This window comes from Streptococcus mitis, assembly GCF_946190065.1.
In the GTDB taxonomy this organism is placed as follows: Bacteria; Bacillota; Bacilli; order Lactobacillales; family Streptococcaceae; genus Streptococcus; species Streptococcus mitis_DE.
Genome location: NZ_CAMHZD010000001.1, coordinates 1 through 57,671 on the forward strand (window position 1 = coordinate 1; position 57,671 = coordinate 57,671).

General features: G+C 39.5%; 59 protein-coding genes and 1 tRNA gene (1 of these 60 running past the window's edge). 45 read left to right on the top strand and 15 right to left on the bottom strand.

The annotated features are described in order from the left end of the window. From OCF96_RS00005 to ftsY, 27 genes are all read left to right on the top strand, one after another. Positions 1-1,148, top strand: a 1,148-nt coding sequence (locus tag OCF96_RS00005) for an LPXTG cell wall anchor domain-containing protein (protein ID WP_261444566.1), incomplete at its 5' end; no start/stop codon positions are given. A gap of 76 nt (positions 1,149-1,224) precedes the next feature. After that, positions 1,225-1,662 carry a single-stranded DNA-binding protein gene (locus OCF96_RS00010; protein WP_261444567.1) on the top strand — a complete coding sequence of 146 codons (438 nt, stop codon included), beginning with the start codon at positions 1,225-1,227 and terminating at the stop codon, positions 1,660-1,662. A 171-nt stretch (positions 1,663-1,833) separates the two neighbouring features. Next, a complete protein-coding gene (locus OCF96_RS00015) occupies positions 1,834-2,079 on the top strand; it encodes a hypothetical protein (RefSeq protein ID WP_124787722.1) in 246 nt (81 codons plus the stop codon). Between the two features lie 4 nt (positions 2,080-2,083). Continuing rightward, positions 2,084-5,179 carry a VirD4-like conjugal transfer protein, CD1115 family gene (locus OCF96_RS00020; RefSeq protein WP_261444568.1) on the top strand — a complete coding sequence of 1,032 codons (3,096 nt, stop codon included), beginning with the start codon at positions 2,084-2,086 and terminating at the stop codon, positions 5,177-5,179. An 82-nt stretch (positions 5,180-5,261) separates the two neighbouring features. Beyond that, positions 5,262-5,762, top strand: a complete 501-nt coding sequence (locus OCF96_RS00025) for an LptM family lipoprotein (protein WP_261444569.1) — start codon at positions 5,262-5,264, stop codon at positions 5,760-5,762. 122 nt (positions 5,763-5,884) lie between these two features. After that, entirely contained in the window at positions 5,885-8,122 is a 2,238-nt protein-coding gene (locus OCF96_RS00030) for a pLS20_p028 family conjugation system transmembrane protein (protein WP_261444570.1), read from the top strand. Between the two features lie 8 nt (positions 8,123-8,130). Continuing rightward, positions 8,131-8,412, top strand: coding sequence for a BRCT domain-containing protein (locus tag OCF96_RS00035; RefSeq protein WP_261444571.1), 282 nt, complete (start codon positions 8,131-8,133; stop codon positions 8,410-8,412). 105 nt (positions 8,413-8,517) lie between these two features. Next, on the top strand, positions 8,518-9,189 hold the full coding sequence (locus OCF96_RS00040) for a hypothetical protein (protein WP_261444572.1): 672 nt from the start codon (positions 8,518-8,520) through the stop codon (positions 9,187-9,189). After that, positions 9,170-10,300: a helix-turn-helix domain-containing protein gene (locus OCF96_RS00045; RefSeq protein WP_261444573.1), complete on the top strand. Its 1,131-nt coding sequence runs from the start codon at positions 9,170-9,172 to the stop codon at positions 10,298-10,300. The genes OCF96_RS00040 and OCF96_RS00045 overlap by 20 nt, the downstream gene beginning before the upstream one ends. A 163-nt stretch (positions 10,301-10,463) precedes the next feature. After that, positions 10,464-10,772, top strand: coding sequence for a DUF5592 family protein (locus tag OCF96_RS00050; protein ID WP_049538583.1), 309 nt, complete (start codon positions 10,464-10,466; stop codon positions 10,770-10,772). Next, complete coding sequence (locus OCF96_RS00055; RefSeq protein WP_261444574.1) at positions 10,772-11,419, top strand: hypothetical protein; 648 nt, start codon at positions 10,772-10,774, stop codon at positions 11,417-11,419. Before OCF96_RS00050 ends, OCF96_RS00055 begins: the two co-directional genes overlap by 1 nt. 10 nt (positions 11,420-11,429) lie before the next feature. Further along, entirely contained in the window at positions 11,430-13,379 is a 1,950-nt protein-coding gene (locus OCF96_RS00060) for a virulence factor (RefSeq protein ID WP_261444575.1), read from the top strand. Between the two features lie 19 nt (positions 13,380-13,398). Beyond that, on the top strand, positions 13,399-13,650 hold the full coding sequence (locus OCF96_RS00065) for a hypothetical protein (RefSeq protein ID WP_070458710.1): 252 nt from the start codon (positions 13,399-13,401) through the stop codon (positions 13,648-13,650). Positions 13,651-13,665: 15 nt separating this feature from the next. Then, a complete protein-coding gene (locus OCF96_RS00070; protein WP_261444576.1) occupies positions 13,666-15,006 on the top strand; it encodes a CHAP domain-containing protein in 1,341 nt (446 codons plus the stop codon). A gap of 14 nt (positions 15,007-15,020) precedes the next feature. Next, complete coding sequence (locus OCF96_RS00075; protein WP_049538576.1) at positions 15,021-15,611, top strand: hypothetical protein; 591 nt, start codon at positions 15,021-15,023, stop codon at positions 15,609-15,611. 123 nt (positions 15,612-15,734) lie between these two features. Beyond that, on the top strand, positions 15,735-16,553 hold the full coding sequence (locus OCF96_RS00080) for a ParA family protein (RefSeq protein WP_261444577.1): 819 nt from the start codon (positions 15,735-15,737) through the stop codon (positions 16,551-16,553). Continuing rightward, positions 16,550-16,822, top strand: coding sequence for a hypothetical protein (locus tag OCF96_RS00085; protein WP_044021364.1), 273 nt, complete (start codon positions 16,550-16,552; stop codon positions 16,820-16,822). Before OCF96_RS00080 ends, OCF96_RS00085 begins: the two co-directional genes overlap by 4 nt. Positions 16,823-16,848: 26 nt before the next feature. Then, entirely contained in the window at positions 16,849-17,043 is a 195-nt protein-coding gene (locus OCF96_RS00090; protein WP_261444578.1) for a hypothetical protein, read from the top strand. Continuing rightward, the gene (locus OCF96_RS00095) at positions 17,043-17,423 is read left to right on the top strand and encodes a replication initiator protein A (protein ID WP_261444579.1); all 381 of its coding nucleotides are present in this window, start codon (positions 17,043-17,045) and stop codon (positions 17,421-17,423) included. The genes OCF96_RS00090 and OCF96_RS00095 overlap by 1 nt, the downstream gene beginning before the upstream one ends. Positions 17,424-17,443: 20 nt before the next feature. Continuing rightward, positions 17,444-17,770, top strand: coding sequence for a hypothetical protein (locus OCF96_RS00100; protein WP_261040121.1), 327 nt, complete (start codon positions 17,444-17,446; stop codon positions 17,768-17,770). A gap of 109 nt (positions 17,771-17,879) precedes the next feature. Further along, a complete protein-coding gene (locus OCF96_RS00105; protein WP_261444580.1) occupies positions 17,880-19,217 on the top strand; it encodes an ISLre2 family transposase in 1,338 nt (445 codons plus the stop codon). A gap of 394 nt (positions 19,218-19,611) precedes the next feature. Next, positions 19,612-19,683, top strand: a tRNA-Arg gene (locus OCF96_RS00110). A 182-nt stretch (positions 19,684-19,865) separates the two neighbouring features. Then, a complete protein-coding gene (gene rnc, locus OCF96_RS00115) occupies positions 19,866-20,564 on the top strand; it encodes a ribonuclease III (RefSeq protein WP_000661487.1) in 699 nt (232 codons plus the stop codon). Beyond that, positions 20,555-24,094: a chromosome segregation protein SMC gene (smc, locus tag OCF96_RS00120; RefSeq protein WP_261444581.1), complete on the top strand. Its 3,540-nt coding sequence runs from the start codon at positions 20,555-20,557 to the stop codon at positions 24,092-24,094. Before rnc ends, smc begins: the two co-directional genes overlap by 10 nt. Further along, complete coding sequence (locus OCF96_RS00125) at positions 24,091-24,885, top strand: Cof-type HAD-IIB family hydrolase (RefSeq protein ID WP_261444582.1); 795 nt, start codon at positions 24,091-24,093, stop codon at positions 24,883-24,885. The genes smc and OCF96_RS00125 overlap by 4 nt, the downstream gene beginning before the upstream one ends. Beyond that, positions 24,885-25,703, top strand: coding sequence for a Cof-type HAD-IIB family hydrolase (locus OCF96_RS00130; protein ID WP_261444583.1), 819 nt, complete (start codon positions 24,885-24,887; stop codon positions 25,701-25,703). The genes OCF96_RS00125 and OCF96_RS00130 overlap by 1 nt, the downstream gene beginning before the upstream one ends. 3 nt (positions 25,704-25,706) lie before the next feature. Then, positions 25,707-26,996 carry a signal recognition particle-docking protein FtsY gene (gene ftsY, locus OCF96_RS00135; protein WP_261444584.1) on the top strand — a complete coding sequence of 430 codons (1,290 nt, stop codon included), beginning with the start codon at positions 25,707-25,709 and terminating at the stop codon, positions 26,994-26,996. Between the two features lie 45 nt (positions 26,997-27,041). Here ftsY and zwf read toward each other — a convergent pair whose 3' ends face one another. From zwf to OCF96_RS00150, 3 genes are all read right to left on the bottom strand, one after another. Next, the gene (zwf, locus tag OCF96_RS00140) at positions 27,042-28,529 is read right to left on the bottom strand and encodes a glucose-6-phosphate dehydrogenase (RefSeq protein ID WP_261036595.1); all 1,488 of its coding nucleotides are present in this window, start codon (positions 28,527-28,529) and stop codon (positions 27,042-27,044) included. A 150-nt stretch (positions 28,530-28,679) separates the two neighbouring features. Beyond that, on the bottom strand, positions 28,680-29,420 hold the full coding sequence (locus tag OCF96_RS00145; protein WP_001096324.1) for an amino acid ABC transporter ATP-binding protein: 741 nt from the start codon (positions 29,418-29,420) through the stop codon (positions 28,680-28,682). Next, positions 29,420-31,585 carry an ABC transporter substrate-binding protein/permease gene (locus tag OCF96_RS00150; protein WP_261444585.1) on the bottom strand — a complete coding sequence of 722 codons (2,166 nt, stop codon included), beginning with the start codon at positions 31,583-31,585 and terminating at the stop codon, positions 29,420-29,422. The genes OCF96_RS00145 and OCF96_RS00150 overlap by 1 nt, the downstream gene beginning before the upstream one ends. Positions 31,586-31,758: 173 nt before the next feature. Here OCF96_RS00150 and OCF96_RS00155 point away from each other — a divergent pair, with 173 nt between their 5' ends. From OCF96_RS00155 to OCF96_RS00175, 5 genes are all read left to right on the top strand, one after another. Further along, on the top strand, positions 31,759-32,712 hold the full coding sequence (locus OCF96_RS00155; RefSeq protein WP_261444586.1) for a CPBP family intramembrane glutamic endopeptidase: 954 nt from the start codon (positions 31,759-31,761) through the stop codon (positions 32,710-32,712). Positions 32,713-32,788: 76 nt separating this feature from the next. Then, on the top strand, positions 32,789-34,777 hold the full coding sequence (gene uvrB / locus OCF96_RS00160; RefSeq protein WP_261444587.1) for an excinuclease ABC subunit UvrB: 1,989 nt from the start codon (positions 32,789-32,791) through the stop codon (positions 34,775-34,777). 9 nt (positions 34,778-34,786) lie between these two features. Continuing rightward, the gene (locus OCF96_RS00165) at positions 34,787-35,350 is read left to right on the top strand and encodes a GNAT family N-acetyltransferase (RefSeq protein WP_261444588.1); all 564 of its coding nucleotides are present in this window, start codon (positions 34,787-34,789) and stop codon (positions 35,348-35,350) included. Further along, on the top strand, positions 35,337-35,804 hold the full coding sequence (locus OCF96_RS00170; protein WP_419991736.1) for a GNAT family N-acetyltransferase: 468 nt from the start codon (positions 35,337-35,339) through the stop codon (positions 35,802-35,804). The genes OCF96_RS00165 and OCF96_RS00170 overlap by 14 nt, the downstream gene beginning before the upstream one ends. Positions 35,805-35,876: 72 nt before the next feature. Further along, positions 35,877-36,344, top strand: coding sequence for an 8-oxo-dGTP diphosphatase (locus OCF96_RS00175; RefSeq protein ID WP_000085593.1), 468 nt, complete (start codon positions 35,877-35,879; stop codon positions 36,342-36,344). Here the strand turns inward: OCF96_RS00175 and OCF96_RS00180 are convergent. The 5 genes from OCF96_RS00180 to coaB all read right to left on the bottom strand — a co-directional run bounded on the left by OCF96_RS00180 (position 36,341) and on the right by coaB (position 39,372). Beyond that, positions 36,341-36,856, bottom strand: a complete 516-nt coding sequence (locus OCF96_RS00180) for a transcription repressor NadR (RefSeq protein ID WP_261041516.1) — start codon at positions 36,854-36,856, stop codon at positions 36,341-36,343. The genes OCF96_RS00175 and OCF96_RS00180 overlap by 4 nt on opposite strands. Before the next feature lie 11 nt (positions 36,857-36,867). Beyond that, positions 36,868-37,395: an ECF transporter S component gene (locus OCF96_RS00185; protein WP_261444590.1), complete on the bottom strand. Its 528-nt coding sequence runs from the start codon at positions 37,393-37,395 to the stop codon at positions 36,868-36,870. A 177-nt stretch (positions 37,396-37,572) separates the two neighbouring features. Further along, positions 37,573-38,136 carry an ECF transporter S component gene (locus tag OCF96_RS00190; protein WP_000747412.1) on the bottom strand — a complete coding sequence of 188 codons (564 nt, stop codon included), beginning with the start codon at positions 38,134-38,136 and terminating at the stop codon, positions 37,573-37,575. Next, the gene (coaC, locus tag OCF96_RS00195; protein WP_261444591.1) at positions 38,120-38,671 is read right to left on the bottom strand and encodes a phosphopantothenoylcysteine decarboxylase; all 552 of its coding nucleotides are present in this window, start codon (positions 38,669-38,671) and stop codon (positions 38,120-38,122) included. Before coaC ends, OCF96_RS00190 begins: the two co-directional genes overlap by 17 nt. An 11-nt stretch (positions 38,672-38,682) precedes the next feature. After that, on the bottom strand, positions 38,683-39,372 hold the full coding sequence (gene coaB / locus OCF96_RS00200; RefSeq protein ID WP_261444592.1) for a phosphopantothenate--cysteine ligase: 690 nt from the start codon (positions 39,370-39,372) through the stop codon (positions 38,683-38,685). 229 nt (positions 39,373-39,601) lie between these two features. Here coaB and OCF96_RS00205 point away from each other — a divergent pair, with 229 nt between their 5' ends. The 3 genes from OCF96_RS00205 to radC all read left to right on the top strand — a co-directional run bounded on the left by OCF96_RS00205 (position 39,602) and on the right by radC (position 44,646). Continuing rightward, a complete protein-coding gene (locus OCF96_RS00205; protein ID WP_261444593.1) occupies positions 39,602-41,272 on the top strand; it encodes a formate--tetrahydrofolate ligase in 1,671 nt (556 codons plus the stop codon). A 359-nt stretch (positions 41,273-41,631) separates the two neighbouring features. Next, positions 41,632-43,923: a DNA helicase PcrA gene (gene pcrA, locus OCF96_RS00210; protein WP_261444594.1), complete on the top strand. Its 2,292-nt coding sequence runs from the start codon at positions 41,632-41,634 to the stop codon at positions 43,921-43,923. A 42-nt stretch (positions 43,924-43,965) separates the two neighbouring features. Further along, a complete protein-coding gene (gene radC, locus OCF96_RS00215) occupies positions 43,966-44,646 on the top strand; it encodes a RadC family protein (protein WP_261444595.1) in 681 nt (226 codons plus the stop codon). Here radC and OCF96_RS00220 read toward each other — a convergent pair. The 7 genes from OCF96_RS00220 to OCF96_RS00250 all read right to left on the bottom strand — a co-directional run bounded on the left by OCF96_RS00220 (position 44,643) and on the right by OCF96_RS00250 (position 49,414). After that, the gene (locus tag OCF96_RS00220; protein ID WP_261444596.1) at positions 44,643-45,332 is read right to left on the bottom strand and encodes a gamma-glutamyl-gamma-aminobutyrate hydrolase family protein; all 690 of its coding nucleotides are present in this window, start codon (positions 45,330-45,332) and stop codon (positions 44,643-44,645) included. The two genes, radC and OCF96_RS00220, sit on opposite strands and share 4 nt — an antisense overlap. Positions 45,333-45,349: 17 nt before the next feature. Further along, the gene (locus OCF96_RS00225; protein ID WP_000653417.1) at positions 45,350-45,991 is read right to left on the bottom strand and encodes a redox-sensing transcriptional repressor Rex; all 642 of its coding nucleotides are present in this window, start codon (positions 45,989-45,991) and stop codon (positions 45,350-45,352) included. 82 nt (positions 45,992-46,073) lie between these two features. After that, the gene (locus OCF96_RS00230) at positions 46,074-46,289 is read right to left on the bottom strand and encodes a DUF4649 family protein (RefSeq protein ID WP_033687052.1); all 216 of its coding nucleotides are present in this window, start codon (positions 46,287-46,289) and stop codon (positions 46,074-46,076) included. Between the two features lie 7 nt (positions 46,290-46,296). Further along, complete coding sequence (locus OCF96_RS00235; RefSeq protein ID WP_000863540.1) at positions 46,297-46,644, bottom strand: DUF1831 domain-containing protein; 348 nt, start codon at positions 46,642-46,644, stop codon at positions 46,297-46,299. A 4-nt stretch (positions 46,645-46,648) separates the two neighbouring features. Continuing rightward, the gene (locus OCF96_RS00240) at positions 46,649-47,764 is read right to left on the bottom strand and encodes a cysteine desulfurase family protein (protein WP_261444597.1); all 1,116 of its coding nucleotides are present in this window, start codon (positions 47,762-47,764) and stop codon (positions 46,649-46,651) included. A 9-nt stretch (positions 47,765-47,773) separates the two neighbouring features. Beyond that, entirely contained in the window at positions 47,774-48,733 is a 960-nt protein-coding gene (locus tag OCF96_RS00245; protein ID WP_049515404.1) for a ribose-phosphate diphosphokinase, read from the bottom strand. Between the two features lie 111 nt (positions 48,734-48,844). Continuing rightward, a complete protein-coding gene (locus OCF96_RS00250; protein WP_024057591.1) occupies positions 48,845-49,414 on the bottom strand; it encodes a CYTH domain-containing protein in 570 nt (189 codons plus the stop codon). Between the two features lie 128 nt (positions 49,415-49,542). Here OCF96_RS00250 and yjbM point away from each other — a divergent pair, with 128 nt between their 5' ends. From yjbM to OCF96_RS00300, 10 genes are all read left to right on the top strand, one after another. Then, complete coding sequence (yjbM, locus tag OCF96_RS00255; protein ID WP_000171682.1) at positions 49,543-50,214, top strand: GTP diphosphokinase; 672 nt, start codon at positions 49,543-49,545, stop codon at positions 50,212-50,214. Then, positions 50,198-51,016, top strand: a complete 819-nt coding sequence (locus OCF96_RS00260) for an NAD kinase (protein WP_261444598.1) — start codon at positions 50,198-50,200, stop codon at positions 51,014-51,016. The genes yjbM and OCF96_RS00260 overlap by 17 nt, the downstream gene beginning before the upstream one ends. Then, positions 51,013-51,909: an RluA family pseudouridine synthase gene (locus OCF96_RS00265; RefSeq protein WP_084927305.1), complete on the top strand. Its 897-nt coding sequence runs from the start codon at positions 51,013-51,015 to the stop codon at positions 51,907-51,909. The genes OCF96_RS00260 and OCF96_RS00265 overlap by 4 nt, the downstream gene beginning before the upstream one ends. 43 nt (positions 51,910-51,952) lie before the next feature. After that, on the top strand, positions 51,953-52,927 hold the full coding sequence (gene pta, locus OCF96_RS00270) for a phosphate acetyltransferase (protein ID WP_000451571.1): 975 nt from the start codon (positions 51,953-51,955) through the stop codon (positions 52,925-52,927). A gap of 235 nt (positions 52,928-53,162) precedes the next feature. After that, positions 53,163-54,338 carry an A/G-specific adenine glycosylase gene (mutY, locus tag OCF96_RS00275; protein ID WP_023947456.1) on the top strand — a complete coding sequence of 392 codons (1,176 nt, stop codon included), beginning with the start codon at positions 53,163-53,165 and terminating at the stop codon, positions 54,336-54,338. Between the two features lie 55 nt (positions 54,339-54,393). Next, a complete protein-coding gene (yycF, locus tag OCF96_RS00280; protein WP_000722072.1) occupies positions 54,394-55,101 on the top strand; it encodes a response regulator YycF in 708 nt (235 codons plus the stop codon). Next, positions 55,094-56,452, top strand: coding sequence for a cell wall metabolism sensor histidine kinase VicK (gene vicK / locus OCF96_RS00285; RefSeq protein WP_261444599.1), 1,359 nt, complete (start codon positions 55,094-55,096; stop codon positions 56,450-56,452). Before yycF ends, vicK begins: the two co-directional genes overlap by 8 nt. Beyond that, positions 56,445-57,254, top strand: a complete 810-nt coding sequence (locus tag OCF96_RS00290; protein ID WP_000004960.1) for an MBL fold metallo-hydrolase — start codon at positions 56,445-56,447, stop codon at positions 57,252-57,254. The genes vicK and OCF96_RS00290 overlap by 8 nt, the downstream gene beginning before the upstream one ends. Positions 57,255-57,344: 90 nt before the next feature. After that, positions 57,345-57,587, top strand: a complete 243-nt coding sequence (gene relB / locus OCF96_RS00295; RefSeq protein ID WP_000208079.1) for a type II toxin-antitoxin system RelB family antitoxin — start codon at positions 57,345-57,347, stop codon at positions 57,585-57,587. Between the two features lies 1 nt (position 57,588). Further along, positions 57,589-57,671, top strand: partial view of a type II toxin-antitoxin system RelE family toxin gene (locus OCF96_RS00300; RefSeq protein ID WP_004239453.1) — the start only. The gene runs 172 nt beyond the window's last position; the window shows 83 of its 255 coding nt (coding positions 1-83); its start codon is at positions 57,589-57,591; its stop codon lies beyond the right edge, outside the window.

Here is a 57,671-nt window from a genome sequence, read left to right on the forward strand (position 1 = left end):
AACTCGATATGAAGCATGATCGCTATACTGGTAATTGGAAAGGTATTATTAAGGGTACAGAATACACAGCAGAAAAACAGCTTGTGTTACCTTATGATGTGACATTGAAAAATGGTAAGGTTATCAAAGCAGGTGATAAGATTGAGAAAGGTAGCACTTATGCCTTTACCTTTGAGTTCAACCAAGCTACTAATTCAGAGTTTATCAAGAAACTGGTGACTGTTAAGTGGGATGCCAAAGGTGGTCAATGGTCTTACGTTATCAATCAAGACTTCCTAAACTCCCTAGGAGTTAAAGGAACATTCGATGCAGACTTCTACATCGAGGCGGAGCGTATTGAAACGGGTGATAAGATTGAGAATACTTTCATCAATATTGTCAATAAACAAGAAATGACTGCCAAGGTTATTACTCGTACACCAGAGCCACCGAAACCAAAACATCCAGAAAAACATGCACTTGATAGAACTGGAAAGAAAGTCCTTGATGGCAAAGAAGTCCAGCTAGGAGATATTATTCAGTACCTTCTTGATGGTGCAACTGTTCCAGAAAGACACCATATGTTGTACCAATATGACGGTTTGGATAAACTCGATATGAAGCATGATCGCTATACTGGTAATTGGAAAGGTATTATTAAGGGTACAGAATACACAGCAGAAAAAGAGCTTGTGTTGCCTTATGATGTGACATTGAAAAATGGTAAGGTTATCAAAGCAGGCGATAAGATTGCCAAAGGTAGCACTTATGCCTTCACCTTTGAATTTAACCAAGGTACTAATTCAGAGTTTATCAAGAAACTTGTAACTGTTAAGTGGGATGCCAAAGGTGGTCAATGGTCTTACGTTATCAATCAAGATTTCCTAAACTCTCTAGGGGTTAAAGGAACCTTTGATGCAGATTTCTACATCGAAGTCGAGCGTATTGCAGCTGGAGAAGTTGAGAATACTTTTGTCAATATTGTCAATGGACAAGAAATGACTGCGAAGGTAACAACCCACACTCCAGAACCACCAAAACCTGAAGAACCAGGAAAACCAAAACAATCACTGCCAAATACTGGAACAGCAAGTAGCATGCTTCCAGTTGTAGGAATGATTTTGGGATTGTTGAGTCTTGCAGGTCTTCGTAAGTCAAAAGAAAACTAATTTGACGAACTAAAATGAAAGGATGACCACAAGCTAGGGTATAACTCTCTTGTGGTCTTTATTGAAAGGAGAAAAAATGCAAGTATTTATTGCTTCTGGACGTGTTGCATTCATCCCAAGCGATGCAGTAGGTCGAACTCAAAACGGTCATGTGAGTTTTAAATTTGAGTTTGTTTGTGACTCTAGCATGACTGATGATACAAATAAATCAATTTCTAGTTTCTTCCATGTGCAAGTATACGGGAAACAAGCAGAATTGATGGCTCAGAGTTTATCTAAGGGCTCTCCAATTCTCTTAAAAGGAGAAATTATCCAACGACCATATAATGATGAACAAGGTCAACGTCGGACGTATCAGTTTATTTCACCAAACCAACAAGGAGGAATCACTTTCCTTGAAAATAAGGAGGCATCTAATCGACGTAAGCAGGAACAACAGGGCTTTTCTCAGCCGACACCAAGTTATAATCCTCCATCCTATCCTGAACCAATGGATGCGGATTCCCCGTTCTAGAGGGATTGAAAGCATACAAGGACACTTGTGTGCTTTTTTTGTTGCTTGTTTATTATATAAAAAGTTATATAACTTATGATATAACAATATCTTTTGTCCCTTTAACAAAGAATTTGATATTATCCTTTAGAATAGAGGGGAACTAAGAAATAATCAGAAAGGAGTGCAATGATGACAAGACAAAAATACAATTATCTGTCTGATGAATTGATTGCGGAATCTCTTCAGGTAACCAATTACTTAGAACAAAGTCGATCCAGTCGATTGAATGTTCTTCAGTTGGATGGAGAGAAATGGTTAGAAAATTACTTTCACCGTTATGAGAAAGCCTCTCCAAGGCTACAGTTTCACATATTTCTCTTTTCGAGCTTCTATACTCGAAAAATGGAATGGTTTTTGGAAGGTGTAAGGGGGTAGTAGTTTGTTTGAGTTATTTGAAGTAGTATTTTATACCCTTATCCAACTGATTCGAGCCAGTTGGATCACTACCTTCCTTTTTCTAGGAGGCGCAGGTTACTACCTATTCAAACTCTTCCAGCCGTATTTTTTAAGACATTATCAAAGGTTATTAAGAGGTTGGAAAAATCGTAAAGAAATTGATTGGAAACAAGTATGGTTCAAATCAATTAGAGAGTTGTTCAATTGGATGAAGTCATTCTTACCTAAACTCTTGGCGCTTGTCTCTCTCATCCTTTGGAATGTTTTCTTCAGGATATTCTATACCATCCCTTTTGTTAAACGAGAACGGAAACGTTTTGATAAAGAAATGAAACCCATTCTTTATTTTAAAAGTTACCGCAGCTTCGTTTATATGGGATTAGGTTTTAGCTTTATTGCTTTTATCTTAACCAATTACCTGGTTACTGTTTTGAGGGCTACAATCCGCTTTCTATACTTTAGTATTTGGTCGTTTAAAGATGCTAGTAAGGCCGTAAACTTTGACTTAAACAGCCTCTTGTTTCAAAGTTTATTGAATGCTAAGGTCTTCTTGATAGCACCGATTTTAGCATTTCCAATCTTTCTATTGGGATTAGTTATCGCCTGGAAATCTGCCTGGATAAACTTCGAGCAGTTTCGAGACTATAACAACAATGAAGAAGGAGATGACCGATTTGTGACGATCAATGAAATTCGTCGTCAATACAAAAAGATCCCCAATAAAGCTTTAACTTATCCAGGTGAAGGTGGTGCTCCTGTATTTCATGAACTGACTCATGATTTAGCAGGTCAAACACTGAGAACTCAGATGTTATGGCAAAATAGGAAAATCAGTCGATGTGTGACCAATGCAGAGCGGATTTTAGGTATGTTAGCTTTTCCTTCAGGTTACTACTACATTGAAGATAAGCCTACTAACTTGTTAGGAATTGGGATGACTCGTTCAGGTAAAGGGGAGGGTCATATAACTCCAGCAATTGAAATCAATAGCCGTGCGGAGTTGCAGCCATCAATGGTTATAGCAGACCCGAAAGGGGAACATTATCAAGCCTCCTACAAACTCATGAGGCAACGTGGCTATGAAGTTAATGTTCTTTCTTTCCAAAATATGGATTGGTCTATGTCCCACAATTTCTTAGCTTTGGCCATAGCAGCCGCAAAGAAGGGTTACTATGAGAAGACTCAAACCTATGTCAACGCAGCCGCAGAATCCATTTATCCGAAACAAAAAGGTGGAGAGAAAGGAAATGCGGAATACTTCCGTAAGTCTTCTATATCCCTATTTAACGCTCTGACAATGGCTTTGATGGATCGAGCTAATGAAACCTATCAAAATGGTGAAGATGATGCCTGGGATACCATTACGATTCCTAACGTTGCGAAATTCTTGGCGACGATGGGGTCTGAAGAAGTCTTTGTAGATGGTGCTGGTGAAATCGTCGAAAATCCAAGTAGAGAACAACAAGTGTCGAAGAAGTCAAAAATCACAGTCTATTTTGATAATTTGAGACAAATCAATCAAAAACAATTTTCGAAATTTAGACAAATGGCGGATATCGAATTTCGTGCTTCAGACTTTGGTGGTGATGAAACCAAAGGGAATGTCTACTCTAGTATGATGACAGGAATCAACCTGTTCTTGCAAGACAACGTGGCCAAACTGACTTCTAAAAACTCGATTGATTTAGAGTCTTTTGGTTTCCCACGTCGATTGTCTGTTAAGTTGAGATCTAGCACCAATAGTCAGCTTAAAAATGAATTCAGGCACAAAACTGCTAAAGTAACGATTACAGGATTGAAGAAATGGGGGAAAGTCCAAAAGAAAGTCGATTATGTAAAACAAGCGACGGCTTTAGTCGATGGGGAGGGCTATCTGACCTATGCCATCGAGCCTAAACTTCCAGATCAGTTTACGGTAACGATTGATTTCAACCATAAGAACAATGGCCATTCCCCTGTTCGAGATCAAGTCTTCCAGTTCTCAGCTGAAAAAGTCTATCGAAAAGATGGAGATAGTTTAGAGCTAGATGAGTATACCAAGAAGCCGATTTTAGATCATATCGATATAACCATCTTAAAGACTCAAGAAGATACCCAAAATCTTCTTCAGGAGTCGGATATTGAACTGATTTATTCAGATAAACCGAAAATCATTTACCTGGTAACACCGCCAAACCGCACAGAGTACAATGGGATTGTTTCTTTGTTCTTAGATCAATTATTCAATGCTAACTATGAGCTTGCTCTCTCAAGTGGTCGTAAATGTATCAATCGCATTCTCCATATCTTGGATGAGTTTACAAACATGCCAGCTATTCCTCACATGGAGACAAAAATTTCTATTGGATTGGGACAAAACATTCTCTATTACCTGTGGATTCAAAATCTTGAGCAATTGGATGATAAATATGGCCAAAATGTTGCTCGAACCATTATGGATAACTGTTCATTGAAGGTTTATGTTAAAACAACATCTTCAGATACCAATAAGAAATTTAGTGCTGAGTTGGGTACACGTACCATCACCAGAAGACGGCGCTCCAGCAATATCCTGGACGAAGCCAATCCAAATGTAGCTGTCGAGAATCCAAAACAGGAGTTGTTGACACCAACACAATTGGCCAAGCTTCAGGAAGGAGAAGCGGTTATCTTACGTGGAGTCAAGGGTCGGGATAATGTTGGACGTAAGGTCACAACGGATCCAATCTTCGCACATGATAAAAACAGCTTCCCTTACAAGTACATGTTCTTACAAGAGGAATTTGATACATCGATGACTCTTGCGGATATTCCAGTCGAAAGTGCGCACCGTGATCTAGAACTTCAGGAGATCGCAGTTGATGCAGCTACAGCCTTCAACAACATCATAGACTGGAGGCAACGTTTGACCATGCCTCTCCTCAGCAACAATGGAGAAACTCCTAAACTATCAGGTCGTCATAGTAAAGGACAAAAGGTACAATCCCAATCATTTACATCTACAGATGAACTATTCCAGGCGGCTGTAGCTAGTGTCATTCACGGTGACTATGATTATTATGATGACGGAGATGACTTCTTTGCGGATGAAGTTATCTAAAAAGATGTACAATAAGTTATATAAACACTTGCAAGAAAAAAAGCTGTTTGCTATAATAAAATAAAGAATGGTTAGGAGATAAATGATGAAAGCAAAGTACTTTTTAAGAATTGTTTTAGTAGGTTTAGCCTTGATTTTACTTGGAGCTTGTGGTCAAAAATCACCTGATTCTATTGCTAAAAATGTGCTAAAAGATAGCTATACAGGCTTTTCACCAGAACATGGTTATGAGAGTACTGATTTTAAGGGTGGAGTAGGAACTACCTTGAAATTTGATAAAGAAAAACGAACCATCTCGAATAACGACGGTGAAAGTATTAATTATAGTGTCCTTTCAGAAGAACAAGTGAAGACAATTCCAGCCGCTTTCAGAGGCACTCTAGTTAGTTTAGAAAGTCAGCTGAAAGGAAAAGAAAATTTTACAATCGCTGTTGATTATAGGGATATAGATAAGCCAGAAGAAGCAGAGGCCTATTATCAAGTCGTCTTGACCGAGGGTGGTAAAAAAATCCGAATCATTGAACTTCGTCGTGGCTATAAAGAAGACAATGCTTTCTATGATTTCAACGGAACCGCAGATTAACGTACAAAAGTCTCAATTACTTGAGGCTTTTTTTGTTGTCAGAATTTCATTGTCCCTTTAAAAACGATTTTGCCATTATCGAATATGATAGGGGTATCTTAAAAAGAAAGAAGGTATCTTTAGTGCACTATCAAACCTTTTCAGATTTGGTGAATGAGATTAAGAATCTCGATGGCGAAATCACAGGCGAGAATGCAAAAAAGCTGGCAGAGTTCTATTCCTATTGGAATAACTATTTAGAACCGACCCCTGCATTTATGGCGTTTCTCACCTATTTACCAGGGGGGATCGCAAAAGCTCTTTATCAAATCACTTCCAGTCTAGAACATGTTTTTAATAATATGTTCAAGCTCTTTGGTCTCTTCGGATATTTGGGAGATCAGAAGACGATTATAGGCCAGTTCTTTTACTGGTTTCAGATATTAGGAACGTCCTTGTTTACTCTGATTTTGGTTGTGTCGGCTATAGCAGGGGTTTTTACAAAGCCAGTCAAATACAAAGGAGTCATCACGAATTTTCTTTTGGTAACTGCTGTAACTGCTGTATTGCCACTAGCTTTGACCACCATCTCAACAGCAGTGGCACAGGATGCCATGTCTATCCAGACGGTCTCCAGTGAAGCCCCTTCAGGTAGTCAACCGACTTCCTCCTTGGCTCTTCAGCCCATGAAAAATAATGTGGTAGACTTAAAAGTCTTGATCTACAAGGATTTCTCTACAGAGTTGTTTCCAATGGATGATTATGGCTACATCAAGCCTGTTCAGGAGGGCTCTACCCCTGTCAATAATATCACGGATGACCTTGCACAGCGGGATACGACTGATTTTGCGTCCAAGATTGATTTTGGGGCAAATTATGGTACAACAAATCCAGAAATGTTACGAAATATAGAGAAAAACGATAAAATAAAAGGGATTAAGGGCTTGTTCCTCCATAAGTTAAATCCCAATAATACTGGAGTTGAAAGCATTACAGAACACCGAGTCATTAATCAATTGAGTGCTTTTGAATCAGTTTATATGCGCTATAAAGTCAACTGGATAGGGATGTTTCTTCAGTACATTATCCTTGTTGTTCTCTTGGTCAGCATGATCATTAAGCTTGTCAAATCAATTTTTGATATTTTGATTGAGGCAATGATCTCTCCGATTCTTGGTTATAGTTCTCTATCCAACTCCAAGAAATATAAAGAGTTGTTAAGAACGATTGGCGGTGCTTTAGCTGGAATTTTCTTTGAAGTTATCATTATGCGTGTAACACTTGAGATTTTCAGAGATTTGCCAATCCTTTCTGTTTCAGCAGTATCTAAGCTTTCTGGCGGATTCTTTGATGGACTCAATATGTGGGAACAGTGTCTTGCAGCTGCCTTTGTCTATATTGGAGTATTCTTTGCGGCAATGCAAGGAGTGGCCATGATTGAACGCTGGCTTGGAGTTTCAACAGGACATAGCGAAACAGCTCAACAATTGCTTGGTGCTATGATGATGGGGAATGCCTTTGCGGCTGGAGCAGGAGGTGTCTTCAATGGGGGTATGGCGCTTGGTCAATTTGGTATGGATATGGCTAAAAAAGCTCCAGATGCCCTGTCTAAAGGAAGTCAGATTCTGGGGAATAGCTTAGCTAGAACTGGAGGTGGTATTCAAGGTGCTTTGAACTCTGTAAAAGACCAAGGCTTTATGAATGCGGCCAAAGGTGGTGTAAGCAATATGGTTGATTTGGCAGAATGGAAAGCTTTTGAAACTATGAAAAATACGAAAGGGGCAGTTGGCAATGTTTTAAATAACTTGGATGATAAAGCCGTCTCTGCTCACAATGCGACCTATAATGCTTTGAAAAACGATGCTGTTCCTGGACTTGATCAATTTGGACCAGTTGACATTCCTGAGCCACCAATCGATCTAGGAACAACGGATGCACCTATTGTTGAGTCAACTTCTTCAGCTGAAGAAATAGGGTTCCCAATTCAAAATCCACCACTTCAAACTGAAGGAGCAGAGCCACCAATCCAAAACTCAACTCATCTAACTGGAGGAACGGAAGCTTCAATTCAAAACTCAACTCATCTAACTGGAGGAACAGAGCCACCGATCCAAAATTCAGCTCATCCAACTGGAGGAACGGAATCTCCAATTCAAGATTCATCTCATCTAACTGGAGGAATGGAGACACCAACCCAAGGTTCATCTCCATCAGTTGTAGAATCGACACAACCACCGAAACAACCAGACTCTCCTCAACAAAAGTTTCAACAGAGCATGAGTCAAATGCAATACATGAACCAACAGATGCAACAAGCAGGACAGCGTATGCAGGGAGGACGTCATATCACAGGTGCTGAAAGTCCTGAAGAGGAGGAATAGGATGAATTATGGATTTAACAGGGAAGAATATTGTTATCACAGGAAGTCTACGTCCTCTAACTAGAGAAGAAGCAGTACGATTTTTAGAAAGTAAAGGGGCTGTCGTGCAAAACTATGTGTCATCTAGGACAGATATATTGGTTGTAGGACATAAGCAGTTGAATCTTTTTGATCTAGATAAAAGGTCTAAGAAGCATGATGCAGCGCTTAGAAGACTATCAGAAGGCCAATTGATTACTTTTCTTTCTGAAGAATCATTCTTTGACTTAGTTAAGAAGTCTCAAGATTGAGGCTTCTTTTTGTGTGTAAAAGTATGTTATAGATGTTGACATTTTTTTAAAAAAATGGTAAACTATTAACATATCACATAGATAGTTAAAGATTGGAGAAGAGACATGGGAATTTTACAGAGTCACTTAGAAATAGAATGCGACCCAAGATTGGCAGGAGAATTAGCTTATAGTATAAAAGAAGCCTATCGATATCTATGGGAATTGATTAATGCTACTCCTGTATTGCAACATCCTGAAATGCGTAAAACTTATGGTCATATTAGACAAGCCTTAGTAGATGTTGCTCTACGTTTAGTTTTAGAAGATTCATCTATGCCAGTAGACGTGCAAATGATAGCTGCAACGAACAATAAAAGAAATGGCTATACCTATACTATGATTGAGACAAAGGGAGCTATTATATCCCCTGTGAAAACAAGAAGTGTAAGAGCTGTTCCTAAAAAAGCTCTGCATAGAAGTGTTGCTAGTATTAAGAATAAGCAGTTTGATCTATTCACTACTCAAGAAGATATCAATAAACGGTATGATGAGACTACTCCCCCATTTATACTACTCACTTATGGTGGACCAAATCATCATCTTCAGTTTGTTCAGCTTGGACTACCTGATGTTGATTCAGAACAATGGATTGAGAAAGTAGATATTTTAAATGCTCCACGCATTATAACTTCTACAGAACAAGAACGAGCAACCCAAAAGAAACTAGATTTGACATTAACAGAGCTATCGGAAGATCTTCGTAGGAGAGTAGTAAATGGAACAACGAATATTTAATCCCTCTAAATTAACAAAAGCTAGAATAGCTAGGGGATTAACAAAGAAAGATTTAGCAGAACGAACTGGGATATCCCGACAGATGATTTCGAATTATGAATTAGGTAAAACGCAACCAGGAGCCAATAACCTAATGACTATTGTTGCCGAACTAGATTTTCCATATAATTACTTTACTTCTGAATCAAAAAGTTTTTATGAAGGAGCAACTTTTTTTCGTAGTCAGTCTGCATCCACCAAGAAAATAAGAGATATGCAAGCAGTGAGATTGGAATTTCAAAAAGAAATTTATGATTTTTTATCTCGCTATGTGAATTTTCCCCAGTTAGTTCTTCCTGATATTCTAATGAAAAATATTCATGATATCACTAATAAAGATATTGAAGAAAAAGCCAGAGAATTGAGAGAGATTTGGGGACTTGGAATAGATTTACCAGTTTCTAATTTACTTGAAGTAGCGGAAATTAATGGTGTCATTATTGTTGAAGCAAATATGTCCGATGAAACACTAGATGCGGTATCAGAGTGGATAGGAGATAGACCGTTCATAATGTTGACAGACAACGGCGAATCAGCAGTTCGCAGAAGATTTAACATCGCTCATGAGATCGGACATATTTTACTTCACGGAGATATTGAAAGTATTCATGATTATACATCACAGGAATTAAAGAATGTTATTGAAAAACAAGCTAATTATTTTGCTTCTTGTCTATTGTTGCCTGAAAATGGTTTCTTAAAGTCATTGTTATCTACTAATTTAGATTTTTATATTGAGTTGAAAAAATATTGGAAGGTTTCTATTCAGGCTATGATTATGAGAACACATCAACTAGAGTTAATAAGTGATGATCAAAAGTTGTATCTGTTTAAGAAAATTGCTTTTAATAAGTGGAAGAGACAGGAGCCGTTAGATACAGAGATAATTCCTGAAAAACCAAGCCTTTATAGAAAGGTATATGAGCTGATTGTTACAAATGATATTCTTCAGAGGAATGAATTAATTTCCTATTTATCCCTGCCAAAAGATGAATTGGAGAAGTCTTTAGATATTTCAATTGATGAACAAAAACCACCAAAATATGGTCCAATTTTAAGAATAGTTAAGTAAGAAGTCTCAGTATTGAGGCTTCTTTTATTGTGTAAAAAAGTATATAACTTTTTGTGTAATTTATTCCTGAAGGATGATGGGAAAAATGCTATTGTCCCTTTAAAAGATATTTTCGATTATTCATTATAATGTGAGTGTCAAAACAAATATAAAGGAGAAATTAATGTACGGTGAAAAATATGGTGTACCTAGAGATATTTATGCCAAAATCAAGATTATAGGACTTCTTATTCTGGATATTACATTTGTAGGAATAACTGGGCTAATCGCTCTAAGCGTTGGATTAAGAATTTTTCCGAAAAGTCAATGGATACAAATGTTCGCATTCATATTTTTAACACCAGTTATGAGTTTGTATCTGGTGTTGCCAGCTAACGGTGGTAAAAAGAATTGGCACAGTATGTTTCTTTTCTTCAGACGAAGAAGAAAACGTTACATCAGTTTGAACTATATCAGAAGGAGAAAATCATAATGGCAATTAAACAAACTTCATCCAAAAATATTGAGAAACGCCCTTTAGGACGTATTCGAGAAATGAAGAAGCATACTCAGGAATATTTCGATTTACATTCTTGTGTTGAGTTGTTAGACGTAAAATCAATTATTCCAAACAGACAGGCTTATATCCAGTTAGTAGATTATGGATACTTGCAGTTTATGGAAATACCAGGTAAAGACTTAGGGTCGATGTCTTATAACGAGGTGATGCGTACAATCGAAAATTTTGAAACTTGGTTAACTCGATTTGGACCTAATATCCAAGTAGAGACGACAACCTTGCCAACAAATACTGATACACAAATTTCTGACTTGCGCCATCATTTGAATTTAGTGCGACAAGATCTCTCTAAGATATCAGTAAATGAGAGACGTTTTTTACAACTCAAAGATCGTGAGCTTTGGCTTCAAAGTCAAATTAAAGTTGAAGAGAGCATACGACAAGAAGTCTATAATACAGAGTTTATATTGTGGCTATTTGCACCTACAACAACTGAATTGGACGAATTAGTTCGGAAGGCGCAAACTTATGGAAATAATGATTTTGTTCCTCAAGAAATTAGCTATAGGAAGAAAATTCAGATTATAAAACAATACAACAATATGAATGAGAAAGTATAGGAGGGATAGTATGCCTGATTTATCAAAACGTAGACAAAGACAATTAAAGAATGAAGGATATGACCTTGCTTTCCTTAGCCAGATTCAACCGCAAGGAAATATTGATTTTAAAAAGGATGATCGTTCCTGGTTAAGTGGAGATGGATATCATACGGTCATACACTACTATGAATATCCAACTGAAGGAATGGATCGTTTTTGGCTTTCTGAATTATTACTATTACCTGGTACACGTGCCTTCTTATCACTGTATAAAGAAGATAATAGACAGCTTCAAAAAGAGATAGAGGACTCTATTGAAGAAAAATCAACACGTATTACTAATAACAGTAAATTAACAAATAATCGGAAAGAACTAGATGAAATTGACAATCTCAATAAGTTAAGTCGAGACATTGATAAGCGGAATATAGCTATGTATGGGATGTATATTCGTGTCTTTGTGTTCGCATCAACCAAAGAAGAATTGTTTAAGAAAGTTGAAGAGGTTAAAGACAAAACGTCTAAATTCAAATCAACTATCCTATCAGGAGAATTAGAATTTGAATATCATGCTCCTTTTATTCCAGCTGAGTATCAGATTGATTTACCAAATCATCGAAGAGGAATACCTACTCCAGCCCACTCAATAGCTGGGGGATATTTCTTTAATCATACGAAGCTTGAAGATGAAAAGGGATTTTATCTTGGTTGGACTCCAACAAACGGAGCAGTAAATTTCAACTTCCTAGAACGTGATGAAAAAAGAACACGTTCGTTTATGATTCTATCTGGGAATCCAAAGATGGGCCAACGTTCTTTCCTTATGAAACATACAGATGGTCTTTATGCAAAGGGACACTATATTCGTAATTTTGATGCTACTGGTCAGTTTCTTGACCAGACAAGGAAGCAGCATGGATTGATATTTGATTTATCAGGTGAAGCTAACCGAATTAATATCTTCCAGGTATTTCCAACAGTAACCAATGAAGCAGGGACTGAAATTGATAAGAAAAAGTCCTACAATCTTCATATAGAAAAATTAAAGAGTATTTATAAACTCCTGAATAATGAAGTGACAGGAGATGATTTAATCACATTTGGAACTCTCTTGAATGAATTCTATATTGAAGAAAATTTATGGGCTCGGAACCCATCGTTGAATCCAGAAAAACTGAAAGCAACGGATCTTGTCAATGAAGACTATCCTATCTTGTCAGATTTCATTTTGTTTGTTGATGCCTATAAACGTCGACTAGAACAAAGTTATAGCACGGATATGGCTGAAAACAAAGCCGTTAAACGTATTTACAATACTTTTAATGAATTATTGACAACAAACGCAGAAATTTTCGAGGGGACAACCGAATTTCAAGATATCTCTTCAGAGCAAGTTGTGACATTTGATTTTTCTGGATTGAAGAGTGCCCCTCATCTCTTAAATGTTCAAATATTCTCAGTTCTTTCTCTTGTTTCAGCAGATATTGTTAATAACGGTAAACGTTGTAAGCAACTACTGAAAAGGAACCCTAGCTTAACAGAGATGGATATGCAACACTATATTGTCAATATTAGTGGTGCACAGACACTCATTAATCCTAAGCATGAGAGCAGTGTGAATCTCTTGGCAGATATGATTGATACAATGGGGGAAAACTTTGCTGGAGTTGTGTTGTCCGTAAATTCTCTGAGGGGTATTCTGTTTGAGACAGGTATCGGCACTCATAAGGATCCATACGTAACTGCGGTTCAGAGGATTTTTGGTCTGATGCAGTATAGAATTTTTGCTCAGACAGATGAAACTAGCGTTCCACTATTAGCCAATGCTTTATCAGGATCAATGAATCAGTCTGAATTAGAAACATTGCCTCGCCTAGCCAAAGGACAGTTGTTTATGAATATTGCAGGAGTTGGAAATCTAGTATTTAACCAGCAATTATTAGCTCCAGAAGTTGAGCGCTATGGTGGTATCGAATAAGAAAGGACATTAAATTTAAATGGTTAAAAACAAATCAGGAATGATTACAAGGACAAAGCAGAAATTTGATGAATATGTTTTGATTCGTAAATGTCGTATGAAACAAGAAAGAGATTATTTTGCTTCAGAGGGAGAATCAGATCCAAAACGTCTAGAAGCACAAAAGGAGCGAGATAAGGAATTTTTGAATGGTCTCAAGAAAATAGGTCTAGGGTTCATTGTATTTTTAGTTTTTTATGGCATTTTACGAACAATATTAGGATTGTGGTAGATAGGGGAGGTATCTATGAAAAAATTATTAAAGCCTAAGATTATCCTTCCTTTTGTAGCGATACTGTTAATTATCAATGTTTGGATGACCATGTTGGCTGGGATTATGGGCGCTATAGCTAGTAGTGGTGGACATGATTGTGGTGCTGTAGAAACAACATCTTCAACTAGTGACTCAACAGTGTCTTCAGCTGATGGTTCCATAGATGGTTTTGTAAAAAAGCATAAGGAATCCTATATTCTATCTTGGAGAGCAGGAGGTTTTCTACCTTCAGCTTCCATCACTCAAACTATGATAGAGAATGGCTTTAATTTTACGAATCCTAATGGAACTTCCTTCTGGATGGCTCATAACATGGGAGGTGTTAAAACCTCCAGAAAAAGTGATTTTCCAGTCACTATTGCGACGTATGGTGAAGACAGTATTGACTTAACAGGAACAAAGCCTGGAGCAAACGTTGGAGACGGTACAGGAGGAGCTTATACTTGGTTTTCTAGCTATGATGCAGGAATTGTAGGGAAAGCTGAGTTTATGGCTCATCAAACCCTTTATAAAGGGGCTATAAACAATATAAATGGCATTGCAACTCTATCTGCCATAGCAGATGGTGGATGGGCCACAGATGGCACTTATAAGAGCAAGCTAACTGATATGTACGAAAAGCTAGGTACTAAGTATCAGTGGCTTGATAAGGAAGCCATTGCTGCTCATGGTGAGAAACCTTATGCAGTATCGAATACACAAGATGCCAGTTCTTCAGATAATGCTATTTCTTCTTCAGCTGAAAAAAGTGATTGTGGTGAATCAGGTGGTAGTGTCGATGGAACAGGAAAAGTTCCTTCAGATGCGACTGCGTGGGGGTATAAACCAGAAGATTTACCAGATAGTTTGAAACCGTTTATTGTCGATCCTAAGAGTTTAGGCATGGATTATGCTAAGTCTACAGGGTGGTATAATCCTGGAAGGGACGATTTAGCTGGACAATGTGTGAATCTTACAATTAGTGTCGCAAATCATATATGGGGTCATTCTGGTTCAGTTCAAGGTAATGGGAAAGATCAGGCAGCAGCTTGGGCATCAATATTCGGGAATTCACTTAAGTCAACTCCCAAAAGGGGTGCTATCTTTTCTACACAGGTGGGAGGCGGAGGCTATGGTCATACAGGAATTGTATGTCATGTCTTTGAAAACGGATCTATCTTATTTGTAGAACAAAATACACCTTTAAGTGGTTGGGATACGTTTAAGACCCCTTATACATGGGACTATCGAATTTGGACTCCAGAACAACAGCGAGCCCAAGTTATTTCGTTTGCCTATCCAGATGATAGGGAACCTAAATTCAATTCAAATTAAAAGGAGTATATAAGATGATTGATTGGATAAAGGAGAATATGGTTGTATCGATTGTAGTAGGTATTCTATTGGTTTTGGCAGGAATAGGGATTGTATCGAGTTTCAGGCCATCTCAACAAACTAAAATAGAAGAAGCTGCCCAGGTGAGTTCTTCAGGAACCACTCAAAACGAGCCGTCTTCCAAAGAGGAAACAGCAGACGAGAAGAATTATCGGACAGCTAAGTTAAAACTAGAACGCCCCTATGCAGAGGCAAGCTCAGAAGACAAAAAAGAAGTGTTAAAAGCCTTTGAAGAAGCAGTAGCAGATATAAAAAAGACGAATTTTCTTCCAAATGTCAAGGGAACAATCGAGAATCATTTATCTATGACACAGAATGCGATGGTTCAAACCTTTGCGATGGCTATTCTAACGAATCAGTATGATTTTCAACCTAAACAATTAGAAGTGATGCCGACAGAATCAGAGGACGTTATTCAATTTTTAGTTGTCTTGACTAAAGGTGGGGAAGAGAATAGCTATTTCATTGGTAATTTCAATACTACAGTTCAACAAATCCAACTAAAAGCCTATGTTGGTGGGAATATAGGCGGTACATATGGCTAAAAAGTTGCACAAAAAGTTATATAACTTTTTGTGCTTTTATATTGACAAATAAAGTTGTTTTAGATATAATTAAGTATATAAAAAGTTATATAACAAAATATACAATTATCCAAGGAGGGAATCATGAAGATTCAGACAACAAACTTAGGTAAAGGTGGCGGTGGTAAGACTACAGATACCTTTAATGAAGGGGATTGGTTGGCACGTGTTAAGGGGCTTAGAACATTACTCATTGATGGAGCTTGGGAATGCAATTTGACAAGAACATTTGATGTAAAATACGAGAAAACCGTCTATGATATATTTACGACTGGAGAGTACGAAATTGTTCCAATATCAGAAAATCTCAGTTTGATTTGTGGTGATGAGCGTTTGACAGATGAGCAGTTAGATCTGGCTAGTCGAAACAACAAATATCTCCAGTTGTTTATGTGGTTTGGCGAACATTACGAGGAGTTAGAAGCACAATTTGATGTCATTCTAATTGATACGCATAATGACGAGAGCCTAGTTACGGCTAATTTTATAGCCGTATCAGATATTGTCTTAGCTGTTTCTGATGCCTCTCTTAATGGTTTTCGTGCCTGGTTATCTTTGAAAAATTTTGTAGACTTCATCAAGAGCGAAGCTATCGAAGTCATTACTAAGAAAAGCTATGTTAAAGCAGAACCTTATCTTATTGGAAATAAGATTGAGTACTTTGGAAACAATGTAACAGACACCTGTAAACAATTTTTAGAAGTTGTTGAAGAAGATTCGGCTTACCTAGGTTCTATCCAGAAAAAAGAGCTCATGGCCAAGAGTCTTGTGATCAGTCAGAGTGTCTTTGAGCAGCATGAAGAGATGACAGCTAACCAAAAAGAGACACATCAAAAGTTTTATGATAATATAAACTACGTATATGAAAATATTTTGAGTGTGTTAGAAGGAGAGGTAGCATGACAGAGAATCGATTCGCACAAGTAAAACAAACATTCCAGAGTACACCAAAGAGAGAAAAGACTCCTTCGTCTAGGAAACAAAATCAGGAGGCTAGAAAGTCTCCTGAAAGCTATAATAAAAAGCAAAGATATCCATTCTCTTTACATCATAATGTTCGATATGATATGTTAGATGCTTTAGTAGAGTATCATGGTGAGAAATCAGCTTCATCTTATATCGAGAAGATGATTATAAGAGAATGGGAAAAGATGCAGAAAAAAATTAAGTAATGAGATATCGGAAAGGATGATTTTTTATGATAGATTTTAGTAAAGAAATAAAGAAGAAAAATGATAATGACGATGAAGATCCACAATCAGGGAGAGATTATCTTCATGATATGAAGAAAAACAAAAAAATAAAGGACGAGGAGCTTCTTAGAAAGTTGCACGAGGCAGAGTCTAATATCTCCAGTTCAGATGAAAAATCACTTGAAATGGAGAAAGAATAATGAAATACTTATCAAATTTATCAGATATTCCAGAATTTTCTTCAGCAGCAACAGATTCAGGACAATTCTTTATTCCTCGTCCAATAATGGACAATCCACAGTTCAATGATTTGAAGAGTAGTGGAATTTTTCTCTACATGCTTTTATTAAATCGTTTAAGAGCTGCAGTTGACTTTGAATTAAAAGGATATGATGAAAATGGAAATACTTTTGTATGTTACCCTATAGAGGAGCTAATGGAGGCTCTTCAATCAGATAAAAGTAAAGTGATTTCTTTGAAAAAGAAGCTAAAGAATCATGGTTTAATTGAAGAAATCCGCCAAGGATCCAATCTACCCAATAGAATTTACCTAACAGATGAGATTTTAAAATATTACTGATAAAGTAGGAGGAATCTATAATGATTTTCGTTGATGTTAAAAGACTTGTTCAGCTCTTCTTTATTTTTCTAGGAGCTATAGCTGTATATATGTTCTATAAGACATTTGGTCTTAGTATGGTGTTTATAATTGTTTTAGGGTTGGCTGTTTTAAAATTCGCTCCAGCTTTCCTTCCAGTTGTATTATTATTGTATTTTGGGCTTCACTTTACAGGTGACTTTTCCTTTATTGCAGATGGGATTGTGACAATTTTATGGAGTATCATTTTGATTCCGATGGCTATATTCACTATTGACATGAGCAAATCCTATTTTAGTAAAAAAGAGAAACCCTGGTATGACAAGTAAGAGTTTATCTGAAAAGATAGGCTCTTTTTTTGTCAGAACAAAGGATTATTTGAACATTCAGGTCAAAATTTATTAAAATAAGCGTAATTTTAATAAGGGAGGATTCTGAATGACTTTCTTTGATGAGAGAGAACTAAAAAATCAATTGCTGTTTCAAAATGCAAAAGAATTTTATAACTTTGTTTCTAGGTATGATGAGGAGATGATTCCAGTCATGAAAGCAAAGGGGTATACCTGTATTCATTCAATGGAGCGAACCGTCGCTTTTACATTTGGTGAGTTTACTTTCAGAAGAAGACGTTGGAAAAAGGGAGATCATTGGGTCATTCCAGTAGATGAAAAGTTGGGGCTTCAGAAGAACGTCCGCTTCTCCTGGGAATTTATGTATCAGGTGGCCAAATTATCTACTTTAATGCCATATGATAAAGTAACTCAGGTGATCCAATTGACTTATCACATCTCTATCACAAAACCAATTGTAGTAAAAGCTGTAAAAATTTGTGAGAAGTTATTGGAGGAAAGAGAAGCCTATCGCTATTACGAAGAGGGTAAAGAAGTTAGCAAAAGAAAAGCCCAGGTTATTTATATTGAGGGTGATGGTGTGATGGTTAAAGCACGTGACTCACAGAAGGATAATAAACATTATGATTTATCCCATTTTGTAGTCCATACAGGAAGCCAGAAAGTTGGCAGCAATCGATTTGAACTCCAGGACAAAAAAGAATTTATTGGCCTTGACAACCGCTTAGTGAGGGAGCAGGTAATCGATTATCTATTCAATAATTACGAAGTTACGGATCAGACTTTATTGATTACGAACTCTGATGGAGGTCATGGATATACACCCTATGTTTTCAAAGAAATTGCGAAGGTTTTGCGAATTAAACGACACGAACATTTTTGGGATGAGTACCATGTAAATAAGGAGTTGAAGAATTATTTAAAATTTTACTCTGAAGATCTATTAGAGAGAGCTTTCCAGGCGATTAAGCAACATGATAAGCAGTTGATGAGAACTGTTCTGGATACGACTGAAAGTTATATCGAAACAGAAGAAGAACAAGAGTCATTTGAGAGGTTCAAGAGTAAAATATTGAGAAATTTCCAATACACTAAACCAGCCGAACAAAGAGGATTCAGTCATGCAGGAATAGGGATAATGGAGAGTCAGCATCGTAAGGTCACTTATAGAATGAAAAAAAGAGGAATGTACTGGACACTTGCTGGAGCTGAAACGATGAGTCGGATAATTGTTTTGAATTATGAGGATTCTTTGAGGGAACTATTCTTTGGTAACTGGAGAGAAGATTATGAAAAATTTATTTCTTTAGAGGAAGTTTCTGCTTATACCATTAAAAAAAGAATGAGTAAAACGGAAAAAGAAAATACATCTAGATATCAATGTTACCCTGATAGTAAAAGATTATCTTACTTCCGAAAACAATAAAAATATATAATAAAGTATATAAAAAGTTATATAACAATAACCTTTGTAAAAAAAGGTCTTTTTGTGCTACAATCAAACATAAAATACTTGCACGGTATGTAAAAATGTGTTATAATTTACTTAAATTAATCGAATAAAAAAAGACGAAAAGTGCGCTAACACTTCTCGCCTTACCGAGTAAGAACTCACCCTTCTTACTCAGTCTTTAATTAATGATACCTGATAACTGTATCAATGTCAAGACTGAGCAAGAAATTTGTTCAGTCTTTTTTTAAAACTCGGTGATGTTCTCCTAGAAAATTATGAATTTAGGCGTTCTAAAAAATTCTACCGCATACCTCACTAGAAAAAAACTTGTTATTAGAGCAAATTTCTGTTATAATAAAACAAGTTTCCACCCTTAGTGTAATGGATATCACGTAAGATTCCGGTTCTTGAGATGGGGGTTCGATTCCCTCAGGGTGGATGTAAATAGCCTAAAAAAGCCTTTAATAGGTTTTTTTCTTTACACCGTCTCAAATTTGCACCTAAAACTGAAAATCTATTTTTAAAGAATATCCAAATCCCCTCCAGTCCCGTTTTAAAGTGACTCAGGATGCTTTTTTTGATATAATAAAAAGGACTGTTATCAGTTAGAAAGAGGTTGGTATGAAAGAATTACAAACTGTACTAAAGAACCATTTTGCAATCGAATTTGCAGATAAAAATTTACTGGAGACTGCCTTTACTCATACGAGTTATGCCAATGAGCACCGCCTCTTAAAAATTTCACACAATGAACGCTTGGAATTTTTAGGAGACGCTGTTCTACAGTTATTGATTTCAGAATATCTGTATAAAAAATATCCTAAAAAACCTGAGGGTGACTTGTCTAAACTCCGTGCTATGATTGTCCGTGAGGAGAGTTTGGCTGGTTTTGCGCGTGATTGCCAGTTTGATCAGTTTATCAAACTGGGTAAGGGGGAAGAGAAGTCTGGTGGGCGCAATCGTGATACCATTCTTGGTGATGCCTTTGAAGCCTTTCTTGGTGCCCTCCTTTTGGACAAGGATGTGGCCAAGGTTAAGGAATTTATCTATCAAGTCATGATTCCTAAGGTTGAAGCAGGCGAGTTTGAGATGATTACAGACTACAAAACCCATCTCCAAGAGTTACTTCAGGTCAATGGGGATGTGGCTATTCGTTATCAGGTGATTTCTGAAACGGGTCCTGCCCACGATAAGGTTTTTGATGTAGAAGTTCTTGTTGAAGGTAAGAGCATTGGTCAAGGTCAAGGTCGTTCTAAGAAATTAGCAGAGCAGGAAGCTGCCAAAAATGCCGTTGAGAAAGGGCTGGATTCATGTATTTAAAGGAAATCGAAATTCAGGGATTCAAGTCTTTTGCTGATAAGACCAAGGTCGTCTTTGACCAAGGTGTGACGGCAGTCGTTGGACCCAATGGTTCTGGAAAGTCGAATATTACAGAAAGTCTGCGTTGGGCCTTGGGAGAGTCTAGTGTCAAGAGTCTCCGTGGGGGCAAGATGCCGGATGTTATTTTTGCTGGAACTGAAAGTCGCAAACCGCTCAATTATGCTTCTGTAGTTGTGACTCTGGATAATAATGACGGATTTATCAAGGATGCAGGCCAAGAAATTAGGGTGGAACGCCATATCTATCGTAGTGGAGATAGCGAATACAAGATTGACGGCAAGAAAGTGCGTCTGCGTGATATTCATGACCTCTTCTTGGATACTGGATTGGGACGAGATTCCTTCTCCATTATTTCCCAAGGGAAGGTTGAGGAGATTTTTAATTCCAAGCCTGAAGAACGCCGAGCTATTTTTGAAGAAGCTGCTGGAGTTTTAAAATACAAGACTCGCAGAAAAGAAACTGAGAGCAAACTACAACAAACTCAGGATAATCTAGACCGCTTAGAGGATATTATTTACGAGTTGGATAATCAAATCAAGCCTCTTGAGAAGCAAGCTGAAAATGCCCGTAAGTTTCTAGATTTGGAAGGTCAACGCAAGGCTATTTATTTAGACGTTTTAGTTGCTCAAATCAAGGAAAATAAGGCTGAACTAGAGTTGACAGAAGAAGAGTTAGCACAGGTTCAGGAACTCTTGACGAGCTACTACCAAAAGCGTGAAAAATTAGAAGAAGAAAATCAAACTCTTAAAAAGCAACGTCAAGATTTACAGGCTGAAATGGCCAAAGACCAAGGCAGTTTGATGGATTTGACCAGTCTGATTAGTGATTTAGAGAGAAAATTAGCCCTATCGAAATTAGAATCTGAGCAAGTAGCCCTCAATCAACAGGAAGCACAAGCCCGTTTGGCTGCTTTGGAGGATAAGAGAAATTCTCTCAGCAAAGAAAAAACTGATAAGGAAAACTCTTTAGCACTTTTAGAGGAAAATCTAATCCAAAATAATCAAAAACTCAATTGTTTAGAAGCTGAATTGCTGGCTTTTTCAGATAATCCTGACCAGATGATTGAGCTCTTGCGTGAACGTTTTGTAGCACTTTTACAGGAAGAAGCCGATGTCTCAAACCAGTTGACCCGTATCGAAAACGAGTTGGAAAATAGTCGTCAGCTTTCTCAAAAACAAGCAGATCAACTAGAAAAGCTCAAAGAACAACTGACTACAGCTAAAGAGAAGGCTAGTCATCAAAAAGAAGAGCTTAAAACGGCCAAGGAGCAGGTTCAGAAATTATTGGCTGACTATCAAGTCTGTGCCAAGGAACAAGAGGAGCAGAAAACTTCCTATCAAGCTCAACAAAGCCAACTCTTTGACCGTCTGGATAGTCTCAAAAACAAGCAGGCTAGAGCCCAAAGTTTGGAAAATATCCTGAGAAATCATAGCAACTTTTATGCAGGTGTTAAGAGTGTTCTCCAAGAAAAAGACCGCCTTGGTGGGATTATTGGGGCAGTTAGTGAGCACCTGACCTTTGATGTGCATTATCAAACTGCCCTTGAGATTGCGCTTGGTGCAAGCAGTCAGCACATCATTGTAGAAGATGAGAACGCGGCGACTAAGGCCATTGATTTCCTCAAACGAAACAGAGCAGGTCGTGCAACCTTCCTTCCGTTGACGACTATCAAGGCGCGTACGATTTCTAGTCAGAACCAAGATGCTATTGCTGCAAGCCCAGGTTTCCTTGGGATGGCAGATGAGCTGGTTACTTTTGATATTAGACTGGAAGCCATTTTCAAGAACTTGCTAGCAACAACAGCTATTTTTGATACAGTAGAACATGCGCGTGCAGCCGCGCGCCAAGTTCGTTATCAGGTCCGTATGGTGACATTGGATGGGACAGAACTTCGTACAGGTGGTTCCTATGCAGGTGGAGCCAATCGTCAGAACAACAGCATTTTCATCAAGCCAGAGTTGGAACAATTGCAAAAAGAAATTGCTGAAGAAGAAGTAAGTCTTCGTTCAGAAGAAACCGCTTTGCAGACCTTGCAAGATGAGATGGCTAGATTGACAGAAAGTTTAGAAGCCATCAAATCTCAAGGAGAGCAGGCACGTATTCAGGAGCAAGCCTTGTCCCTCGCTTATCAGCAGACCAGTCAACAAGTTGAAGAGCTAGAAACTCTTTTGAAACTCCAAGAAGAGGAATTAGATCGTCTTTCTGAGGGAGATTGGCAAGCAGATAAGGAAAAATGCCAAGAGCGCCTCACTACTATCTCCAGCGACAAGCAAAATCTGGAAGCTGAGATTGAAGAGATTAAGTCTAACAAAAACGCCATTCAAGAACGCTATCAAAACTTGCAGGAAGAGGTAGCGCAGGCTCGCTTGCTTAAGACAGAACTGCAAGGGAAAAAACGTTATGAAGTGGCTGACATTGACCGTTTAGGCAAGGAATTGGACAATCTGAATATCGAGCAAGAGGAAATTCAGCGCCTTCTCCAAGAAAAAGTTGACAATCTTGAGAAGGTTGATACAGAATTGCTCAGTCAACAGGTAGAAGAAGCCAAAACTCAGAAAACAAACCTCCAACAAGGTTTGATTCGCAAGCAGTTTGAGTTGGATGATATTGAAGGTCAACTGGATGATATTGCTAGTCATTTGGATCAGGCTCGCCAGCAGAATGAGGAGTGGATTCGCAAGCAAACACGTGCTGAAGCTAAGAAAGAAAAGGTCAGCGAGCGCTTGCGCCATCTACAAAGCCAATTAACAGACCAGTATCAGATTAGCTATACTGAAGCACTAGAAAAGGCACATGAATTGGAAAACCTCAATCTGGCAGAGCAAGAGGTGCAGGATTTAGAGAAAGCTATTCGCTCACTGGGTCCTGTCAATTTGGATGCTATTGACCAGTACGAAGAAGTTCACAATCGTCTGGATTTTCTAAATAGCCAACGAGATGATATTTTGTCAGCGAAAAATCTGCTCCTTGAGACCATTACAGAGATGAATGATGAGGTTAAGGAACGCTTTAAATCAACCTTTGAGGCTATTCGTGAGTCCTTTAAAGTGACCTTCAAACAGATGTTTGGCGGAGGTCAGGCAGATTTGATTTTGACGGAAGGAGACTTGCTGACAGCTGGGGTTGAGATTTCTGTCCAACCACCAGGTAAGAAAATTCAGTCTCTAAACCTTATGAGTGGTGGGGAAAAAGCCTTGTCGGCTCTAGCTTTGCTTTTTTCTATCATTCGAGTTAAGACTATCCCATTTGTCATCTTGGATGAGGTGGAAGCTGCGCTGGATGAAGCCAATGTAAAACGTTTTGGGGATTACCTCAACCGCTTTGACAAGGACAGCCAGTTTATCGTTGTGACCCACCGTAAGGGAACTATGGCGGCGGCTGATTCCATCTATGGAGTGACCATGCAGGAATCGGGTGTCTCAAAAATTGTTTCGGTTAAGTTAAAAGATTTAGAAAGTATTGAAGGATGACAATTAAACTAGTAGCAACAGATATGGATGGAACTTTTCTAGATGGGGATGGGCGCTTTGATATGGACCGCCTCAAGTCTCTCTTGGTTTCCTATAAGGAAAAAGGGATTTACTTTGCAGTGGCTTCGGGGCGCGGATTTCTATCTTTAGAAAAATTATTTGCAGATGTTCGTGATAATATTATTTTCATTGCGGAAAATGGCAGTTTAGTCGAATATCAAGGTCAAGACTTGTATGAAGCGACCATGTCTCGTGAGTTTTATTTGACGACTTTTGAAAAGCTGAAAACGTCACCTTATGTAGATATCAATAAATTGCTCTTGACGGGAAAAAAAGGCTCTTATGTGCTAGATACGGTTGATGAGACCTATTTAAAAGTGAGTCAGCACTATAATGAAAATATTCAAAAAGTAGCGAGTTTGGAAGATATCACAGATGACATTTTCAAATTTACAACCAACTTCACAGAAGAAACTCTGGAAGCTGGGGAAGCTTGGGTAAACGAAAATGTTCCTGGTGTTAAGGCCATGACAACTGGCTTTGAATCCATTGATATTGTTCTGGACTATGTCGATAAGGGTGTGGCTATTGTTGAATTAACTAAAAAACTTGGTATCACAATGGATCAGGTTATGGCTTTTGGAGACAATCTAAATGACCTGCATATGATGCAGCTTGTGGGACATCCTGTAGCTCCTGAAAATGCACGACCAGAAATTTTAGAATTAGCAGAGACTGTGATTGGTCACCATAAGGACCAGTCGGTTATAGCTTATATGGAGGGCTTATAATGGCAGATATAAAATTGATTGCATTGGACTTGGATGGGACCTTGCTGACTACTGATAAAAAGCTGACGGATCGTACTAAGGCAACCTTGAAAGCAGCGCGTGATCGTGGTATTAAGGTTGTATTGACAACTGGTCGTCCCTTAAAAGCTATGGATTTCTTCCTCCATGAGCTGGGGACTGACGGCCACGAAGATGAGTATACCATTACCTTTAATGGTGGTTTAGTACAGAAAAATACAGGTGAAATCCTTGATAAGACAGTCTTTTCATATGATGATGTGGCACGCTTGTATGAGGAAACAGAGAAATTATCACTGCCTCTTGATGCCATCTCAGAAGGAACTGTTTATCAAATCCAATCTGACCAAGAAAGTCTTTATGCCAAATTTAATCCAGCTTTGACTTTTGTTCCAGTGGACTTTGAAGACTTGTCTAGTCAAATGACTTATAATAAATGCGTGACTGCCTTTGCTCAAGAACCCTTGGATGCAGCTATTCAGAAGATTTCTCCAGAATTGTTTGACCAATATGAAATCTTTAAATCACGTGAAATGTTGCTAGAGTGGTCACCAAAGAATGTTCATAAAGCAACAGGTTTGGCAAAACTAATCAGCCATCTTGGAATCAACCAAAGTCAAGTTATGGCCTGTGGTGACGAGGCCAATGACCTCTCTATGATTGAATGGGCAGGGCTCGGTGTTGCCATGCAAAATGCTGTTCCTGAAGTCAAGGCAGTCGCAAATGTAGTGACTCCAATGACCAATGATGAAGAAGCTGTTGCCTGGGCTATCGAAGAATATGTGCTAAAGGAGAACTAAGATATGGGATTATTTGACCGTCTATTTGGAAAAAAAGAAGAACCTAAAATCGAAGAAGTTGTAAAAGAAGCTCTGGAAAATCTTGATTTATCTGAAGATTTTGAATCTTCTCTTACAGAAGCTGAGGAAGTTCCTCAAGAAGAAGCAGAAGTTGAAATTGTTGAACAAGCTGTGCTCCAAGAAGAGGAAATCCAAGACACAGTTGAAGAAAGTACGGATTCAGAGCCAGCTGTAGAGGTTTATCAAGAAGAAATAGAAGAATTGCCAAACTCAGAAGAAGTCTCAGAGGAAGAGAATCCTGAGCTCTCAGAGACTGTAGAAGAAAATAATTCTGAAGTGCTTGAAGCAGAAAGGCCTCAGGTAGAAGAAACCGTTCAGGAAAAATATGACCGCAGTCTTAAGAAAACTCGTACAGGCTTCGGTGCTCGCTTGAATGCCTTCTTTGCTAATTTCCGCTCTGTTGACGAAGAATTCTTCGAGGAATTGGAAGAACTGCTGATTATGAGTGACGTTGGTGTCCAAGTCGCTTCTAACTTAACCGAGGAGCTACGCTACGAAGCCAAGCTTGAAAACGCCAAGAAACCAGACGCACTTCGCCGTGTCATCATTGAGAAATTGGTTGAGCTTTATGAAAAGGATGGTAACTACGATGAACACATCCACTTCCAAGATGGCTTGACCGTCATGCTCTTTGTTGGTGTGAATGGTGTTGGGAAAACAACCTCTATCGGGAAACTAGCCCACCGCTACAAACAAGCAGGTAAAAAGGTCATGCTGGTTGCGGCAGATACCTTCCGTGCAGGGGCGGTAGCTCAGTTAGCTGAATGGGGGCGACGAGTAGATGTTCCAGTAGTGACTGGACCTGAGAAAGCTGACCCAGCCAGTGTGGTCTTTGATGGAATGGAACGTGCCGTGGCTGAAGGTATTGATATTCTCATGATTGATACCGCTGGTCGTCTGCAAAATAAGGATAACCTTATGGCCGAGCTAGAAAAGATTGGTCGTATTATCAAACGTGTTGTGCCCGAAGCTCCGCATGAAACCTTCTTGGCACTTGATGCATCAACAGGTCAAAATGCCTTGGTACAGGCCAAAGAATTTTCGAAAATTACTCCTTTGACAGGAATTGTCTTGACTAAGATTGATGGAACTGCTCGAGGTGGTGTTGTTCTAGCCATCCGTGAAGAACTCAATATTCCTGTAAAATTGATTGGATTTGGTGAAAAAATCGATGATATTGGAGAGTTTAACTCAGAAAACTTTATGAAAGGTCTCTTGGAAGGCTTAATCTAATCCGAAGCAAAAATCCTGCAAGGTACAAACTTGCAGGAAATTTTTTTATTCTAAACGACCATCTTGACGATAGGCGATATCTGGTTGCCAAGTCCATTTAGCACCAAATTTTTCAAGTAAGTCAAAGCTGGCTTGAGGTCCCATGCTTCCAGCTTTATAGTCATGAAGTGGGGCACCATTTTCAGCCCAGAGCTCTTCGATACGGTCAATCAATTTCCATGATGCACCAACTTCATCCCAGTGGCTAAAGTTAGTTGAGTTGTTATTTAAGACATCATAAATCAATTTCTCGTATGGTTCTGGAGAAGCACCAGTTGCGGTCGCATCTGTACGGTAATCAAGTGAGTTAGGGGCCAAGTTGAATTCTTCTCCTACTTGCTTTCCATTTAGGCTAAGAGAGAAGCCTTCTGTTGGTTGGATATAGATGGTCAAAATGTTTGGAGCAAGTGGTTCTCCAAAGATAGAGTCCATTTGCTTAAAGACGATGTTGACATGAGTTCCTTTTTCAGTCAGACGTTTACCAGTACGGAAGAAGAAAGGAACACCACGGAAGCGATCGCTGTCTACAAAGAAGGCACCAGATGCAAAGGTTTCAGTTGTTGATTCTGGATTTACATTTGGCTCGCTACGATAAGAGATGTATTTCATGCCATCAATCTTACCAGAGCGGTATTGACCACGGATAAAGTGTTCTTTAAGTTCTTCATCGGTTGGATGATAGAGGTTTTTAAAGACCTTAATCTTTTCAGCACGAATCTCGTCCTTTGTGAAGCTTGCTGGCTTGTCCATAGCAAGGAGGGAAAGCAGTTGAAGAGTGTGATTCTGTACCATGTCGCGGAGGGCACCAGATTGGTCATAGTAGCCACCGCGTTCTTCTACGCCTAAGCGCTCCGCAAAGGTAATTTGAACATTGTCGATAAAGTCTTTGTTCCAAACGTTTTCAAAAATCAGGTTTGCAAATCGAACTGCAAAGATACTTTGGATCATTTCCTTACCAAGATAATGGTCGATACGGAAAATTTGTTCTTCGTCAAATGTTGCTAGGAGTTCGTCATTCAACTTGCTTGCGCTTGCGTAATCTGTACCAAATGGTTTCTCAACGATTAAACGCTCAAAACCTTTACCGTCTACAATGTTTTCAGACTTGAGGTGTTTGGCAATGGTTCCAAAGAACTGAGGTGCCATAGACAAGAAGAAGAGCTTGTTGTGTTCCGCTTGGTACTTGTCATTTAGTTCAGCCTGCAATTGACGCAAAGCAATGTAGTGTTCTGTATCATTGACATCATGACTTTGATAGTAGAAGTGGCTAGCGAACTCTTGAGCTTGTTCAGTACTATCTGCCAAATCAAGGATCGATTCGACAACAACAGATTCAAAATATTCCTTGCTCCAAGGACGACGGGCAGTTCCAATAACTGCAAAGTGCTCGGAAAGATTGCCGGATTTATATAGTCTAAAAAGGGAAGGGTAGAGCTTGCGTTTAGCCAGGTCTCCACTCGCACCGAAAATTGTAACAATAACCTTAGATGACATCTAGCTACCTAATTTCTATTTTTATTCCTAGTCTTGCTAGGTATGAGGAAACCTCATTTCATAAACTTAATTCTAACATAATTTTCCGAAAAATCAAAAAATCCAATACGAGATAGAAAAAAACTGCAAGGAAATCCTTACAGTTTAAGTTTAGACGTTTAAGACCTTGTCCAAGAACTCTTTCAGACGTGGGTGTTGAGGGTTATCAAATATTTGATCAGGTGTTCCGTCTTCAAGGAATTCACCATCTGCAGTAAAGATAACGCGGTTGGCAACCTGACGGGCAAATCCCATCTCATGGGTTACGATAATCATGGTCATGCCTTGTTCAGCCAATTCCTTCATAACGTTTAGTACGTCTCCGACCATCTCAGGGTCAAGGGCTGAAGTTGGTTCATCAAAGAGCATGATGTCTGGATTCATTGCAAGTCCACGAGCGATGGCCACACGTTGTTTTTGACCACCTGATAGGCTATCTGGGTTAGCATTAGCTTTATCTGCTAGACCAACCTTTTCAAGCAATTCCATTCCCAATTTCTCAGCTTCTTCCTTAGTCATTAACTTGTGCTCAATAGGAGCAAAGGTGATGTTGTCCAATACAGACATATGAGGGAAGAGGTTGAAGTGTTGGAATACCATACCGATATTTTCACGGACGTGGTCAACGTTGGTTGTTTTTTCAGTTAAGTCATAACCGTTCACAGTGATGTGACCGCTCGTAACTTCTTCTAGAAGGTTGAGGCTACGAAGAAAAGTTGACTTACCAGAACCTGAAGGCCCGATGATACAGACAACGTCTCCTTCGTAGAATTTAGTTGTAATCCCTTTTAGGACCTTATTTTTTCCATATTGCTTGTGTAAATCATTTACATCAATTTTTAATTTTGCCATTAACGAATCCTCTTTTCTAAGCGTTTCGCTAGTTTAGTCAAAAGTGTGATAATTACAAGATAGAAGATAGCAAGGATTGCATACATCTTGAAACTTTGGTAGTTACGGGCAATGATAATCTTACCAGTTTGGAAGAGTTCAACCAAACCGATAGCAGATACGATAGTTGTATCTTTAAGAGCGATAACGAATTGGTTAACAAAGTTTGGCAACATCAATTTAGTTGCTTGTGGCAAGATAATCTTACGCATGGTTTTTCCATAAGAAATCCCCAAGCTTCGGCTGGCTTCCATTTGTCCAACTGGAACGGCCTGAATACCACCACGAACAATCTCAGCGATATAAGCAGCTGCATTGAGCGATAGGGCAATGGTACCAGCAACAAAGTCGTTAATTGGACTTTGTTGGCCTGTGATGGACTCGATAAAGTTTGGAATTCCCCAGAAGATGAAGGCTGCAAGAATCATCAATGGAATACCACGAATAACGTCAACGAAAATCTCAGAGATGACGCGAAGAGATTTGTATGGGCTAACGCTAAACATACCAAAGATAATCCCGATGACAATGGCAATAGCAAATGAGATAAGAGCTAGAGCAAGAGTGATACCAAGACCGCTAAGGAGTTGTTTGTAGTTGTTTTGAAGCAAGCCCCAGATTGTTGTTTCGTCAACAGTGCTTGTTGAAGCAGCTGAAGATTCGCTAGCTAGGTATTTGTCAAGAATCTTTTGGAATTCACCGTTTGCTTTAAGGTTTGCAAGTCCGTTATTGAACATTTCAATTAATTCTGGATTTGCTCCTTTTTTAACAGCAAAGGCTGTTTCACCGATTGGAGTTCCAGCGATTGGGGTTTTCAATTTTTGTCCTTGGCTGATAGAATATTTGAGAACAGGTTCATCATCCATAACGGCATCAATGGCACCAGTATTTAAACTGTCATACATTGATGAACCATCAGCGAAGGTTTTAATTTGATAACCGTATTTGCTTTGATTTTCTGTTAGGAAGGTTTGAGAAGCAGTTCCGTTTTTAACACCGACCGTCTTCCCTTTCAAATCTTCATAAGAAGCAATGGTGCTTGATTCTTTGACGCCGAGGATTGTGTTTGCAGTGTAGTATGAATCTGAGAAATCAAAAGTCGCCTTACGAGCATCTGTGACAGACATACCAGCAATGATACCATCTGCTTGACCAGCTTGGACAGCGTTAATAGCGGCATCGAAACCAGGGTTGATGATTTCAATTTCAAAACCTTGGTCTTTAGCGATGGCCTTAATCAATTCCATATCAATACCAGTAAATTGGTTGCTTGAGTTTTGGAAAACAAAAGGTGCAAAAGAAGAATCGCTGGCAATGATGTATTTAGCTTTAACAGGAATAGCTTTTAAGCCTGCTAGAGTAGTTGTAGTTGGCACTGCTGAAGATGATGAAGCAGTCCATTTCTTGATGATTTTATCAAGACTACCATCTTTTTTCATTTCAGCCAAGGCTTGGTTAAATTCAGTAACCAGGTGCTCGTATTTGCTTCCTTTTTTAACACCGAAAGCAAAGCTACCTACAGCTTCCCCATCCATTTCGATATGGAGGTCTTGACCTTGGTTGATGGCATACTCGATAACAGGTTTATCATCCATCATAGCATCAATGGCACCAGCACTTAAGCTGTTGTTCATCAAATCACCAGTGTCAAATGTTTTAATGGTAAAGCCGTATTTGTCCTTAATACTTTCAAGGAAACGTTGAGCGGCAGTTCCGTTTTTAACACCAACAGTTTTACCTTTTAATTGGTCATACTGACTAATCTTGTGTGCCTTTGTAGTTGCAATGACAACTTTTGTATCATAGTAAGTATCAGACATGGTAAAAACTTTTTCACGTTCTTTCGTCTTTGTCATCCCTGCCATGATAGCGTCAGCTTGACCAGCTTGAACCGCATTGACCGCTGCGTCAAACCCAGGATAGGACATCTGAATGTTCCATCCTTTAATCTCAGCGACTTTGTTGATAATGTCAACATCAATTCCTTTATAAGTTTGATCTGAATCTTTAAACTCAAAAGGTGCATAGGCGGTATCAGACACAATCTTAATCGTTTCTGCCTTCACAATACCTAATGAGAAAATTGGGAATAAAATTAGCAAAAATGCTAGAAATTTTTTCTTCATTTTTAGTCTCCTTTTCCGAATATTTTCCCATTATATCAGAAAAAGTAAAAAAAGGCAAATTTTTTATATTTTTGTGTCAGAAAATGTAACATAGGTTATTTCTTTTCTTTCTTGAATTGCTACTATAAAGTGCTATAATAATAGTATATAATAGAAGAAAAGAGGACAGGGATATGAAGAACAAAAGAATATTTAAAGACTTCCAAGCTTCAAAAATGAGTTTAAACATTTACACAAGCCCCTTGCTAGCCTTTGCTTTTGTCTTCATAGGAGAGTTTGTGGCTTATACTCTGTATGGTATTAGTTTGTTAGCTCTCATCGGACTTGCTAGAAATTTTGGAGAGACTGGTCAAAATCTTGCAACCTATTTGCAGACCTTGCATCAGAGCTTGATGGATAAAACAAGTGACTTTCGTTTAATTTTAGAATTGCTGGCCTTTGGTTTTGTTCTTAACACTGTGTTTAGATGGACTAGAAAAGTTGAGAAAAGACCTATTCGAACTTTAGGATTTTATAGAGAGAATTTCCTCAGCAATCTTCTTATAGGATTTGGTATAGGTCTGGCACTTTTTCTTCTGACCTTGTTAGGTTTGGTGGCCTTAGGGCAATATCGTTTGGAATCCATTCACTTGAATCTTTACTCGCTTGTCTTTGTAGTCTTTACTATCCCTTTTTGGATTTTACAGGGGACAACAGAAGAAGTGGTGGCCCGTGCTTGGCTCCTTCCTCAATTGGCCTCAAGAACCAATCTAAAACTTGCTGTTCTTATATCTAGCCTATTCTTTACCCTGCTCCATATGGGCAATTCTGGTATCACCCCTCTATCTCTAGTGAATCTCTTTTTATTCGGAGTTGCCATGTCACTTTACCTTCTCAAAACCGATACAGTTTGGGGTGTTGCAGGTATTCATGGAGCTTGGAATTTTGCTCAGGGAAATTTATTTGGGATTTTAGTTAGTGGACAACCATCGGGAACGTCTCTGATGACCTTTTTACCACAAGGCAATCAAGCCTGGCTATCAGGTGGTTCTTTTGGGATTGAAGGTTCTATCATGACAAGTTTAGTCTTGTTACTTTTGATTTTCTATCTCGCTCATCAATTAAAGAAAGAAAATGAAAGGATGTGACTTCGTTCCGTCCTTTTCTTCGTGAAAATGATATAAGTGTGCTAAAATAGGAATAGCACATCGAGAGAGGATTCTTATGATTAACCGCATTACAGATAATCAATTTAAACTAGTATCAAAATATCAACCATCAGGAGACCAACCTCAAGCTATCGAGCAGTTGGTAGATAATATCGAGGGGGGCGAAAAAGCTCAGATTCTCATGGGGGCGACTGGAACAGGGAAGACCTATACTATGAGTCAGGTCATTTCCAAAGTCAATAAACCCACTCTAGTTATTGCCCACAATAAGACTCTGGCAGGACAGCTCTATGGGGAGTTTAAGGAATTTTTCCCTGAGAATGCTGTTGAGTACTTTGTATCTTACTATGACTATTACCAACCAGAGGCCTATGTCCCTTCTAGTGATACCTACATTGAGAAGGATAGTTCTGTCAATGACGAGATTGACAAACTTCGTCACTCAGCGACTTCGGCCCTTCTGGAGCGTAATGATGTTATCGTCGTAGCTTCCGTCTCTTGTATCTATGGTCTGGGTTCGCCCAAGGAATACGCTGATAGTGTCGTTAGTCTGCGTCCAGGTCTTGAAATTTCTCGTGATAAACTCTTGAATGACTTGGTTGACATCCAGTTTGAGCGAAATGATATTGATTTCCAACGGGGAAGATTTCGTGTGCGTGGAGATGTGGTGGAGATTTTCCCAGCTTCCCGTGATGAGCATGCCTTTCGAGTAGAATTCTTTGGAGACGAAATTGACCGTATTCGTGAGGTTGAAGCTTTGACAGGTCAGGTCTTGGGAGAAGTGGATCATTTGGCGATTTTCCCAGCTACTCACTTTGTGACCAATGACGACCACATGGAAGTTGCTATAGCCAAGATTCAGACCGAGTTGGAGGAGCAGTTAGCTATCTTTGAAAAGGAAGGCAAACTGCTTGAAGCCCAGCGCTTGAAACAACGGACAGAGTACGATATCGAAATGCTGCGTGAGATGGGCTATACCAACGGGGTTGAGAACTATTCACGTCACATGGATGGACGGAGTGAGGGTGAGCCTCCTTATACCCTTCTCGACTTCTTCCCAGATGATTTTTTGATTATGATTGACGAGAGTCACATGACTATGGGACAAATCAAGGGCATGTACAATGGAGACCGTTCGCGTAAGGAAATGCTGGTTAATTATGGTTTCCGTTTGCCATCAGCTTTGGACAATCGTCCTCTCCGTCGGGAGGAGTTTGAGAGTCACGTTCATCAGATTGTTTACGTTTCAGCAACACCAGGCGACTATGAAAATGAACAGACCGAGACAGTGATCGAGCAAATCATTCGTCCGACAGGGCTTTTGGACCCAGAGGTGGAAGTCCGTCCGACTATGGGACAGATTGATGATCTCTTAGGTGAAATCAATGCCCGTGTTGAAAAGAACGAACGAACCTTTATCACAACCTTGACTAAGAAAATGGCAGAGGATTTAACCGACTACTTTAAAGAAATGGGCATTAAGGTCAAGTACATGCACTCAGATATCAAGACTTTAGAGCGGACAGAGATTATCCGTGACCTGCGCTTGGGTGTCTTTGACGTCTTGGTCGGAATCAACCTCCTTCGTGAAGGGATTGACGTTCCTGAAGTGAGCCTCGTAGCGATTCTTGATGCTGACAAAGAAGGTTTCCTTCGTAATGAACGTGGTCTTATCCAGACCATTGGACGTGCTGCTCGTAACAGTGAAGGGCATGTTATCATGTATGCGGACACTGTGACTCAGTCTATGCAAAAAGCTATGGATGAAACAGCTCGCCGTCGGAAAATCCAGATGGCCTATAATGAAGAACATGGTATCGTTCCACAAACCATTAAGAAAGAAATCCGAGACCTGATTGCCGTGACCAAGGCAGTTGCCAAGGAAGAGGACAAGGAAGTCGATATCAATAGTCTCAATAAACAAGAGCGTAAAGAACTCGTCAAGAAACTCGAAAAACAAATGCAAGAAGCCGTTGAAGTGCTTGACTTTGAACTAGCAGCTCAGATCCGAGATATGATGTTGGAAGTGAAGGCGTTGGATTGAGGGATAAATATGATCGATTTAAGAAAACTAATAGAAGAAGATTTGGTGCCTTTGTGGGAAATTGCTTATTCACAATCTAATCCAATTTGGAAGCAGTATGACGCTCCCTATTATGACGATTATCAGTATTTTCCTAATTTTCAAGAATTTAAACTACAAAAATTAGAATCCACTCTAAACAACTCAAATCGCCGTGGTATTTTTGTTGATGATAAACTAGTTGGGACTGTTTCGCGCTACTGGGTATGTAAAGAAACAAGATGGATGGAATTGGGAATTTGTATTTATGACAACAAATTTTGGAACTCTGGAATTGGAAAAGCTGCTATGCTACAGTGGATAAATCGAACATTTCAGGATTACTTGGAGTTGGAGCATCTTGGTTTGACAACTTGGTCAGGAAATTTTGGTATGATGAAATTGGCTGAAAAATTAAGAATGAAAAAAGAAGCTCATATTCCAAAAGTTCGTTATTATCAAGGTGTTTATTATGATAGTATTAAATACGGCATTTTGAGAGAAGAATGGGAGGAAGCAAATGATCATTACTGTCAAACAGATGGAAACTTCTGAAGAGATAGAAGGTAAGTCCCTCGTTCACTGGCAGACGTGGAGAGAGGCTTATGATGGCCTTTTGCCTGCAGAATTTCAGGAGACGATGACACTAGAAAGATGTCGATTCTTTAGTCAAAAATATCCAGAAAATACATTGATCGCGATGGATGGCATGAAGGTGGTTGGTTTTATCAGTTATGGTAACTTTCGTGATGAGACTATTCAAGCTGGTGAAATTATTGCTTTATATGTTTTAAAAGACTATTATGGAAAAGGTATTGCACAAAAGTTAATAAAAGCAGCTTTGATTGCTCTTAATCATTTTTCTGAAATTTTCTTATGGGTATTGAAAGATAATAAGCGCGCAATTGCTTTCTATCAAAAAATGGGCTTTACTTTTGATGAACAAGAAAAGATACTTGAACTTGGAAAGCCCATAAAGGAAAAACGGATGGTATTCTATTCTAAATAATTTTAAAAAGTAGAAGCTAATGGTACTGGTACCAAGTCTAAAAATTTAATAAATTAGAAAGTGAGTAAATTTATGTCTCGAGCACAATTAACGATTTTAACAAATATTTGTCTGATTGAAGATCTCGAAGCTCAGCGCGTGGTGATGCAGTATCGCGCTCCTGAAACTAATCGCTGGTCCGGTTATGCCTTTCCAGGAGGCCATGTAGAAAATGGCGAATCTTTCGCAGAGTCTGTCATTCGTGAAATCTATGAAGAAACAGGGTTGACTATCCAAAATCCTCAACTTGTCGGCATTAAAAATTGGCCACTAGATACAGGTGGGCGCTATATTGTCGTTTGTTATAAGGCAACTGAGTTCTCTGGTACCCTTCGCTCTTCAGATGAAGGAGAAGTTTCTTGGGTGCAAAAAGACCAGATTCCAAACTTGGATCTGGCCTATGATATGCTACCTTTGATGGAGATGATGGAAGCATCGGACAAATCTGAATTTTTCTACCCTCGCCGTACAGAAGACGATTGGGAAAAGAAAATTTTCTAATCCTTTACTAAATAACCTAGCTGATCCAAGGCCTCCTCGATATAGTGGAGGTCTTGTTGTGTTTCGGCTTCGACTAGGTGGTAATGGACACCATCTGTCAATTCAGATAAAGGTTTAAAATCAGAATGCTCGACTTGTTCTAGAAAATGTTGAACATCTCTGCGGCAAGACAGTTTAAGCAAGGTTTCAATTTCTCCATAAACGGGATGGTCAATCAAAGTATTCTGGACACGCCCTCCATTATCGACGATAGCAAGGAGTTCTTGACCGATTTCTTCAACTTCATGTTTCACCTTGAAAAGTTTATGGACATAAGGATTGGTATCAATTTGCTTATAGACGTAGCCACGATTAGTAGATAGGATAGGAGCGCCATCGGCTCTCAAAATTGCAATGTCCTGCACAATGACCTGACGTGTGACATGAAAATGTTCCGCCAAACTTTGGCCATTAAGGGCTTTAGGAGTTTCTTTCAAGAGTTGGAGCAGAGCTTGTTTGCGATCTTTTGTCATAGCTTTTCCTTTTAACGGCGTTTTCGAAGCACTTTATAGACAGCTAGTGCTAATGTATAGTCTACCATACTATGGATAATTGTGCCAAATCCAACTAGTACAAATAGAACATAAAACATATTTTCTACATTGGTACCAGAAGTTGCGTAGAAAACGACACAGGCCAATACTTCAGCAAGGGCATGGATAAGCGCTAAAACAAAGTTGAAAATCCAAGAAGATTTTGCTTTATCTAGGGTATCGGGAAATTTTTGTAGGTAAAGAGCTCCTAGAGTTCCAAAAAAGATATGGGAAAAAGCTCGAAATACGATAACCATGGGATATCCAGCCATCAAAAATCCAAAACTAGAGGCTAGTATGACAAAAATTGCCATTAAGGGCGACAAGAACATGGCTATAAAAATAGCAATGTGACTTCCCAAAGTGTAAGAAGCAGGTGGAATGACAATCTTGAAAGGCATAACAATTGGAATCAAAATTGCAATAGCTGTTAAGAGGGCTGTCATTGTCATAAATTGTGTCTTTTTCCGTGTATTCATAAGAATCTCCTTTTTATCTGTATATACACTAGTATAGTACAATAAAGAAGACAATAAAGCAAGGATTTACTTAGGTTTATAGGTCATTTTTAGTTAGATATTGGTAAAGATTTCACTAATAATAGTAACTATATCAAACAAAATCTCCACCTTCAGGTTTGAAAGTGGAGATTGTTTTTATTTTTTCAAAGTCTGTAGTCGTGGAACAATGGCTAAGGTTAGAACTGCGGAAATGACTAATTCAGCAATCGAATTTGTTGAGATAACAGTTGCTAGGAGTTTTTGGATATTACCATCAAAAACATTTCCAAAAAGGTAGAAAATTCCACCAAGGACAAAGACAGTATTTGTCAAGGAACCAAGGGCACCAGCTAGAATCAGACCAGTCTTATTTTTCATCAGCTTATAGACTAAGTAAGGAGTTAAACCAATCAAAATACGTGGGACAATGGCAATGATAGCTGAGTAGATGTTCCCATTTGGTACGAAAGGAGAGAAGAGGTAGCTGGTTGGCAGAATCGTAATTGTGTTAACCGTCAAGCTAAGTAGCCCCATCAAAAATCCAAGTGTAACCCCAACGCGTGGACCGTAGATAATGCTGGCAATAATGACAGGAATATGAACGATGGTCGGTTTGATTGGGAATGGAAAAAGGTTAAAGATAAGTGAGCTTAGAAAATGAATCACAAGCATGGTTGCAAAGAAGATAGCAATGGGCGCAATATTAGATCGTTTTTTCATCGAGAGTTTCCTTTATTCTTTCTAAAATAATTGTGAGGTCGGCTAAAGCTCCTCGTCCATGGTCTCCACAAGCTAGTAGGGATTCCTTAGGAGCAATCAGCTGATAGCCGTAGGTTTCTAATGTTTTCAGATTAGCCTGAGTTGCTGGATGTTCATACATCTTTGTATTCATAGCAGGTGCGATGAGTTTGGGAATATGACTTGGCAAGGCTAGAGCAATACAAGTTACTATGTTGTCCGCAAAGCCGTAGGCTAGTTTTGCAATAGTGTTAGCTGTTGCAGGGGCCACGATAAATAAATCTGCTTTTTTTCCAAGTTCGATATGATTGACTTGATCAGGATAGGGTTCCTTCATGACATCTAGGTGGACAGGATTCTGTGATAAGACCTGTAGTGTCAATGGTTGGATAAACTCTGTAGCAGCCTGAGTCATTAAGACAGTGACATGATGACCTTGTTTTTTTAGAGAACTGACTAAATCTGCCGACTTGTAAGAGGCGATTGACCCCGTTACAGCCAAGAGAATGTTTGCCATAGCTTTCCTTTCTACGAATGATAGCCTTGAATTTTTTCAAGGAGGAGATCTGCAATTTCTTCTTTAGTTTGGACTGTTTGAAGCTGATTTTTTTCAACAAAGATTGCACGATGTTGATCTGCTGAAATTTGAGACAGGTCATTTGCAATAATCAAGTCTGCTTGGTTTTTGATAAGACTTTTTCTAGCAACTTCAACTAGATAATCTTCGTTAACATCAACCAGCAGTTTGAAACCAATCAGATGAATAGCAGGATTCCATTCCTTGACCAGAGAGATGATTTTGGGTGTCTTTTTTAGGAACAAAACCTGAACCTCGTCAGTTGAAGAAATCTTAGTCTGATGATTCTGCTTGCTTAAAAATTCTTCTAGATTGGAGCTAGCTTGAACTTCCTCAAGCCCTGTCATATAAACAGGAGTGTAGTCAGAAACAGCCATTGAGTGGATCAAGACCTGATAATCCTGAACATGTTCTTGCATTTCAAGTAGAAGGTCCTTGGTATTGTTAATTTCTCGAATACTTAGGTTGGGATGGGATTCTGGCTTCACAGCTCGTTTTGTCGTAATTAAACAAACTTCATGCCCTGCAGCAAGCAAGGTTTCTGTGATGATTTTCCCCAAGTGGCCTGTAGAATGGTTAGTGATAGAGCGGACGCGATCGATAGCTTCACTGGTACCGCCCGATGTAACTAAAATTTTCATAGCACTATTGTACACAAAAATAAACGGTAAGTAAAATGAAAGCGATAAATTTTTGGTAAAAATGAAGATTTACTATAGTTTCAAACTATAAAGCCATATAAAATTTAAGAAAGGACTCTAAAAACCTTAAAAACAGGGATATTTACGAACGTTTAGAGAGTTTTAGGATGTTAAAAATCTTGTTTTGTGTTATAATGAATTATCACATTAGAGGTTAGAGGAGTTTTGAATGAAAACAGATATTGAAATCGCACAGAGTATTGAGTTGAAACCAATCGTTGATGTTGTAGAGAAACTTGGTATTTCTTACGACGATTTGGAGTTGTACGGAAAGTACAAGGCTAAGCTCAGCTTTGATAAAATTCGTGCAGTTGAGAGCAATCCAGTTGGAAAATTGATCTTGGTTACTGCCATCAATCCAACACCTGCAGGTGAAGGAAAATCAACTATTACCATTGGTCTTGCGGATGCCTTGAACAAGATTGGCAAGAAAACCATGATTGCTATCCGCGAACCATCTCTTGGTCCAGTAATGGGGATTAAGGGTGGTGCTGCTGGTGGTGGTTACGCCCAAGTCCTGCCAATGGAAGACATCAACCTCCACTTTACTGGAGACATGCATGCCATTACAACTGCTAACAACGCTCTTTCTGCCTTGATTGATAACCACTTGCACCAAGGAAATGAGCTAGGAATTGACCAACGTCGTATCCTCTGGAAACGTGTAGTGGACTTGAACGACCGCGCCCTTCGTCATGTGACCGTTGGACTTGGTGGTCCTCTAAATAGTGTTCCTCGTGAGGATGGCTTTGATATTACAGTTGCTTCCGAAATCATGGCAATTCTTTGTTTGGCAACAGACATCGAGGACTTGAAACGCCGTTTGGCTAATATCGTTATCGGATATCGCTATGACCGTACACCAGTTTCTGTAGGTGATTTGCAGGTTGAAGGTGCTTTAGCATTGATTTTGAAGGATGCTATTAAGCCAAACTTGGTTCAGACAATTTACGGTACACCTGCCTTTGTACACGGTGGTCCATTTGCTAATATTGCTCATGGATGTAACTCTGTTTTGGCAACGACAACAGCCCTTCACTTGGCTGATTACACAGTTACTGAAGCTGGTTTTGGTGCAGACCTTGGTGCTGAGAAATTCCTTGATATTAAGACACCAAACTTGCCAACATCTCCAGATGCAGTTGTTATCGTCGCAACCCTTCGTGCCCTTAAGATGAATGGTGGTGTAGCTAAAGACGCTTTGACAGAAGAAAATGTAGAGGCAGTTCGTGCAGGTTTTGCCAATTTGAAACGCCATGTTGAAAATATCCGTAAGTTCGGTATTCCAGCAGTTGTTGCGATTAACGAATTTGTATCTGATACAGAATCTGAAATTGCAGCCTTGAAAGAACTTTGTGCCTCAATCGATGTACCAGTTGAGTTGGCAAGTGTCTGGGCTGATGGCGCAGAAGGTGGAGTAGCACTTGCTGAAACTCTTGTCAAGACTATCTCTGAAAATCCAGCTAACTACAAACGTTTGTATGATAATGACCTTTCTGTTCAAGAAAAGATTGAAAAGATTGTTACTGAAATCTACCGTGGTAGCAAAGTGAACTTTGAGAAGAAAGCTCAAACACAGATCGCTCAAATCGTTCAAAATGGTTGGGACAAATTGCCAATCTGTATGGCTAAAACTCAATATAGTTTCTCAGACAATCCAAATGCACTTGGAGCACCTGAAAACTTTGAAATTACCATTCGTGAATTGGTACCAAAATTAGGTGCAGGTTTTATCGTTGCCTTAACTGGTGACGTCATGACCATGCCAGGACTTCCAAAACGACCAGCTGCTCTCAACATGGATGTTGAAAGCGATGGAACAGTATTAGGTTTGTTCTAGTATATTGCAATTTACTTTATACTCTTCGAAAATCTCTTCAAACCACGTCAGCTTTACCTTGCCGTATATATGGTTACTGACTTCGTCAGTTCTATCTGCAACCTCAAAACAGTGTTTTGAGCTGACTTCGTCAGTCTTGTCTACAACCTCAAAGCAGTGCTTTGAGCAACCTGCGGCTAGCTTCCTAGTTTGCACTTCGATTTTCATTGAGTAATAAATGAGTTTGGAGATTTTAATCCAAGCTCATTTTTTATCTAGATATAAGGAGTTGCCTTCTACACGTAACTAGTCTAGGTAAAGATATTTTCCCTGAATTCTGATATAATAGAAATAGTGACTTCAAGAGTAAGGAAGAGAAGATGAACGCATTATTAAATGGAATGAATGACCGTCAGGCTGAGGCGGTGCAAACGACAGAAGGTCCCTTGTTGATTATGGCGGGGGCTGGTTCTGGAAAGACTCGTGTTTTGACCCACCGTATCGCTTATTTGATTGATGAAAAGCTGGTCAATCCTTGGAATATCTTGGCCATTACCTTTACTAACAAGGCTGCGCGTGAGATGAAGGAACGTGCTTACGGACTCAATCCAGCTACTCAGGACTGTTTGATTGCGACTTTTCACTCCATGTGTGTTCGTATTCTACGTCGTGATGCGGACCATATTGGCTACAACCGCAATTTCACTATTGTAGATCCTGGTGAACAGCGAACTCTCATGAAACGGATTCTCAAGCAGTTGAACTTGGATCCGAAAAAATGGAATGAACGAAGCATCTTAGGGACTATTTCCAATGCCAAGAATGACTTGATTGATGATGTAGCTTATGCTGCCCAAGCAGGTGATATGTATACACAAATCGTGGCTCAGTGTTACACGGCTTACCAAAAAGAGCTTCGTCAGTCAGAGTCGGTTGACTTTGATGATTTGATTATGCTGACCTTGCGTCTCTTTGATCAGAATCCTGATGTTTTGACCTACTACCAGCAGAAGTTTCAGTACATTCATGTTGATGAGTACCAAGATACCAACCATGCTCAGTACCAACTAGTCAAACTCTTGGCTTCCCGTTTTAAAAATATCTGTGTGGTTGGGGATGCGGACCAATCTATCTACGGTTGGCGTGGTGCTGATATGCAGAATATCTTGGATTTTGAAAAGGATTATCCTCAAGCCAAGGTTGTTTTGTTGGAGGAAAATTACCGTTCCACTAAAACAATTCTCCAAGCGGCCAACGAGGTCATTAAAAACAATAAAAACCGCCGTCCTAAGAATCTCTGGACCCAAAATGCTGATGGGGAGCAAATCGTTTACTATCGTGCCAATGATGAGCTAGATGAGGCTGTATTTGTGGCTAAAACTATTGATGAACTTGGTCGCAGTCAAAACTTCCTTCACAAGGATTTTGCAGTTCTTTATCGTACTAATGCGCAGTCCCGTACTATTGAGGAAGCCTTGCTCAAGTCCAATATTCCATATACAATGGTTGGCGGAACCAAGTTCTACAGCCGTAAGGAAATCCGAGATATTATCGCTTACCTTAACCTCATTGCTAATTTGAGTGACAATATCAGTTTTGAGCGTATTATCAACGAGCCTAAACGTGGAATTGGGCCAGGAACCGTTGAAAAAATCCGTGACTTTGCGAATATGCAAAACATGTCCATGCTAGATGCTTCTGCTAATATCATGTTGTCTGGTATCAAGGGTAAAGCAGCCCAGTCTATCTGGGATTTTGCCAATATGATTCTGGATTTGCGAGAGCAACTGGACCACTTAAGTATTACTGAGTTGGTTGAGTCGGTACTAGAAAAAACAGGTTATGTCGATATTCTTAATGCCCAAGCGACTCTAGAAAGTAAGGCTCGGGTTGAAAATATCGAAGAGTTCCTTTCTGTGACGAAAAATTTTGACGACACCTCTGATGTGCCAGAAGAGGAAACTGGTTTGGACAAGCTGAGTCGTTTCTTAAATGACTTAGCCTTGATTGCGGATACAGATTCAGGTAGTCAGGAGACATCAGAAGTGACCTTGATGACCCTGCATGCTGCCAAAGGTCTCGAGTTTCCAGTTGTCTTTTTGATTGGGATGGAAGAAAATGTCTTCCCGCTTAGTCGTGCAGCTGAGGATCTAGATGAATTAGAAGAAGAACGCCGTCTGGCCTATGTAGGAATTACGCGTGCAGAGAAAATCCTCTATCTGACCAATGCCAATTCGCGCCTGCTTTTTGGTCGTACCAACTACAACCGTCCGACTCGTTTTATTAACGAAATCAGTTCAGACTTACTTGAGTATCAAGGTCTGGCTCGTCCATCAAATACAAGCTTTAAGGCATCATATAGCAGTGGTGGTCTCGCCTTCGGTCAAGGTATGAGTCTGGCTCAAGCTCTTCAAGACCGTAAACGCAGTGCTGCCCCAAAATCTATCCAGTCAAGCGGTCTTCCATTTGGTCAATTTTCAGCTGGTGCAAAATCAGCGTTTAGCGAGACAAATTGGTCCATTGGTGACATTGCTCTCCACAAGAAATGGGGAGAGGGAACTGTTCTGGAAGTTTCAGGTAGCGGTGCTACTCAGGAATTAAAAATCAATTTCCCAGAAGTAGGTTTGAAAAAACTTTTAGCTAGTGTAGCCCCAATTGAGAAAAAAATCTAATTTTCCATCCTTCTCACGAATAATAAAGTGAGGAGGATTTTTATGTACAGTATTTCATTCCAAGAAGATTCACTATTACCAAGAGAAAGACTGGCCAAGGAAGGAGTAGAAGCGCTCAGTAACCAAGAGTTGCTAGCTATTTTACTCAGGACAGGGACACGTCAGGCTAGCGTTTTTGAAATTGCCCAGAAAGTCTTGAACAATCTTTCAAGCCTAACAGATTTGAAAAAAATGACCCTGCAGGAATTGCAGAGTCTGTCTGGTATCGGCCGTGTTAAGGCAATAGAATTACAAGCTATGATTGAACTGGGCCATCGTATTCACAAACACGAGAACCTTGAGATGGAAAGTATTCTCAGTAGTAAAAAGCTGGCCAAGAAGATGCAACAGGAATTGGGGGACAAAAAACAAGAGCACCTAGTGGCGCTCTATCTCAATACTCAAAATCAAATCATCCATCAACAGACCATTTTTATCGGCTCAGCCACTCGCAGTATCGCTGAGCCACGAGAGATTCTTCATTATGCCATTAAGCATATGGCGACTTCTCTCATCTTGGTTCACAATCATCCTTCAGGAGCGGTAGCCCCTAGTCGTAATGATGATCAAGTCACTAAACTTGTAAAAGAAGCCTGTGACCTGATGGGGATTGTCCTCTTGGACCATTTGATTGTCTCTCATTCTAATTACTTTAGTTATCGTGAAAAGACGGATTTAATCTAAAGTTCATTAACGACATAGTCAAAGAGGTTTTTATCTTTGGGGCGATTTTCAAAAAGAAACTCTGGATGCCATTGGACACCGAGAAAGGCGATATCATCCGTACTAATGACAGCTTCAATAATGCCATCCTTAGGATCATGAGCCGCAATCTTTAAGTTAGGTGCTAAATCCTTGATGCTCTGATGGTGGAAGGAGTTGATATGGGAAATTTCTCCATAGATTTCTCGAAGAACAGTATCAGGTTCTGTTACCAAGCGTTGAGTTGTGTACTCAGCAGAACAATCCTGCCAATGGTCTTCGATATCTTGGTACAAAGTTCCACCCATAGCAACGTTAAAGAGTTGAGTTCCACGACAGACAGAAAAAATTGGCTTTTTCTGTTTAATAGCTTCCTTGATAAGGGCCAGTTCAAAGATATCCCTTTGAAGGTGGTAGTCATCGCTATCGATGGTTTTTGGTTCACCATAGAATTTTGGATCAACATTTTGCCCACCTGTCAAGATGAGTTTGTCAATCATACTGATATAGTGGCTAGCCATTTCTTGATCACCAATCGGTAGGATGATGGGAATCCCTCCAGCGTCTTTAACGCCTTCCACAAAGCCTTTTGCTACGTAGCTCATCATGATGTCATCATCTGGATGAGTTTTTTCGTTTCCTGTAATCCCAATAACTGGTTTTTTCATAAAATGATTTTCGCTTTCTAATCCTCTTTTCGCATGAAGTAGAGGAGGGTTTGGAGTTCACTTGTCAAATCAACATACTGAACGACCACGTCTTTTGGTAAATGCAGATGGACTGGTGAAAAACTGAGAATTCCTTTCACACCAGCATCCACCAAGAGATTGGCAACCTCTTGTGACTTGACGCTGGGAACTGTCAGGATAGCAGTCTTCACATCAGCATCCTTGATTTTATCCTTGATTTGAGAAATTCCGTAAATAGGAATCCCATCAGGAGTTTGGGTACCGACTTCGGGATGGTCATCTAGGTCAAAGGCCATGATAATTTTCATCTTGTTACGCTCGTGGAAGCGGTAGTGGAGAAGGGCATGGCCCATATTTCCAATACCTACCAGCATGACATTGGTGATAGAGTTATCATTGAGCAAATCGGCAAAAAATGTCATCAGTTTTTTGACATCATAGCCAAAACCACGGCGACCTAGTTCACCAAAGTAGGAAAAATCACGACGTACGGTCGCTGAATCAATACCGATAGCCTCTGCAATTTGCTTAGAGTTGGCACGTTCAATCTTTTCTGCATGAAATCTCTTAAAAATTCGATAGTAGAGAGAGAGTCTTTTCGCTGTTGCTTTTGGAATAGCAGACTGTTTATCTTTCACAAAATCACAACCTTTCTATTCTTCTATTTTATAGAAACATTGTGAAAAAATCAACAAAAACAAGAAAAAACTAAGAAAAATCTTAGTTTTGATGTAAAAAATCTGCATGTGATAGAAAACGGTAGAGGTCTCCGACCAGTCCTTGGTAAACTTCCTGCCCTTTAAAGGTCAAAGAAGTTACATAAAGTGTATCTGGTAGGGTCACACATCCTGACAGAGCCAGCATGAGAGCTTCATAATCCTCATACTTGAGTGTACGCTCTACATGATAGTTGTCCTTATAGGTCAGTTCAAACATATGGGACTTATCTTTCCGATTTTGTAAAGACACCACGCTCTACTAAGCTATCCATGAGGAAATAGAATTTTTCTTGATGAATGTGGTGGTCTTCTGATTTGAAAATATCAACTAGACGTAGCCCAAACTTGTCAGTGATATTGATTTTAGCACCTGTAAGTTCCTTGTTAATGATGATTTTGAGTTGGAAGCCTTCACCGCTGTTTGGCACTTTTTCCAAAAGGCGAGTCAGTTCATAGTTACCAACCTTAGTCTCAAAAAAGGTATTGTCCTTAAGGGTGAATTTTTTAACAGAAGGGCTAAGAGTGTAGTCGTAACGACAATTTTTTAACTGAATGGTTTTTTCAAATGCCATATGGCTAACCTCCGATAATTTCTTTTAAGGTTTTTGCGAGGGTTTCTAGGTCTTCAACAGTATTTTCTGGCGACAAACTGATACGAACGGATTCCTTCAAGCGTTCTGAATTTGCCCCGTACATGGCTTCAAGAACATGGCTGGATTGGACAATGCCTGCCGTACAGGCTGAACCAGTAGAGATAGAAATTCCAGCCAAATCTAGACGGAGGAGTAAGAGGTCATTTTTCTGACCAGGAAATCCAATATTGAGGACATAAGGGAGATGATGTTGTCCTCTATTCAAGTAATATTGAATGCCCTCTAGCTCTGTAAGAAAGGCAGTTTCTAGATTTTGTACATGTTGAAAATTGTCTTCTTGTTTTTCTAGGTCTTCTTTTAGAGCTGCAACCATGCCTACGATGGCAGCCAGATTTTCAGTTCCTGCACGTTTTTTCTGTTCTTGGTCTCCGCCATGGAGATAGGAATCAAAGTCCATGCTAGAAGCGTAGAGAAAACCGATTCCCTTAGGACCATGGAACTTGTGGGCCGAAGCAGTGAGAAAATCAATGCCCAATTCTTCGGGATGAATTGGTATTTTGCCAATAGCTTGAACTGCGTCGACATGATAAGCGGCAGGGTGTTGCTTGAGTATTTGGCCAATTTCAGCAATGGGAAGTAGGTTTCCTGTCTCATTATTAGCAAACATGGTAGAAACCAAAATCGTATCGTCACGTAAGGCCTCTTGAATTTGCTGGGCGGTGATTTCTTGATTTTCTGGTTGGATAATGGTTGCTTCAAACCCAAAGTGTTGAACCAAGTAATCAATGGTTTCAAGGACGGCATGGTGCTCAATAGCAGTTGTGATGATATGTTTTCCTTGTTCTTGATGACGAAGGCAGTATCCAATGATGGCAGTATTGTTGCCTTCAGTCCCACCAGAAGTGAAAAAGATATGTTGAGGTTTTGTTCCCAGTAACTGGGCTAGTTCCTGACGGGCTTCTCTCAAGAGTTTTCCAGCTTGACGACCATGACCATGAATACTAGATGGATTTCCGTGGGTTTCTTGCATAACCTTGGTCATCGCTGAAATAGCAACTGCTGACATGGGAGTCGTTGCAGCATTGTCCAAATAAATCAAAGAATCACCTTATTTCTTTTTATTGTAGGCAAAGAGTGGGCTGACTGGTTTTCTTTCGTGGATACGGACGATGGCATCACCAATTAACTCACTAGCAGTGATGTAGCATACGTTTTTAGGAGTTTTTTCTTTTGTTGCTACTGAATCAGTCACAAGAATTTCTTTAATATTAGTATTGTCAAGAAGTTCAGCAGCACCTTCAACAAAGAGACCATGACTAGAAACAGCATAAATTTCTGTAGCTCCTTCACGTTCAACGATTTTAGCAGCTTCAGAGAAGGTGCGTCCTGTATTAAGAATATCATCAATCAAGATGGCTTTCTTACCTTCGACATCACCGATAATATATCCTTCGTTGCGAGTTGCATCGTCTTGTGGGTAGTCGATAATGGCGATAGGAGCATCAAGATATTCAGCCAAACTACGAGCGCGTTTCACACCTGAATTTTTAGGGCTAACAACAACAACATCTGAGCCAAGTAAGCCCTTATCGCAATAATGTTTTGCAAATAGGGGAACTGTGAAAAGGTTATCGACAGGAATATCAAAGAATCCTTGAACCTGAACGGCATGCAAATCAAGCGTAAGGATACGATCGACACCAGCCTTAACTAGCATATTGGCAACTAGTTTCGCTGTAAGTGGCTCACGAGGTGAAGCGATGCGGTCTTGACGTGCATAGCCAAAATATGGAAGGACAACGTTGATACTGTGCGCACTTGCACGAACACAAGCATCAACCATGATTAACAATTCCATTAGGTGGTTGTTAACAGGGAAACTTGTTGATTGGATGATGTACACATCATAACCACGGACACTTTCTTCGATATTTACTTGGATTTCTCCATCTGAAAATTGACGTGATGATAGTTTTCCAAGTGTGACACCAACAGCTTGAGCAATTTTCTGTGCAATCTCTTGGTTAGAGTTGAGTGCGAAAAGTTTCATGTTTTTTCTATCTGACATTATAGACCGTCCTCTGTAAACTTTTTAAATCCTAGTCATATCTGTTTGGCCTATATGAACTGGGATTTTTGTATTTTATCTTTTCTATTTTACCAAAAAATAGAGATTATTTCAGCTATTTTTCATGCTTTTGACAAATCGGACCAATTTTGAGGGAGCTTTTTGATAAGCAACCTGATTTTCCTCTAAAAATTGCTGGAAATCTTGTTTCCCTTGCTCGTGATTTTCAACTTCAAGCTCTAATTCGTAATCTGTAATATCAAAGTACTGACTTTCATCCAGCGCCATGAGACCAATAGCTGTTTGCATTTCATAGCGAAGTGTCGTTAGACAACCAAGAATCTGCCATTCACTAGTTTTAATACCATGTTTCGCCAATTCATCAAGAACCAGCCCCTGAGGAAGTTCTTCCTTAGCCAGGTAGTTTTCAGCATCTTTTAGTTGCAATTTTTGGTTGTATTCCATGTTTCCAATACTTTGCGGGACTTTGAGTGTCAATTCTGCCCAGTCTTCAAAGGTTCGAATGCGCATAGCAACTTTCTTTTCTCGTAGTTCAAAATCAGGCGTGTCTATGTAGTAATTTTTTTGAAGAACAGGAGTGACGTCTGTGAACTGGTCCTTTAGACGATTGTATTCATCTTTTTTCAAGAGTGTTTTCAATTCAATTTCTAAATGTTTCATTTTTTTTACCTTTTCTTTATCGTTGAAAGCGGATTTATGGTATAATAAGCATTGTATTTATTGTATATGAATCTGGAGAAAAAATCAAAGATATTTTTGAAGGATAACATGAGAACAAGGGAGAATATATGACCTTAGAATGGGAAGAATTTCTAGATCCTTACATTCAAGCTGTTGGTGAGTTAAAGATTAAACTACGTGGTATTCGGAAGCAATATCGTAAGCAAAATAAGCATTCTCCGATTGAGTTTGTGACTGGTCGAGTCAAACCAATTGAGAGTATCAAGGAAAAAATGGCTCGGCGTGGCATTACTTATGCGACCTTAGAGCACGATTTGCAAGATATTGCCGGCTTGCGTGTGATGGTTCAGTTTGTTGATGACGTCAAGGAAGTAGTGGAGATTTTGCGCAAACGTCAGGACATGCGAATCATACAGGAGCGAGATTACATTACTCATCGAAAAGCATCAGGCTACCGTTCCTATCACGTGGTAGTAGAATATACGGTTGATACCATCAATGGAGCCAAGACCATTTTGGCGGAAATTCAAATTCGTACCTTGGCCATGAATTTCTGGGCAACGATAGAACATTCTCTCAACTACAAGTACCAAGGGGATTTCCCAGAGGAAATTAAAAAGAGACTGGAAATTACTGCCAAAATTGCCCATCAGTTGGATGAAGAAATGGGTAAAATACGTGATGATATCCAAGAAGCCCAAGCACTTTTTGATCCTTTGAGTAGAAAATTAAATGACGGTGTAGGAAACAGTGACGATACAGATGAAGAATACAGGTAAACGAATTGACCTGATAGCTAATAGAAAACCACAGAGTCAAAGGGTTTTGTATGAATTGCGAGATCGTTTGAAGAGAAATCAGTTTATACTCAATGATACCAATCCAGATATCGTTATTTCCATCGGTGGTGATGGTATGCTCTTGTCGGTCTTTCATAAGTACGAAAACCAGCTTGACAAGGTCCGCTTCATTGGTGTTCACACTGGACATTTGGGCTTCTATACGGACTACCGTGATTTTGAGTTGGACAAGCTAGTGACTAATTTACAGCTAGATACCGGAGCAAGAGTCTCTTACCCTGTTCTGAATGTGAAGGTTTTTCTCGAAAATGGTGAAGTGAAGATTTTTAGAGCACTAAATGAAGCCAGTATCCGCAGGTCTGATCGAACCATGGTGGCGGATGTTGTGATTAACGGTGTCCACTTTGAACGTTTTCGTGGAGATGGGCTAACAGTTTCGACACCGACTGGTAGTACAGCCTATAACAAGTCGCTTGGTGGAGCTGTTTTACACCCAACCATTGAAGCTTTGCAATTAACGGAAATTGCCAGCCTTAACAATCGTGTCTATCGAACGCTGGGTTCGTCCATTATTGTTCCTAAGAAGGATAAGATTGAACTTATTCCAACAAGAAACGATTACCATACCATTTCGGTTGACAATAGCGTTTATTCCTTCCGCAATATTGAACGAATTGAGTATCAAATCGACCATCATAAGATTCACTTTGTCGCATCACCGAGCCATACCAGTTTTTGGAACCGCGTTAAGGATGCTTTTATCGGCGAGGTGGATGAATGAGGTTTGAATTTATTGCAGATGAGCATGTCAAGGTCAAGACCTTCTTAAAAAAGCATGAGGTTTCTAAGGGGCTTCTGGCCAAGATTAAGTTTCGAGGTGGAGCTATTGTGGTCAATGATCAACCACAAAATGCGACGTATCTATTGGATATTGGAGACCGAGTTACCATTGATATTCCCGCTGAGGAAGGTTTTGAAACTCTAGAAGCTATCGAGCGCCCACTGGATATTCTCTATGAGGATGACCATTTTCTAGTCTTGAATAAACCCTATGGAGTGGCTTCTATTCCTAGTGTCAACCACTCCAATACCATTGCCAATTTTATCAAGGGTTACTATGTCAAGCAAAATTATGAAAATCAGCAGGTTCACATTGTGACCAGACTTGATAGGGACACTTCTGGTTTGATGCTCTTTGCTAAGCACGGTTATGCACATGCACGATTAGACAAGCAGTTGCAGAAGAAGTCCATTGAAAAACGCTACTTTGCTTTGGTTAAAGGTGATGGCCACTTGGAAGCAGAGGGGGAAATTATTGCTCCGATTGCGCGTGATGAAGACTCCATTATTACCAGACGTGTAGCTAAAGGTGGAAAGTATGCCCATACTTCTTACAAGATTGTAGCTTCTTATGGAAATATTCACTTGGTCGATATTCGCCTGCACACTGGGCGTACCCACCAAATCCGAGTCCATTTTTCTCATATCGGTTTTCCTTTGTTGGGAGATGACTTGTACGGTGGTAGTCTAGACGATGGAATTCAGCGCCAGGCCCTACATTGTCATTCCTTAACTTTTTATCATCCATTTTTAGAGCAAGACTTGCAGTTAGAAAGTCCCTTGCCGAATGATTTTAGCAACCTTATTACCCAGTTATCAACTAATACTCTATAAAAACAGTTTCAGAGTATAATTATTATCTTAAAGGAGAAAACTCATGGAAGTTTTTGAAAGTCTCAAAGCCAACTTGGTTGGTAAAAATGCTCGTATCGTTCTCCCTGAAGGGGAAGAACCTCGTATTCTTCAAGCGACTAAACGCTTGGTAAAAGAAACAGAAGTGATTCCTGTTTTGCTTGGAAATCCTGAAAAAATTAAAATTTATCTTGAAATCGAAGGTATTGAGGACGGTTATGAAGTCATCGACCCTCAACACTACGATAAATTTGAAGAAATGGTTGCTGCTTTAGTGGAGCGTCGCAAGGGCAAAATGTCTGAAGAAGATGCACGCAAGGTTTTGGTTGAAGATGTCAATTATTTTGGTGTTATGTTAGTATACCTGGGCTTGGTTGATGGAATGGTGTCAGGTGCGATTCACTCAACTGCTTCAACAGTTCGCCCAGCTCTTCAAATCATCAAAACTCGTCCAAATGTTACTCGTACTTCAGGTGCCTTCCTCATGGTTCGTGGTACGGAACGTTACCTATTTGGTGACTGTGCCATCAACATCAATCCAGATGCAGAAGCCTTGGCTGAAATTGCCATCAACTCAGCAATCACAGCTAAGATGTTTGGCATCGAACCTAAAATTGCTATGCTAAGCTATTCTACTAAAGGGTCAGGTTTTGGTGAAAGTGTTGATAAGGTTGTTGAAGCCACTAAAATTGCTCACGACTTGCGTCCTGACCTTGAAATCGATGGGGAATTGCAATTTGATGCAGCCTTCGTTCCAGAAACTGCAGCTCTGAAAGCTCCTGGAAGTACGGTTGCTGGTCAAGCAAATGTCTTTATCTTCCCAGGTATCGAGGCAGGAAATATCGGCTACAAGATGGCTGAACGTCTTGGTGGCTTTGCGGCTGTTGGACCTGTTTTGCAAGGTTTGAACAAGCCAGTTAACGACCTTTCTCGTGGATGTAATGCTGATGATGTCTACAAGTTGACCCTTATCACAGCAGCCCAAGCTGTTCATCAATAAGATTCAGTCCTCTTTCCCTCGGGAAGAGGCTTTTTATACTCAATGAAAATCAAAGAGCAAACTAGGAAACTAGCCTCAGGTTGCTCAAAGCACTGCTTTGAGGTTGCAGATAAGACTGACGAAGTCAGGAACCATACCTACGGCAAGGCGACGTTGACGTGGTCTGAATTTGATTTTCGAAGAGTACTAATACTAGGAAAAGGACAGTTAGAATCTTCTGTGTTATACTAGAGATATGTTAGATTTGAAAGAATACGGTATCGTCATGTGGCCGGAGGAGAAGATCATTTCTTTCCGTGAGAAACTTCTCGCTTGGTATGATGAAAACAAAAGAGATTTACCGTGGCGTAGAAGTAAAAATCCTTATCATATCTGGGTGTCTGAAATTATGCTCCAGCAAACTAGGGTGGATACGGTTATCCCTTATTACGAACGATTCTTGGACTGGTTTCCAACAGTAGAAAGTTTGGCGAATGCGCCTGAAGAGCGTTTGTTGAAGGCTTGGGAAGGTTTGGGTTATTATTCTCGAGTTCGTAATTTACAGGCTGCAGCCCAGCAGATTATGACTGATTTTGGTGGTCAATTTCCAAACACCTATGAAGGAATTTCCAGCTTGAAAGGAATTGGACCTTACACTGCAGGAGCCATTTCCAGTATTGCTTTTAACTTGCCTGAGCCAGCTGTAGATGGTAATGTCATGCGTGTTTTGGCACGTCTATTTGAAGTTAATCACGATATTGGGATTCCAAGTAATCGTAAAATTTTTCAGGCAATGATGGAAATCTTGATTGACCCAGAAAGGCCTGGTGACTTTAATCAAGCTTTGATGGACTTAGGATCTGATATTGAGGCGCCTGTAAATCCCAGACCAGAAGAAAGCCCAGTTAAGGACTTTAGTGCGGCATATCAGAATGGCACAATGGACCGTTATCCAATTAAGGCTCCCAAGAAAAAGCCTGTTCCAATTTATCTTAAAGCCTTGGTGGTCAAAAATACTCAGGGACAATTTTTACTTGAAAAAAATGAAAGTGAAAAGCTATTGGCAGGTTTTTGGCATTTCCCCTTGATAGAAGTTGATAACTTTTCGCAAGGAGAGCAGTTTGACCTCTTTCATCAGGTTGCAGAAGAAAGCGTGAACTTTGGTCCCAGTCCAGAAGAGAGTTTCCAGCAGGACTATGACCTAGATGTTGATTGGCTTGATATTTATTTTGAGACTGTCAAGCATATCTTTAGTCATCGTAAGTGGCATGTTCAAATTGTAGCAGGTCAGGTGAGTGACTACAATGACTTTCCAGATAGGGAAGTTCGCTGGCTTTCACCAGAAGAGTTTAAGAATTACCCACTTGCCAAACCCCAACAAAAAATCTGGCAGGCTTATGCACAAGCCAACTTAGACAGTAGTAAAGACTAGCTATTGTGTCTTCTTTTTATTTTTTTGATATAATAGTAGAGAAAAAGGTGAACAAATGAAAAAAATATTAATTGTAGATGATGAAAAACCAATCTCGGATATTATCAAGTTTAATATGACCAAGGAAGGTTACGAGGTTGTAACTGCTTTTAATGGTCGTGAAGCACTAGAACAATTTGAAGCAGAGCAACCAGATATTATTATTCTGGATTTGATGCTTCCCGAAATTGATGGTTTAGAAGTTGCAAAGACTATTCGTAAGACGAGTAGTGTTCCTATTATCATGCTGTCAGCTAAAGACAGCGAATTTGATAAGGTTATTGGTTTGGAGCTTGGAGCGGATGACTATGTGACAAAACCCTTCTCAAATCGTGAGTTGCAGGCGCGTGTTAAAGCTCTTCTTCGTCGTACGGACTTGGTTTCTGTAGATAATCAAGAGTCAGATGAAAAGAAAACCCAACCTTTGCAAATTGGGGACTTGGAGATTGTACCAGATGCCTATGTGGCTAAAAAATATGGTGAAGAACTAGACTTGACCCACCGTGAATTTGAACTTTTGTACCACTTGGCTTCTCATATTGGTCAAGTGATTACCCGTGAACACTTGCTTGAAACGGTCTGGGGGTATGATTATTTCGGAGATGTTCGGACTGTTGACGTAACTATCAGACGTTTGCGTGAGAAGATTGAAGATACACCTAGTCGTCCAGAGTATATCCTAACACGTCGTGGTGTTGGTTATTATATGAGAAATAATGATTGAATTGATTAGAAAAAATATTCTTACTAGTGATTTTATCTTCATTTTAATTTTATTGGGTTTTATCTTGATTGTTACCTTGCTTTTGCTAGAAAATCGGCGAGATAATATTCGGTTGAAGCAAATTAATCAAAAAGTTAAAGACTTGATTGCAGGAGATTATTCTCAGGTATTGGATATGCAGGGAAGCTCTGAAATCACTAATATTACCAATAATCTCAATGATTTATCAGAAGTAATCCGTTTGACCCAAGAAAATCTGGAACAAGAGAGTAAACGATTGCACAGTATCCTCTCTTACATGACAGATGGAGTCCTCGCGACCAATCGTCGTGGTAAGATTACTATGATTAATGACATGGCTAAGAAACAGCTAGGTGTTCAGAAGGAAGATGTTCTCAATAAAAGTATTCTAGAATTACTTAAGATTGAAGATGAGTATGAACTTCGTGATTTGATTACCCAAGTTCCTGAACTCATGATTGATTCTCAGGATGCCAATGGTGAGTATCTGAGCCTTCGTGTACGCTTCGCCTTGGTGCGTCGTGAGTCTGGATTTATCTCAGGTTTGGTAGCTGTTTTGCATGATACGACGGAGCAGGAGAAGGAAGAACGCGAACGAAGACTCTTTGTTTCCAACGTTAGTCATGAGTTACGGACGCCTCTGACTAGTGTAAAATCCTATCTTGAAGCCTTGGATGAGGGAGCCTTGTCAGAACCTGTTGCACCAGACTTTATCAAGGTGTCTCTAGACGAAACCAACCGTATGATGCGGATGGTGACAGACCTTCTCCATCTTTCTCGAATTGATAATGCAACTAGTCACCTAGATGTGGAACTGATTAACTTCACAGCCTTTATTACCTTTATTCTTAACCGCTTTGATAAGATGAGGGGATCAGACGAAGAAAAGAAATATGAATTGGTTAGAGATTATCCGATTACGTCTGTCTGGATTGAAATTGATACAGACAAGATGACGCAGGTGATTGATAATATTCTCAACAATGCCATTAAATATTCTCCAGATGGTGGAAAAATCACAGTGACCATGAAGACGACTGATGATCAGATGATTTTATCCATCTCAGACCAAGGATTGGGTATTCCTAAGCAGGATTTGCCACGTATCTTTGACCGTTTCTACCGTGTGGATCGTGCTAGAAGCCGTGCTCAAGGTGGAACAGGGCTAGGACTGTCTATCGCTAAAGAAATTATCAAACAACATAATGGTTTTATTTGGGCCAAGAGTATATATGGTAAGGGATCAACCTTTACCATTGTGCTCCCTTATGATAAGGATGCAGTGAAGGAAGAAGTATGGGAGGAAGAAATAGAAGACCAGAATGAGTGAAACAGGCTTTAAATACAGTATTTTAGCGTCGGGTTCCAGTGGAAATTCCTTTTATCTGGAAACGCCAAAAAAGAAACTTTTAGTGGATGCAGGCTTATCTGGTAAGAAAATCACCAGCCTACTTGCTGAAATAAATCGCAAGCCAGAAGACTTGGATGCCATTTTGATTACCCATGAGCATTCAGACCATATCCATGGAGTCGGTGTGTTGGCTCGCAAGTATGGTATGGATCTTTACGCCAATGAAAAGACCTGGCAGGCTATGGAAAATAGCAAGTATCTTGGCAAGGTGGATTCTTCGCAAAAGCATATCTTTGAAATGGGCAAAACAAAAACCTTTGGAGATATCGACATCGAGAGTTTTGGTGTAAGTCATGATGCAGTCGCACCGCAGTTCTATCGCTTTATGAAGGATGACAAGAGTTTTGTCCTTTTGACAGATACAGGTTATGTTAGTGACCGTATGGCAGGAATTGTCGAGAATGCAGATGGCTATCTTATCGAGTCCAACCATGATGTAGAGATTTTGCGAGCAGGTTCTTACGCTTGGCGACTCAAACAACGAATACTATCGGATCTGGGTCACCTTTCTAACGAGGACGGTGCTGAAGCTATGATTCGTACCTTGGGAAACCGCACTAAGAAAATCTACCTTGGTCATTTATCTAAGGAGAACAATATCAAGGAACTGGCTCATATGACCATGGTAAATCAGTTGGCTCAAGCTGATCTTGGAGTTGGGATAGACTTTAAGGTATATGATACCTCACCAGATACCGCAACACCATTGACAGATATATAGAAAGAACGCTAAGAAGGTGTTCTTTTTATATTGACTGAACACCTAAAAAGTAATACAATGGTGTTACTATTAAAAAAGGGAGTGCAAAAGATGACTACTATTACATTAAAAGTTTCTGAAGCTGATAAAACATTTATGAAAGCAATGGCTAAGTTTGAAGGGGTTTCCCTGTCGGAACTTATCCGCACCAAAACTCTTGAAGCTCTAGAAGATGAATACGATGCTCGTGTGGCAGATTTAGCCTATCAAGAGTATTTAGAAGACTTGGAAAAAGGAGTTGAACCCATTACTTGGGAAGAAATGATGCATGATTTAGGCTTGGAGGATGAATAATTTGTATAAATTAGTTCCAACAAGACGTTTCATCAAGCAATTGAAAAAATTGGATCGTTATACGCAGAAGATAATTACAAACTA

Coding starts and splice junctions, on each gene's coding strand:
- OCF96_RS00165 (WP_261444588.1), top strand. CDS start 34,787: ATGATCGATTTAAGAAAACTAATAGAAGAAGATTTGGTGCCTTTGTGG.
- OCF96_RS00100 (WP_261040121.1), top strand. CDS start 17,444: ATGATTTTCGTTGATGTTAAAAGACTTGTTCAGCTCTTCTTTATTTTT.
- OCF96_RS00045 (WP_261444573.1), top strand. CDS start 9,170: ATGGAACAACGAATATTTAATCCCTCTAAATTAACAAAAGCTAGAATA.
- OCF96_RS00055 (WP_261444574.1), top strand. CDS start 10,772: ATGGCAATTAAACAAACTTCATCCAAAAATATTGAGAAACGCCCTTTA.
- OCF96_RS00105 (WP_261444580.1), top strand. CDS start 17,880: ATGACTTTCTTTGATGAGAGAGAACTAAAAAATCAATTGCTGTTTCAA.
- OCF96_RS00150 (WP_261444585.1), bottom strand. CDS start 31,585: ATGAAGAAAAAATTTCTAGCATTTTTGCTAATTTTATTCCCAATTTTC.
- OCF96_RS00085 (WP_044021364.1), top strand. CDS start 16,550: ATGACAGAGAATCGATTCGCACAAGTAAAACAAACATTCCAGAGTACA.
- ftsY (WP_261444584.1), top strand. CDS start 25,707: ATGGGATTATTTGACCGTCTATTTGGAAAAAAAGAAGAACCTAAAATC.
- OCF96_RS00065 (WP_070458710.1), top strand. CDS start 13,399: ATGGTTAAAAACAAATCAGGAATGATTACAAGGACAAAGCAGAAATTT.
- OCF96_RS00145 (WP_001096324.1), bottom strand. CDS start 29,420: ATGGCAAAATTAAAAATTGATGTAAATGATTTACACAAGCAATATGGA.
- pcrA (WP_261444594.1), top strand. CDS start 41,632: ATGAACGCATTATTAAATGGAATGAATGACCGTCAGGCTGAGGCGGTG.
- OCF96_RS00260 (WP_261444598.1), top strand. CDS start 50,198: ATGAAGAATACAGGTAAACGAATTGACCTGATAGCTAATAGAAAACCA.
- OCF96_RS00025 (WP_261444569.1), top strand. CDS start 5,262: ATGATGAAAGCAAAGTACTTTTTAAGAATTGTTTTAGTAGGTTTAGCC.
- OCF96_RS00060 (WP_261444575.1), top strand. CDS start 11,430: ATGCCTGATTTATCAAAACGTAGACAAAGACAATTAAAGAATGAAGGA.
- OCF96_RS00290 (WP_000004960.1), top strand. CDS start 56,445: ATGAGTGAAACAGGCTTTAAATACAGTATTTTAGCGTCGGGTTCCAGT.
- OCF96_RS00095 (WP_261444579.1), top strand. CDS start 17,043: ATGAAATACTTATCAAATTTATCAGATATTCCAGAATTTTCTTCAGCA.
- OCF96_RS00080 (WP_261444577.1), top strand. CDS start 15,735: ATGAAGATTCAGACAACAAACTTAGGTAAAGGTGGCGGTGGTAAGACT.
- OCF96_RS00180 (WP_261041516.1), bottom strand. CDS start 36,856: ATGACAAAAGATCGCAAACAAGCTCTGCTCCAACTCTTGAAAGAAACT.
- yycF (WP_000722072.1), top strand. CDS start 54,394: ATGAAAAAAATATTAATTGTAGATGATGAAAAACCAATCTCGGATATT.
- coaB (WP_261444592.1), bottom strand. CDS start 39,372: ATGAAAATTTTAGTTACATCGGGCGGTACCAGTGAAGCTATCGATCGC.
- OCF96_RS00010 (WP_261444567.1), top strand. CDS start 1,225: ATGCAAGTATTTATTGCTTCTGGACGTGTTGCATTCATCCCAAGCGAT.
- OCF96_RS00035 (WP_261444571.1), top strand. CDS start 8,131: ATGGATTTAACAGGGAAGAATATTGTTATCACAGGAAGTCTACGTCCT.
- OCF96_RS00070 (WP_261444576.1), top strand. CDS start 13,666: ATGAAAAAATTATTAAAGCCTAAGATTATCCTTCCTTTTGTAGCGATA.
- OCF96_RS00220 (WP_261444596.1), bottom strand. CDS start 45,332: ATGAAAAAACCAGTTATTGGGATTACAGGAAACGAAAAAACTCATCCA.
- OCF96_RS00170 (WP_419991736.1), top strand. CDS start 35,337: ATGGAAACTTCTGAAGAGATAGAAGGTAAGTCCCTCGTTCACTGGCAG.
- OCF96_RS00015 (WP_124787722.1), top strand. CDS start 1,834: ATGACAAGACAAAAATACAATTATCTGTCTGATGAATTGATTGCGGAA.
- mutY (WP_023947456.1), top strand. CDS start 53,163: ATGTTAGATTTGAAAGAATACGGTATCGTCATGTGGCCGGAGGAGAAG.
- OCF96_RS00190 (WP_000747412.1), bottom strand. CDS start 38,136: ATGAAAAAACGATCTAATATTGCGCCCATTGCTATCTTCTTTGCAACC.
- zwf (WP_261036595.1), bottom strand. CDS start 28,529: ATGTCATCTAAGGTTATTGTTACAATTTTCGGTGCGAGTGGAGACCTG.
- OCF96_RS00050 (WP_049538583.1), top strand. CDS start 10,464: ATGTACGGTGAAAAATATGGTGTACCTAGAGATATTTATGCCAAAATC.
- OCF96_RS00235 (WP_000863540.1), bottom strand. CDS start 46,644: ATGGCATTTGAAAAAACCATTCAGTTAAAAAATTGTCGTTACGACTAC.
- OCF96_RS00265 (WP_084927305.1), top strand. CDS start 51,013: ATGAGGTTTGAATTTATTGCAGATGAGCATGTCAAGGTCAAGACCTTC.
- OCF96_RS00175 (WP_000085593.1), top strand. CDS start 35,877: ATGTCTCGAGCACAATTAACGATTTTAACAAATATTTGTCTGATTGAA.
- OCF96_RS00130 (WP_261444583.1), top strand. CDS start 24,885: ATGGCAGATATAAAATTGATTGCATTGGACTTGGATGGGACCTTGCTG.
- yjbM (WP_000171682.1), top strand. CDS start 49,543: ATGACCTTAGAATGGGAAGAATTTCTAGATCCTTACATTCAAGCTGTT.
- OCF96_RS00185 (WP_261444590.1), bottom strand. CDS start 37,395: ATGAATACACGGAAAAAGACACAATTTATGACAATGACAGCCCTCTTA.
- coaC (WP_261444591.1), bottom strand. CDS start 38,671: ATGGCAAACATTCTCTTGGCTGTAACGGGGTCAATCGCCTCTTACAAG.
- OCF96_RS00155 (WP_261444586.1), top strand. CDS start 31,759: ATGAAGAACAAAAGAATATTTAAAGACTTCCAAGCTTCAAAAATGAGT.
- OCF96_RS00090 (WP_261444578.1), top strand. CDS start 16,849: ATGATAGATTTTAGTAAAGAAATAAAGAAGAAAAATGATAATGACGAT.
- rnc (WP_000661487.1), top strand. CDS start 19,866: ATGAAAGAATTACAAACTGTACTAAAGAACCATTTTGCAATCGAATTT.
- smc (WP_261444581.1), top strand. CDS start 20,555: ATGTATTTAAAGGAAATCGAAATTCAGGGATTCAAGTCTTTTGCTGAT.
- vicK (WP_261444599.1), top strand. CDS start 55,094: ATGATTGAATTGATTAGAAAAAATATTCTTACTAGTGATTTTATCTTC.
- OCF96_RS00245 (WP_049515404.1), bottom strand. CDS start 48,733: ATGTCAGATAGAAAAAACATGAAACTTTTCGCACTCAACTCTAACCAA.
- OCF96_RS00075 (WP_049538576.1), top strand. CDS start 15,021: ATGATTGATTGGATAAAGGAGAATATGGTTGTATCGATTGTAGTAGGT.
- OCF96_RS00205 (WP_261444593.1), top strand. CDS start 39,602: ATGAAAACAGATATTGAAATCGCACAGAGTATTGAGTTGAAACCAATC.
- pta (WP_000451571.1), top strand. CDS start 51,953: ATGGAAGTTTTTGAAAGTCTCAAAGCCAACTTGGTTGGTAAAAATGCT.
- OCF96_RS00125 (WP_261444582.1), top strand. CDS start 24,091: ATGACAATTAAACTAGTAGCAACAGATATGGATGGAACTTTTCTAGAT.
- OCF96_RS00040 (WP_261444572.1), top strand. CDS start 8,518: ATGGGAATTTTACAGAGTCACTTAGAAATAGAATGCGACCCAAGATTG.
- radC (WP_261444595.1), top strand. CDS start 43,966: ATGTACAGTATTTCATTCCAAGAAGATTCACTATTACCAAGAGAAAGA.
- uvrB (WP_261444587.1), top strand. CDS start 32,789: ATGATTAACCGCATTACAGATAATCAATTTAAACTAGTATCAAAATAT.
- relB (WP_000208079.1), top strand. CDS start 57,345: ATGACTACTATTACATTAAAAGTTTCTGAAGCTGATAAAACATTTATG.
- OCF96_RS00230 (WP_033687052.1), bottom strand. CDS start 46,289: ATGTTTGAACTGACCTATAAGGACAACTATCATGTAGAGCGTACACTC.
- OCF96_RS00250 (WP_024057591.1), bottom strand. CDS start 49,414: ATGAAACATTTAGAAATTGAATTGAAAACACTCTTGAAAAAAGATGAA.